The organism is Acinetobacter sp. NigerLNRRAM0016 (assembly GCF_054112845.1).
Genome location: NZ_JBSYVT010000012.1, coordinates 1 through 57,671, shown reverse-complemented (window position 1 = coordinate 57,671; position 57,671 = coordinate 1). Strand labels below are relative to the sequence as shown.

Genomic DNA, 57,671 nt, shown 5'->3' with positions numbered 1-57,671 from the left:
GATCAAGACAATGATGGTGTTGCTGATCCTGAGGAATTAGTTACAGGAAGTGATTTAACAGCATGGTTAAAATCGACAAATAATGCTGATGGTCTATCGCCTAATGAGACTGTCAATATTTTTGTGAAAGTGGAGGCGCCAAGTAATGCAACAGCTGGTCAAAGTAACTTATCGATTATCAAAATTGCTCCAGGTGGTGTAAATGCCCCTGCTGCAGTGACCATTACCGATAAAACTACAGTGAATATTGGACAAGTCCGCCTGGAAAAAACACAAGCGTTAGATGCAGATTGCAGTAATGGTGCGGATGGTCCATTTGGTACATCTTTGATTGAAGCTAAACCAGGTGCTTGTATCGTTTATCGTATTAAAGCGACGAATGAGGGCAATGGTCCAGTAACTAAAGTAGTGATTACTGATGTTGTGCCGAACTATACGACACTTGGTACTTCACCAGCGCCAAAGTTAGACCCAGGTACTGTTGCGGACGTTACAACAACGAATGGGCAGTTGAAATCAAAAGAGTTCGATTTAACTCCATTAGAGTCTGTAACGATGGAGTTTAGTGTCAAAGTTGATAGTCAATAATTAACACAAAACATTAATAACTAAAGATGTGGATAGGCATACTTTCATGCCTATCCCTTTAACCTGCTTTTGCTCGGTATTGGGGTATTTTCGTGATTAAACGAGTTCAGCCGCTACAGAATCATAAGATGAAGCTCATTTTTTCAAGTCTGGCGACTGCTATGGCTTTGGTAAATCATGCTTATGCTGTGATGCCAGCTGCTGGGCAGAATATTACTAATACGGCTTATGCAAGTTTTGTTCAAACCGATGGTCAGATTGGTCAATCGATTTCGAATACTGTTCAAGTTACTATCATTCCGCAATATGTGATTAGTTTAACTAGCCCGACACGGCAAGAAATTGATGCTGGAGCAAAAGTGATTTGGCTAAATACTTTGACCAATCACAGTAATGCGCCTGCAGATATTGCAATTGATAAAAGCATAGTTCCAGAATTATCAAATATTAAAATTTATATTGATAGTAATCAAAATGGTGAGTTTGATAGTTCAGACCAGTTGGTTACTGGACACTTGAGTCTAGAAAGTGGGAAAAAGGTTGATTTGTGGGTCGTTGCAGATTCTTCTATTTCGTTGAATGACAGCCAACAAGTTGATTTACCTTTACGTGCTTATGTGGTTCAAGAGCCAACAGTAATTGCCGATGCTGTAAATGCCTTGATTAGTTTTTTGCCACAGTTAACGGCAACTAAAGCGGTTGATAAAACCAGTTTTGAGCCTGTGGCAGGACAGTCCTACGATTTAACTTATAGCTTGAATGTAAAGAATAGTTCAGCACGTAATTCAGGTACAAAGACCATTGAAGTTGATGGGAAAACCATGAATGCAGTTGTGTTGTTAGACGAATTACCAGCTAATACAATCTTTAAATCTGCGAAACCAAGTAATTCAAATGCCTTGGTCTTATATCCATTGGGACAGGACAAGTTTACCCAGCAAATTCCGTCAGATAAATCTTTAATGAATACGCTGGTGGTAGCATACCCGCATGCTTTAGCGGCAAATAGCACCGAATCTGTTGAACTGGTTGTGACCATGAATCCTAACGTGAGTCACACTTCAATATCAAACGTGTTTAGTGTAGAACATGGTTTGATTTCTAATCTTAAAAAAACAGTTTCAAATGAAGTTACAACCACGGTGGGTGGTAGTGCTTCTATTACTAATAACAGTAAAAATTATTCCAATATCTTGGCGACAGGTAGTTTAAATCAACCTTTATATATTGCAGCTAACAGTGCGATGTGTAATGCCTCTCGTAGTAGTACCGATAAGGTTAAAATTAAAGTCCAGTCTACGTTGACAAGAGATGTAGAATACGTAGAAGGGATTGAAACAGGAAATAATACTGGGGTATTTCATTTTACCTTGGCAACACAAGAGTCTACGACAATACATGTGAATGATCAGATTTTACAAACGGTAAAGCGTGATCAGGTACTGGTTTCTTTAACGGATTGTTTAGATGAAAGTAGCAATTCAACCAGCAGTATAAGCAATGTTGATACGACGGTATTGATTGATCCCTATGGTGTTGTTTTTGATGCTAAAACCAATTCACCTGTAGCGGGTGCGACAGTGACTTTGTTGGATGCTAATGGTAATCCTGCAGAAAATGTGGCTTATAAATTAGATGAAACTACTGGCGAGAGAGTTGTCATTCCTGCAAAGCAAGTGACCAATAGTGAAGGTGAGTTCGTATATCCATATGTAGAGAATGGGACTTATAGCCTTTATATTGATACCTCGACTATTTCTGGATCGACCAGTTATAAATTTACCAGTGACAAGACGATTTATAATAATTTTGATAATCGTGTGGTTGATAGTTCATGGTCTTATGGTGGAAACTTTAGTTTAAAGACGGGCGATGCTGCGCTAAACATTGACATTCCAATTGATCCTGTCGGTATTGTTGTCCCCAGCAATGATAAGTTAGTCATTAAAAAAGAAGTTGTTGGTAGTAGTACTGCAGAAATTGGTGATTTTAAAGATTATCAGATTACTGTGGCAAATATGGGTGACTCGACCTTATACAATGTCGATATGAAAGACACATTGCCACGTGGTTTTGTTTATGTTTCTGGTAGTACCCGAGTCAATGGACAGAAAAATACAGATCCTCAAGGTGGTAAAGGGCCTTATTTGACCTTAGGTTTGGGGACATTAACGCCGAAGCAAGAAGCTAAAGTGCAATATCGTGTTTATATCGGTCCGAATGCCTTGAGCGGAGATGGCATTAACCGTGTTTATGCACAGGACAATAAAAATACGGTTTCGAACGAAGCACAGGCTGCCGTTAAAGTTTCCCCTGGTGTCTTTAGTCCAGATGGCTTTATTGTCGGTAAAGTCTTTAGTGATTGTAACCGTAACGGCGTTCAAGATGCAGGAGAACGCGGTGTACCAGGTATCCGTATTTATATGGAAGATGGTAGCTTTGTCGTCACGGATCGCGAAGGGAAATACAACTTCTATGGCATTCGCCCCATTACGCATGTACTAAAAGTTGATAATACGACTTTACCAAATAATGCAGAATTGGTACTGATTAATAACCGTCAAGCTGGTGATCCAGCCAGCCGTTTTGTAGATTTAAAACGTGGCGAGTTACATCGTGCCGACTTCGCTATTGCCGATGCTTCAGGTGAATGCAGCCAAGCCTTGGCAGAGCAAATTGAAGACCGTCGCAGTAAAATTGATGCTCAGTTAGATGCACTAGAGCAGACCTTACGTCAAGATTTAACAGTTGATCCGCTCAGCAACTCAGTTTCAGATGTACAAGGTCAACCTGCAAGTGGTTGTATTAGTGCAGCAGGGGCTTCAGCCAACTGTAATATTGAATATAAAAAAGATCAGATTAAAGACATCAAAACAGTTCAAATTGAGCCAGTAAAAGCACCTGTTGTTTTAGATTTAGAGCAAGAATTAGAGCGTTCTGAATCAAATCAACTGGCAATTTTAAATTTGAAAGAGCAACAGATTTTACCTACACCGCAAGCTACGATTCAGGTTAAGGGTGGTTTAGGCACTGACATTCGTTTATTTGTAAATGATGAACAAGTGTCGGAAAAGCGCATCGGTAAAAAAGCGGCTTATCAAGAGCGTGGGACGACAGGGTTAGATTTTATTGGTGTGCCTTTAGTGGCTGGAAAAAATACCATTACAGCGCGTCAATACGATAGCTTTGGTAATATGCGTGATCAGCAGCAAGTGACTGTGATTGCACCTGATGCCATGAGCCAATTGACGACACAACCTGTTGAACAAGCAGTTTATGCCAACGGTAAAGATATTTATCAAGTCGTGGTTAAGGTACTTGATCAGTATGGGACACCTATTGCGACGCGTACCCCGATTACACTGGAATCATCCATAGGCATAATTCAACTCAAAGACCTTGACCCAGATAAACCAGGCGTTCAAGTTTTTGCAGAAGGCGGGTCCTTGGTAGTACCAGTGCTTGCACCGTTGGAAGCTGGGGCTGGTGTATTGCGTGTGCGGAGTGGTATTTACGAACAAACAGTACCAGTACGCTTTTTGGCAGAACTACGTCCAATGTTGGTTGCGGGGATTATTGAAGGTTCTTTTGCGTTAAATAAGTTTGATCCTAAAAATCTGTCGCAAACCTCAACTCAAGATGGTTTTGAAGAAGAATTAAATGATTTGTCGAGTTCAGGTGATGGTGAAACTGCCATTCGTGGGCGCGCAGCTTTATTCCTAAAAGGCAAAGTGCGTGGCGATTATTTACTGACTTTGGCGTATGACTCAAGCAAAGAAAATAATCAACGCTTGTTCCGAGATATTCGTCCAGATGAATATTACCCAGTGTATGGGGATGCATCTGCCAAAGGTTTTGATGCGCAATCGACCAGTAAACTTTATGTGCGTGTAGATAAAGGTCGTTCATATGCCATGTATGGCGACTATGTGACACGTACTGAAAATGATGAAGGGCTGTCCTTAGGGCAATACAGTCGCTCTTTGACAGGTTTGAAATCAGTATTAGAAGGTGATCGCTATCAAGTCGCGAGCTTTGCTGCACGTACCAATACCACACAGGTGGTGAATGAACTCCGTGCAATGGGCGTTTCGGGTCCTTATGCCTTGGGCATGGACAGCAATGACATGCTTGAAAATAGTGAAAAAGTTGAAGTGATTGTGCGTGATCGTAACAATCCAGGGCTGATTATTTCACAACAAACCTTAACCCGTTTTAGTGACTATGAAGTCGATACTTATACCAACAGTATTTATTTAACTTCACCGTTAAGTAGCATTGATGAAAATCTCAATCCTGTTTATTTAAGAATCACCATTGAAACCGATCAAGGTGGTGAAGAATATACCGTTGCAGGTGTGAATGGCCGCTACAAGCTGAATGATAAAGTCACAGTTGGTGGTTCTTATATTCAAAATGATGACCCAATTGATCAGGAAAAAATAGCCAGTGCCAATACGGTCATTCGTTGGAATGATCAGACCAAATTGATTGCTGAATATGCGTATTCTGATCATGATTTGATGACTCTGGATCAATTAACAGATGTTAATGCTGCTAATACGACGAATACTTCGGGAGATGGTTCAGCAGCACGTATTGAACTCGATTATAAAAAAGACAATATTGATGTACGAGCCTATCATCAGCAGGCAGATGTAGGTTTCCGCAATGCGGCATCTTCAATTAGCTCTGGGCGCAAAGAAAGTGCCGTAAAACTGAATGCTCGTTTAGACCAATTCGGTGTATTACGTATAGAGGCTGTACGTACTGAAGACATTGCAAATGATGGTGTTCGCAACGGGATTAGTGCTTCGATTGAAAAAGCCATTAACCGTATTGTGAGTTTGGAACTGGGTGTTCGTTATTATAATGAATCATTAAATGCAGCGAGTGAATCAACGCAAAGTGTTGAAACTCCATATGATGGCACGACGCTTCGTGCCAAATTAAAAACAGCTTTACCTTTCGATGGTTCAAGTGCATTTATTGAATATGAGCAAGATGTTGCAGATAGTGATCGTCGTGTATTTGCGGTCGGCGGTGATGCACAAGTCTATAAAAATATCCATGCTTACGCCCGCCATGAATTTATCTCAAGTATTGGTGGTTTATACGAACTCAATGACACGCAAAAACGTAATACCACGGTATTTGGTTTAGACAGTCAATATATGCGAGATGGTTCAGTCTTTAGTGAATATCGTGTCCGTGATGGTTTGAGCGCACGTGAAGCAGAAGCAGCCATGGGTGTGCGTAATCGCTGGCAACTCAAAGAAGACTTATTCTTTAATACCAGTTTTGAGAAAGTGAAAGTTTTTGAAGGTGAAAACAAAGATTCATTGGAATCGACCGCAGCAACTTTAGGCTTTGAGCATTTATCCAATCCTCGTTGGAAAAATGTGGCACGCATTGAAGGGCGCTGGTCAAATCAAAGTGATAGTTATTTAAATACCTTAGGAACAGCCTATAAGTATTCAGATGAAGTGACCTTTTTGGCAAAAAATGTCTTGAACTTAACTGATAATAAATCTGCTGATTCAGGAGATCGTTTGATTAACCGTTTCCAGATTGGTGCGGCTTATCGTGATTTGGAAACCAATAAATTTGATTCACTTAGCAAAATTGAGTATCGCTACGAAAAGAATGAAACCACGCTAAGTGATCCTTATGAGCGTAATGCTTACATTATGTCACATCATTTAAATTATCATCCAACGCGTGATGTGCATGTGTCGGGTCAATATGCTGTGAAATATTTAGAAGAAACCTACGACCTATTGCAAAGCAGTGGTATGACGCAAATGCTGAATACGCGCTTCATGTATGACATTAATGATCGTTGGGATGCTGGTGTTAATGCAGGCGTGATGTGGAACAGTGTTTCAGATGGGACCAAATTGATGGCGGGCGTTGAGGTCGGTTATTTATTGGCAGCCAACCTTTGGGTATCTGGTGGATATAACTTTGTGGGTTATGAAGATAAAGATTTAACCGATGGCGATACCACCATGGACGGCGCTTATTTCCGCTTCCGTTTCAAATTTGACGAAAATATTTTTAATAAAAGCAAGGTAAGCATTAATAAAGCATTGGAGCCTAAATCATGAGGTTTCGAGGATTAAAAGCATTGTTGTGGGTTGGGCTGATTAGTCCATTGTTTTATGCCAATGCGGAAACAAACCCATCTACATATGTATTGTCGCATCAACAAACCCAGTCGAAAATCCATGAAGCACTTGGGCAAAGTATCGATGTAAAAGAAAAATACCAACTGGAAAAAGCACAAACATGGCTCAGTTATGCAGATCAGTTGTACAGTGAAAAGAGTCAGCCGAAAAACTTGGAAATGGTTTATCAGCAAGCGCTGAAGATCACCAATACCGACAACAGAGAGCAATTCGCAACTCAAACGCCCATTTTACCTTTTGCGCAGGTGATGCGCCGAGATTTGTGGGCTCGCATAGAAAGCATTAAAGTTCATGCAGGTTTTCAGTGTGCTTATAAAGTACTTGCTCAAGCAGAAGTTAAATTGGTTTGGGGTGCAGCTGAATATTGTCAATTGGGATGGCGTCATTCACGTGAGATTTTTGCGTCCGCAGAGCGTTTGGTTGATCAGGCGGGGTATTTGGCACAGCATTGTGAAAATGACCACTATCTCGATCAGGCATTTAGTCCGGTCAAATTTGCAACTCTTGAGCAATTGAATGGTGTTAAAGGTTGCGAGGGGGTTAATCCAGTGTATTGGCCGTTAACTCCAAATCAATAGTCAGAGTATCATTGAATTTTATTCAGATTTAAAAAAGCCCTGAATTTGAATCTTTCAGGGCTTTTTTATTTCATAGCCAAGTTTATTTAATAAAACTCAATTCTTTGCTAATGCGCTCTAGCACAGGCTTTTTCTTGGCTTGGAATTGCGTTTTATTTTGCTGAATTAAATTATTTCCATGCGTATCAATCGAGATAATCAAAGGGCCAAATAATTTTACGCGGTTAATCCACAAAGTTTCAGGCATGCCCAAGTCTTGCCATTCAGCGCCTTCAATTTCCTCGACTTGAGTGGCAGCGAGTACCGCACAACCGCCAGGAAAAATGGCATGTACAGCTTTATGCTCCTGACAGCCGGCAACGGTTTCAGGTCCCATACCACCTTTACCTACAATCAGTTTTACGCCTGTTTGTTTGATAAACTCGCGCTCGAATTTTTCCATACGCATACTGGTGGTTGGACCAATGGAGACCATTTCAAAACTGCCATCGTCCTTTTTACGAACGATAGGACCAGCATGGAAAATGGCACCACCTTCCAAATTCACAGGCAGTTCACGTCCTTGTTCGATCAAACGACGATGCGCGACATCACGACAGGTGACTAAGCGACCTGTCAAATACACGACATCGCCAATTTTGAGATCTGCTAGATCTTCATCACGCAATGGGGTTGTGAGGACTTTTTTCATAGCACGACTCCTTCGTGTGACAGAATTTCATAAGTCATATCAGGGTTAATTTTGATTTTTCCACGACGGTGTGCCCAACAGCCAGTATTCACAGCCACGCCGATCGTCGATGGATGGCGGGCTGAAGATTCAATGTTCACTCCCATGACACTGTTATTGCCTGTGAGACCTTGTGGTCCAATCCCGATTTCATTCAAACCTTGTTCAAGTAAATCTTCCATTAAGGCAGCGCGAGGATTATCACTTTTTGAGTCGACTGGACGCATGATGGCTAGTTTTGATAAACGCGCTGCAGTTTCTACCGAAGTGGACACGCCGACACCGACGAGTAGTGGTGGACAAGCATTCACGCCACGTTCGGTAATCACATCCATTACAAATTCAGCTACACCTTCATAGCCTTGACCTGGCATCAGGACTTTGGCAGCACCAGGTAGGGTACAACCACCACCTGCCATATATACATCAATGGTGCAGCTGTCACTGTCAGGCACAATACGCCAGTCCAGCCATGGAATTTGCGTACCGGTATTGGTGCCGGTATTTTTTTCATCAAAGGTTTCTACAGCATTGTGACGTAATGGCCCTGAACGGGTCGCTTCAGCTGTGGCTTCACGTAGAATTTCTTGCAATTCACCCAAGAGCGGGAAATGTGCACCCGCTTCCACAAAATACTGAATCACACCCGTGTCTTGACAGCTTGGGCGATTGAGTCGATCTGCCGCTTCTTGGTTTTCATCCATCGAATCGTAAACGGACTTCGCCAAAGGATTTGTTTCGAGGGTTTTGAGTTCAATGAGTTTCTTTTTCACATCTTTGGGTAAGCGTTTACCAATGTAGGCGGTAAATTTGGCCATGGTGTCCGTGAGGGACTGTACGGCAAGTTCTTTGTCCATGGGAGGCTCCTTGTTAAGCGTTCAATTCAGTCAATCAATTCAAAAATAGGGTTAGGAATTACTTAATTCAGCTGCACTGACTTTGTCTTTTTTTTGGGTGAAACTTAAGACCAGTGTGATGACAGTCGAAAGAATCAGTAAACCTGCGACGAAATACAGCCCACCTGTGAAACTACCTGTTTGATCTTTGACCCAACCAATCATGGCTGGACCTGCGAACCCACCAAGGTTGCCAATCGAGTTGATGGTGGCAATACCTGTGGCTGCGGCAGCACCTGACAAGAACATGGTTGGCATGCTCCATAGTGGTGGTTTTGAGCAACTAATGCCGACATTGACAATGGTGAGTGCTGCGATTAAACCAATCACGCTACCCGTACCTGCGGCAATCACCAGACCAATGGCAGCGGTAATGCAAGCCAGTGCCACATGCCAAGTGCGTTCATTGGTTTTGTCGGAATGACGCGACCATAAAATCATGGCAACCACAGAGATAATTGGTGGAATGGCATTCAAAAGCCCTACGGTCATTGAGCTGACACCTAGTTCTTTAATGATTTGGGGTGCCCAAATACCAAGGGTATATAGACCTGCAGAGGTACCGAAATAAACCAGTGCCAAAGCCAGAACACGTGGGTTGGCTAAGCCACGAAGAATGCTGTGATGTTGCTGGTTGTCTTTGCTCGCATTTTCAGACTGCATGGTCTTGACCAACCACTCCCGTTCATCCTGTTTCAGCCAAGTGGCTTTTTCAGGTCGATCAGTCATGTAAAAGAACACTACCACGCCAAGAATCACCGCAGGTAAAGCTTCAATCAGGAACATCCATTGCCAGCCTGCCAGTCCCATAATGCCGTGCATTTCCAGTAAGGCAGCAGAAATAGGCGAACCAATGGCGGTGGCAATTGGCGCAGCAGCCATAAACAGGGCGATGACACCTGCACGATTGCGCGCTGGGAACCAGAAGCTGAGATAGAGAATAATGCCGGGGAAAAAGCCTGCTTCTGCGACACCCAATAAAAAGCGCATGACATAAAAACTGGTTGAGCTTTCGACAAAAGCCATGCCCCCTGCAATAATGCCCCACGTGACCATGACACGGGCAATCCAGATGCGGGCGCCGACTTTATGCAGAATAATGTTGGATGGCACTTCAAATAGGAAATAACCTAAAAAGAAAATCCCTGCGCCAAAACCGAGAATAGAAGAGGTAAAGCCCAAATCTTCTTTCATGGTAATGGCGGCAAAACCAATATTGACGCGGTCAATATAAGCAATTAAATACAAAATCATGATAAACGGGACAATACGCCACGTAATTTTACGTAAGGTCCGTTTTTCGATATCCATGTCCATGGCTTATCTCCATATAAGTAGCGTTTACCACTTGATTTGATGTCGAAACATCGCATCTCGTTTGGCGAAAAGGCTCCCCGTTGTGACACCGTAATCCTTACACGGTGGACTTTATGCTCTACTCAAGGTTCCTTGCTTAAGTGAGATCTTTTGTTTGGGGGGTAACGTGATATGGATAATAGAGACTTTGCAAAAGGGATGAATCGATATAAAGTTAAATCACTATTGCAAAAAACTGAATAATCATGAACTCAGATACGGAATTGGCATTTTTTTGCTTACTAATAAAACAAGGAAGTTTGGTTGCTACAGCACGTGAATTAAATTTAACACCACCCGCAGTGTCGCGGCGTTTGACGCAAATGGAAGATCGGCTGGGCGTGCGTTTGCTGAATCGAACTACGAGACGGATTAGCTTGACGCATGAAGGGGAAATTTATTATGAAAATGCGCTGCGGATTTTAAAAGAAATCGAAGATATGGAGCGCCGTGTGTCTAGTACTCGTTTTGCTCCTAAAGGTCTGCTACGGGTGAATGCGCCTTTGGGCTTTGGACGCTCTTATATTGCGCCTGCAATTTCGGATTTTGCCAAAATTTTCCCAGAAGTTGAGGTGCAATTGCAGTTGAGTGATCGTCCTGTCAATCTTCCTGATGAAGCGACGGATGTGGTGATTCGTTTTGGTGAAATTCCAGATTCACGTTTAATTGCACAGAAATTGGCAGCGAATCGACGCTTATTGTGTGCTTCACCGCTGTATTTAAAAAGTGTCGGGATTCCAGTAATGCCACATGATTTGACTGCGCATCAATGTATTGTGATTCGACAGAATGAAGCCGCTTATGGTAATTGGCGCTTAAATTTGGGTGAGCAGGTTGAAACCATTAAGGTACATGGCAATTTGAGCACCAATGATGGTGAAGTTGCCCTAAACTGGGCTTTAGATGGGCAAGGAATTTTGATGCGAGCGGAATGGGATGTTGCCAAATATTTGCGCAGTGGACGTTTAGTTCAAGTTTTAGAGCAGTTCAGCACTCCGCCCGCAGATGTGTATGCTGTCTATTTGGCACGCTTGCAAGATTCTCCACGGGTGGCGTATTTTTTAAATCACCTCAAAGACTATCTGGCAAAACACGTGGATAATTTGGTACAACACCGAACGCTGAATTGAACTCTGAATTGAACTCTGAAATGCTGATTGGTCTTTTAAAAATAAGTGCGTAATTGCAATTTAGGGAAATTTAAAACGTAAAAAAACCAAGACTGTTCATTTGAACAATCTTGGTTTTTGAAACTAAAGATTAAGCTTGAGCAGGTGCTTTTGCTAAAACCTCAGCCATTGCTTTGGCAACCACATAAACGTTGTTCATGTTTAAGCCTGCTACACAAATACGACCACTACGCACCAAGTAAATTGCATAATCTTCACGTAAAGTATCGACTTGTTCACCAGTTAAGCCTGTGTAGCTAAACATGCCTTTTTGTTCAACCAAGTAGTTGAAGTCACGGTCAGGCAGTGCTTTGGTGAGTTCATCTTTCAAAATACGACGCATTTTAATAATACGTTCACGCATTTCTTTCACTTCATTTTGCCATTGTTGATTTAATGCTGAGTCATTCAAGACTTGGTCAACCAACCATGCACCTGTTGTAGGCGAGCTAGAGTAGATACGACGTACAGTCGCTTTTAACTGACCAAAAGTGCATTGTGCAGATGCAGCATCATCACATACGAAGGTCAAACCACCGACACGCTCACCGTACAGAGAGAAAATCTTAGAGAATGAGTTGCTGACAATGAAGTTTAAGCCCGCTTGGTCAAGTGCACGAATCGCATAAGCATCTTGTTCCATACCTTCACCAAAACCTTGGTAGGCGATGTCTAAGAATGGAATCAGTTGACGTGCTTTTAATACTGCAATTACTTTATCCCATTGTGCAGGGGTTAAATCTGCACCTGTTGGGTTGTGACAGCAAGGATGTAATAACACCACGCTTTGCTCAGGCAATTGTTGTAAGCAAGACAACATGCCATCAAAATCTACACCACGAGTTTCAGCATCGAAGTATGGGTAGAAATGAGTTTTTAAGCCTGCGCCATTGAAAATGGCTACATGGTTATCCCAAGTTGGCTGGCTTACCCAAACTTCAGAATTTGGGAAGTAATTTTTTAAAAAGTCTGCACCAACTTTTAGCGCACCCGAACCACCTAAAGTTTGGATGGTCACAGCACGACCACTTTGTACTGCTGGGCTATTTTCACCGAACAACAAGGCTTGAATGGCATCACGGTAAGGTTTGAAACCTTCCATTGGTAAATATAATTTGGTTTTGCTTTGTTGTGGCTCAAGACGCTTTTGCGCTTCCATGATTGTTTCAAGCTGAGGCACAATACTGTCTTCGTTGTAGTAAAGACCAATACTTAAATTTACTTTACCTTCACGTGGATCGGTATTGAACTGTTCCATAAGCGACAAAATTGGGTCGCCTGCATAAGGAGGGATATGTTGAAACATGAAAAAATCCTTGATTGTTGCAGCTAGGGTCAAACTGTTCGCGCTTCACATCGCCCAGTTATCAATGCTGATAACTTAAGCCGATTCGCATGGGTTTTGCAAGACCAGATTCATGCTAGGCGAGTCTGGTCTTATATGGGGGAGGACAGGGTTTTATTCAATAGCCTTATTTAAAAGAACTATCGGTATTCAGAATTAAATTGGCTTCCGCAGCTTTGTGTTTACGTTGCTTCATCCAATACGCCAAACTTAAGCAGCCGACCCACGCAGGAATCATATACACCGCAATGCGCATGTCCGGGGTTAGGCTCATAATCACCAGAATACCCAGCATAAAGGCAATACACAGATAATTGGTGAAGGGATAAGCCAAGCTTGGGAACAAGGTGCTTTGTTGTTGCTGTTGCATGCTTTGACGGAATTTTAAATGCGTGATTGAAATCACCACCCAGTTAATTACAATTGCAGCGACCACCAACATCATCAGTAAACCAAAGGCTTTTTCTGGGAATACATAATTCAGCAAGACGCACAGCGCAGTCACCAATGCTGAAATGAGGACCGCATTCACAGGGATACCGCGAGCATTAATTTTCTTTAAGAGTTGTGGTGCATTGCCTTGTTCTGCCAAGCCAAGCAACATACGGCTGCTGCAATAGCTGGTGCCGTTATAGACCGACACCGCTGCGGTTAAAATCACAAAGTTTAAAGCTGTTGCGACACCATGGCTGTCTAACGAAGCAAACACCATCACAAATGGGCTGCCGCCTTGTGCCATTTGATTCCATGGGAATAAGGCTAAAAGTACAACTAAGGTGAAGATATAGAAAATCAAAATGCGGTAAATAATCTGATTGACGGCTTTGGGTAAGGTTTGCTGCGGGTCGCGTGCTTCTGCTGCGGTAATCCCAAACAGTTCAATACCGCCAAAGGCAAAGACAATTGCTGCCATGGCCATGACCAAGCCACTGACGCCATTCGGGAAGAAACCACCCAGTGCCCAAAGGTTGCTGATGGCAGCTTGAGAGCCTGCGCTGCCCGTTGCCAGCAAATAAGAGCCAAAACCAATCATTGCAACAATGGCAAGAATTTTGATAATCGAAAACCAAAACTCCATTTCGCCAAACAGTTTCACGTGGAGCAAGTTAATGACATTAATCAAAATAAAGAAGCCGAGTGCCGACATCCACGTCGGAATTTCAGGCCACCAGTATTGTACATACAGTCCGACGGCACTCAGTTCAGCCATGCAGACCAAAACATTCAGCACCCAATAATTCCAGCCAGACATGAAGCCAGCAAAGCGCCCCCAATACTTATTGGCAAAATAACTGAAAGAACCACTCACAGGTTCTTGTACCACCATTTCGCCCAGTTGGCGCATCATAAAAAACGCGATTAAACCGGCAATTGCATAGCCAAGAATGACTGACGGACCTGCAAGTTTGATGGATTGAGAAATACCGAGGAATAGACCCGTACCGATTGCACCGCCTAGGGCAATCAGCTGGATATGACGGTTGGATAAACCGTGCTTGAGCTGACCGTGATCATTGTGTGACATATGATTCTTCTCATCCTTGTCGTGTAATTATTTCCTAATAAATTACGTATATCATAAATTGATTAAAAAATAATATACAAGTGAAACGCCGAATTATTTTTTATTTCCCTTAAAAATAAAAAACTTAGACGCAATTTTGTATGCAGTGCTTACTGTTCAGCATCCATTCTTTCGCAGAAATGCACCAAATATGGGCGTTTATTGTAGCGAGTTCATCGCGGTTTTCTAGCCAATGGTGCTGCTTTAAACAGCACTTGAGTCGCATGGGCTAAGAGCTTGAAAGTGCAATTAATGAATAAAATTATGAATAAAGTAATTAAATTATATATTGCGTAATTTTATAAACTCAGTATGATGAAATGAAGTTGAGCCGATTGTCGCGGTGAAGTGGGTGAAAATTTTAAGTTAATCTCATGATTTTTATTCAATAAGTTTAATTTTATCCGCACAGTGAAGCGCAGAATATCGAGAAAATAACAAGGATGGCACTATCATGAATTCGCAATTGAGCTGTTTTATTCCTGTTCCAGCCGATTCAGATTTCACTATTCATAATTTGCCTTATGGCATTTTTAGTCGCACTCAGGATGGCGAGCGACGTGTTGGTGTGGCGATTGGTGAGTGGATTTTAGATTTGGCAGCTTTGGAGCAGGCAGGTGTTTTACGCCTGAGTGAGCATGAGCATTACTTTAATCAACCTAGTCTGAATAAATTTATCGCATCGGGTTCAAGCAACTGGCACAAAGTGCGTCGAGAGTTACAACAACTTTTGGCACTGGATAATCCTCGCTTGCAGAATGATGCCGATTTGCAGCAACAGGTGCTCTATAAACAGCAAGATGCCATCATGCATTTACCTGTACAAATTTCAGGTTATACCGATTTTTACTCTTCTAAAGAACATGCCACCAATGTCGGCTGTATGTTCCGCGATCCTAAAAATGCCTTATTGCCAAATTGGAGCGAGCTACCTGTTGGTTATAACGGGCGAGCCAGTTCAGTGGTGGTGAGTGGAACAGAGATTGTTCGTCCATCTGGTCAAATCAAATTGCCTGAACATGAGCGTCCAGTTTTTTCCGCGACACGTAAGCTGGATTTTGAATTGGAAACGGCTTTTATTGTCGGTCAACCAAGTCGCTTAGGTCAGCCGATTCATATTGATGATGCTGAAGCACATATCTTTGGCATGGTGCTGTTGAATGACTGGTCGGCACGCGATATTCAGCAATGGGAATATGTACCTTTAGGTCCGTTTAATGCCAAAACTTTTGCCAGTGCCATTTCGCCGTGGGTCGTGACCATGCAGGCCTTGCAACCGTTCAAAGTGCAGGGTCCCGTGCAAGAGCCACGTCCTTTAGCTTATTTACAGGAAAGTGCAGAAAGCAGTTATGACATTCAGCTTTCGGTAGAAATTCAAGCTGCACAAAGTACCAGTGCAGATGTGATTTGCCAGACCAACTTTAAATATATGTACTGGTCGATGGCACAGCAGTTGGCGCATCACACCATTGCAGGCTGTAATGTCAATGTCGGTGATTTGATGGGTTCGGGGACGATTTCGGGTTCAAGCAAAGATTCTTACGGTAGCTTGTTGGAACTCACTTGGAATACCACTGCACCTTTAACTCTAGCCAATGGCGAACAGCGTGGTTTCTTAGAGGATGGCGATACCGTCATTATGAAAGGTCATGCCGAAAAAGATGGGATGCGTGTTGGTTTTGGTGAAGTTCGAAATACCATTTTACCCGCTTTAAGTTTTGACTTTGCCGAAGCAGAGCAGGCACAGCATGAAACTGTATAGCTATTTTCGCAGCTCGGCGGCGTTTCGTGTTCGCATTGCCCTGAACTTGAAAGGCTTGAGTTATGACACCCAAGCGGTGCATTTGCTGAAACAGGGTGGTGAACAGCATTTGGCAGCGTATGCAGCACTTAATCCGAGTGAGTTGCTACCGACTTTATTGGATCAGCAATATGTCCTGATCCAATCGATGAGCATTCTGGAATATCTAGAAGAAGCTTATCCGAAGACAGCTTTGTTGCCTCAGGACCTGCATCAACGCGCTCAGGTGCGTGCTTTTGCCCAGCATATTGCTTGTGAAATTCATCCACTGAATAACTTAAGAGTGTTGCAGTATTTGGAGCAGACGCTTGCAGTGAGCAACAGCGAGAAAACGGCATGGTATCAACACTGGATTAAGCTGGGCTTTCAAAGCCTAGAGCAACAATTACAGCAATCGAATGGACAGTACTGTTTTGCTGAGCAGCCGACTTTTGCCGATTGTTGCCTGATTCCACAAGTGTATAACGCTAAACGTTTTCAAATTGATTTAACGGAATATCCAAAAATCCAGTCGATTTATACGCACTGTATGCAGTTGGCAGCATTTCATCAGGCTGCACCTGAACAACAAGCCGATTGGGAATAAAACAGAAAAAGGAGTTTGATTATGAGTTTTGCAATTAAAAAAATACATCATGTGGCTTACCGTTGTAAGGATGCCAAAGAAACGGTGCAATGGTACAAAACCATGTTGAATATGGATTTTATTTTGGCCTTTGCTGAAGATCATGTGCCATCGACCAAAGCCTTTGATCCCTATATGCACTTATTTTTGGATGCAGGTCAGGGCAATGTTTTAGCCTTCTTTGAATTGCCAACGCAGCCTGAAATGGGACGCGATGAAAATACCCCAGCTTGGGTACAGCACATTGCCTTTGAAGTGGAAGACTTGGCAGCGTTACTGGCAGCCAAAGAACATCTGGAAGCACATGGCGTGAAAGTGCTCGGCATTACCAATCACGGCATTTTCCATTCGATTTATTTCTTCGATCCAAATGGTCACCGTCTAGAGCTGACCTATAACGATGTGTATGCCGATGAAAAAATTGCGCGCATTACCGAAGAAATGAAGCTGGAAATGCTGGATGAATGGAGCAAGACCAAACGTGCGCCACAGCATACTCACTTTTTACATGAGGAAGAGTTAGGTGCTTAAAGCACGGTTCTGACTTTTTGGTTTTACCCTTGACTGCATTTTTGACCGAGTGCAGTTTTTTTTTTGCCGCGAGATTTGCCTGATGACCGTCGCGCATAAAAGTCCGTTAAAAGATGAGTTCAGTTTTTGCTAAATCTCAGGCATGATGTCACGGACCAATTTGTCCTTGTGTCGTCACACAAAAGCAAAGAAATGATTGAGAAAATGACCTTTAAAGAGCACATCAATGGTTGAAGAAAAGTTATCGGGTGGGGTGCAATCGCTTGAAGTCGGTTTGGCGGTGTTAAATGCGCTGCTCGAGCATAATCAACCGATTATTCTGAAAGATCTCTCGCACAAGCTGGAGATGCATCCAGCCAAAGTCCATCGCTATCTGGTGAGCCTGATTCGTATGAATTACGCCAAACAACTGAATGATGGACAATATGCACTGGGCGATCAGGCGTGGCGTTTAGGTCTTAACTGTATTCAGCATACCGATGCCTTGCAGCAAGTGCAGTCGATGATTTATGCCTTGCAAGCCAAGATTGGGTGCAGCATTCAAATCAGTAAATGGTCACCGCGAGGGCCGTTGGTGGTGCAGTCGCTTGAATCTAATCATCCCATTGCGATTGTAACCAAAGTCGGTTCGATCATGCCGTTGGTCAACTCAGCTTCGGGACGGGTCTTTGCGTCGTATTTACCTGAAACCGTGATTCGTCCCTTAATGCAGGCAGAGTGGGATAAAGCGGCGACTTTAGGTCTGGCACTGAAACCTGCCAACTGGGATGAATTTAGCCAGTTAAAACAGCAGATTCGTACGGAGCAAATGGCTTTGGCGAAAGGGGATTTGCTGGTCGGTATCAATGCCGTGGGTTTACCCGTTTTTAATGCACAAGGTCAGATCGAGTTTTCTGTGGTCGCGATTGATAGCGAAACCTTTTTGCCACTGCATGTAGGCAGTGAAAAAGTACAGTTATTGCAGCATGAAGTGGCTGCCATGAATCAGTTTATTCAAGCCCGTTAACATGGCTGGTGTGATCGATTAAAAAAGGCGACTGAATTCAGTCGCCTTTTTTGTGTACGATGCCGGCTTAAATGGGTTCGCCTGCTTCGTTCACTGGTGTTGCTGTTTAAACCAGTGGCTTAAACTTGCAGTACGCCACGACGGATTTGATCGCGTTCGATGGATTCAAACAGGGCCTTGAAATTGCCTTCACCAAAGCCATCATCGGCTTTACGTTGAATAAATTCGAAGAACACAGGTCCCAGCATATTTTGCGAGAAGATTTGCAGGAGCAGTTTCTTCTCGCCATTTTGGGTAGAACCATCCAGCAAAATACCACGTTGTTGCAGTTCTTCCGTCGGTTCACCGTGATTTGGTAAACGCTCGGGCAACATTTCATAATAGGTATTTGGCGGCGGGGTCATAAACTTCATGCCGAGGCTTTTGAGTTTGTCCCAAGTCCCAATCAAATCATCAGTGATAAAGGCAATGTGTTGAATGCCTTCGCCATTAAAGTCCGCCAAGAACTCGGCAATTTGCCCATTGCCTTTGTCCGAGTCTTCATTTAATGGAATACGAATTTTGCCATCTGGGGCAGTCAAAGCCTTCGAGGTCAATCCTGTGTATTCACCCTTAATATCGAAGTAACGGATTTCTTGGAAATTGAAGATTTTTTCATAGAAATTTGCCCAATATTCCATGCGACCTTTGTAGACGTTATGGGTCAAATGGTCAATTTCATTTAAACCTGTCCCGACAGGGTGGCGGTCGACGCCTTCAATAAACTCGAAATCATTTTCATAGATGTCACGGTCAACTAGGAAGATTGGCATCCCCCCAATCCCTTTGATGGCTGGGATATTCAGCTCCATTGGACCGACTTTGCTATACATCGGTTCCGCACCCAATTCTAGCGCTTTGGTAAAAGCCTTGGCGGCATTGCGAGTTTTAAAGCCCATGGCACAGGCAGAAGGACCATGTTCTTTAAAGAAATAAGAGGCATAAGATTCAGGCTGGTAATTCAAAATAATATTGATATTGCCCTGACGCCATAAGTATGCATTTTTGGATTTATGCTTTGCGACTTTGCTGAAACCAATGGTTTCAAAAATTGGATCAAGCTCATTTTCCTTGGCTACAAACTCAATAAATGCAAATCCGCATAATTCTAATGGGTTTTCTAAAATATCCATCTTATTTCCCTCTTGTCGTGAATTGACGAGTCCAATGTTCAGGGTGTTTTTTTTGATGTGAAGAACAGCCAGTGTTCGGCTCAAAGATCTTGACTGAGGTGCATGGATCCCATGACCGAGTTCAACTTCCTGTTACACATCCTGTGTGACGTTTTACGACTGTAGCAAGGTATACCGCAGGCTCAGATACTGTATGACTGACGATGGTGTTACGGTGCTGGTTTCGCTGCTTGTGATATTCCTTTTCACATGTCTTCACATGTCGTTGTTTTGCTTGTGCTGTATATGCATCAAAAAGGTGCATTAAGGCAGACTTTATGTTGAGAACAGCTTACTCAATCCAATTAAATTATGCAATACATAATTTAATTATGTTATTTGTAATTTTGTTTTGCGGTATGGAGATACTCGCATGGCATCATCTTCGATATGAAGTAAGATGCTGATCCTCTGGTAAAGTTAAAATAGATAAATAAAAACAATAGCTTGAATTGTTTTCTTGATTTCACCTATTTCAATCCTTCGTAGAGGCATCGTCCTGTTTGATTCGAATACATGACAGCAAAACCGTTGTGCCTCGTTTAATTAAAGCAGATTATGCGTAATTGTATAATCGATAAACACCAAAATATGCAACAAAATTGTGCATAAAATTATTAAATGCACCATTATGTGTATTAAAAATCAAATAATGCATGATATGTGCTTATTTCTCGTTAAGCAAAACCTGCGGATTTAACGCTAATTTGTAGAAAATTGTGTCCATATAAGAATGTAAATGGCTGGATTTAATGAAATAAAAAATCTTTAGAAGTTTAAATATGCATATTTATTTTATATTGGTACGTAATTTGCATTAAAATTGCGTATTGTATGTCTTGGATTTTCTTATGGACAACCAACCTTTATCAAATCCTGCCGTTTTGGCATCTCTCCCAGCCCCAATGTCACATTCCAAAGTAGAAGACGTGGTGGCACTCTTTATTGGGACGTTCCTGTTGTCCTTTGCGATTAATATCATCCAGCAGGGTGGCATTATGACTGGCGGTACAGCGGGTTTAGCCTTGTTATTGCATTATGTGTTTCACGTGTCTTTCGGCACTTTGTTCTTCTGTATCAATATTCCATTTTTCTATTTGGCGTATAAAAAGATGGGCTTGCAATTGGTGCTGAAAACCGTTGCTGCGATTGGTTTGGTGTCATTCTTTGCTGAACTCAATCCGAGCTTTTTTAGTCTGGAAAATATTAACCCGATTTATGCCTCATTGATTGCCAATATTATTTTGGGCGTCAGCTTTTTAATTTTGTTCCGTCATAAGTCGAGTATGGGTGGGATCAATTTATTGGCGATGTTCATGAATGAGAAATATGGCATTTCTGTGGGTAAGTTCCAGATGTTTGTGGATATCAGCATTCTGATTGCATCTGCGTTCTTCGTCGATTTCAATTTGTTGATGATTTCGATTATGGGTGCGGTGGTGTTGAATATGATTATTGCCATGAACCATCGTAAAGATCGTTACGTCGCGTCTTAATTGCTGTTTTTAAGGGAGAGTTGGGCAAACCAGATTGGATTTGTTTTTCTCTCCCTGTTTCTATAAAGTAGTTTGCAGTGAAAAATACGATTTTTCAGTAGTTTGATAACAAGATTCTGGGATAGATGATGAGCGATGAACTGGACGATTACGATCGTAAAATTATTCAGCAATTACAGCAAAATGGTCGTTTAACCAATCAAGAGCTGGCAGAGTTGATCGGTCTTTCGGCTTCACAATGCTCACGCCGTCGTGCCACGCTGGAACAAAAAAAGATTATCACGGGCTACTATGCGCAAATTGCCTTGAAAGCCGATCCATCGCCAATTACGGGCATGATCGAGGTCAGCATTCGTAATCACTATGATGATGGTTTTGAGAAATTCTTGGAATTTATTCTGGATGAGCCGCGCATTCGTGATGCCTATAAGCTCACAGGTACCTCGGACTTTTTGCTGAAAGTGGCAGTCAAGAATCTGGATGAAATGTCGCAACTGATCAGTAAAATTTCATCGCATCAATTCCAGATCAACGACATCACCACCTCGATTGTGCTGGAAAAACTCAAAGAAAACTCGATTGTATTGTCCAATCCTGCATCCAATAGCGAAGCGCTTTAACTGACTTGCTGGGTTTTGTCTGATTTCAGTCAAAACCATTCAGCATGAAATACATAGAAGAAAAACGATTCTTACGCTACAATTGAGCCTATTTTTGTCTCACCTGACAGTGTTATGTCGCGTGTCATTTGCGCGAGCATCGCTGTGTACAAATTGCAGATTTCCTCCATGTTCAAAGATCAATTATTGAAAGAAGTTCAGGCACGCCGAACCTTCGCGATTATTTCCCACCCCGATGCGGGTAAAACCACCATGACAGAAAAACTGCTGTTATGGGGTAAAGCCATTCAGGTGGCGGGTATGGTAAAAAGCCGTAAATCGGACCGTGCTGCGACCTCGGACTGGATGGAAATGGAAAAAGAACGTGGTATCTCCATTACTACGTCTGTGATGCAGTTTCCGTATAAAGATAAGATGATCAATCTTCTGGACACCCCAGGACACGAAGATTTCTCGGAAGATACCTATCGTACCTTAACCGCGGTCGACTCTGCACTCATGGTGATTGACGGTGCAAAAGGGGTCGAGGACCGTACCATCAAATTGATGGAAGTCTGTCGTATGCGCGACACGCCGATCATTTCATTTGTGAACAAAATGGACCGTGAAATCCGTGAGCCTTTAGAGCTGCTGGATGAAATTGAAAGCGTTCTTAAAATTAAATGTGTTCCTTTGACTTGGCCGCTGGGTACAGGTCGTGACTTCGCAGGGGTATTTAACCTGATCGAAGAAAAATTCTATGTTTATAAAGCAGGTTTCGGTTCAACCATTACCGAGATTGAAGTGCGTGACGGTTATGACCATGCTGACCTACGTGAAAAAGTCGGTGAGTTGGCTTGGGCAGCCTTTGAAGAATCTTTAGAACTGGTACAAATGGCGAATGAACCGTTGGACCGTGAAGAATTCTTGGCTGGTCGTCAAACCCCGGTATTGTTTGGTACTGCTCTCGGTAACTTTGGTGTTGATCATGTACTGGATGCCTTTAGCAACTATGCGCCTGAACCGAAAGCACACCCGACTCAAGACCGTAAGGTGGAAGCGACTGAAGAAGGTTTCACTGGCTTTGTCTTTAAGATTCAAGCCAATATGGATCCGAAACACCGTGACCGTATTGCCTTTATGCGTATTTGTTCAGGCAAATATGAAAAAGGTCTGAAAATGAAACACGTCCGTTTGGATAAAGACGTGCGTATTAGCGATGCATTGACCTTCCTTGCGGGCGAGCGTGAGCATTTGGAAGAAGCGTGGCCAGGTGACATCATTGGTTTACATAACCACGGCACCATTCAAATTGGCGATACCTTTACTTCGGGTGAAAAACTGCAATTCACAGGCATTCCACATTTCGCACCTGAAATGTTCCGCCGTGTACGTTTAAAAGATCCGTTGAAGTCAAAGCAGTTGCAAAAAGGCTTGAAAGAGTTGTCTGAAGAAGGCGCAACGCAAGTCTTTATGCCACAAAACAGTAATGACCTGATTGTAGGGGCGGTCGGTGTACTTCAGTTTGAAGTGGTCGCGTTCCGCTTGAAAGAAGAATACAAGGTCGATTGTATTTATGAGCCTGTCAGCATCAATACTGTGCGTTGGGTATCTTGTGATGATGACAAGAAATTCAATGAATTTAAGAAAAAAGCACATGACCAATTGTCTGTCGATGGTGGTGGGCATTTAACTTATCTTGCACCAAGCCGAGTGAATTTACAGCTCATGCAAGAACGTTATCCTGACATTGTGTTCCGCAATACCCGCGAACACTAAAGTCAGCCAGACAGCCTCTTTCAGGAGGCTGTTTTTACATGGTATTTCATTGAATTGGTGACCTTGCATCTGAGGCAGCCTAGCGTGTGGTCGAAATGAAGAACAACAACATTATTCAAATTACTGTTTTGGTGTTGGCAGGATTAGCGGTGTCAGCGTGTGATTCTTCCAAACAGTCACAAGATCAGCAGAACAGTGATTCAGCTTCTATTTTTAAACAGGACAAAGCTGAAGTTTTGCCTTATCTGCACATTCAGCAGCAACCCGCTAAAATTGCCTTACCTTTTTGTGAAACCAAAAATTGTATTGATATCGATATTCAAACCTTAGTCACTCAAGATCAGTGGCTCAATGATTGGATGGCGAAAACTCAAGCCATGGTGATTCAAGATCAAATTGGTTTAAAGCAGAACATGAGCTTGCAGCAAGCTGTGAATGCTTATGTGAAAAAGTCGGATGATTGGCAGGCGAAGTATTCTAAAAATCCTGCCTATCAGTTGTCCTTGTATACCCGTATTGCCTATCAGCGCAATGAATACGTGCTGTTGCAAGTGGGGGTCGATAGCAAGCAAGAAGATGTGAAAGTCAATGAGCGCTATTATTTTGCTGTTGCAGATCGCAAGAAGCAGCAAGGCGTCACGCTACTTGACATTATCGAGCCAAAGCAGCAAGTTTATATGAATGAATTGGTGCAAAAAGCCTATCAGGATTGGTTAAGGCAACAAACGCCAGAAGCGCGACAAAAAGCGCCGAAGAAATTGTATTGGGGACAGGCCGATTGGTTCTTTGACAGTGAAGGCATTGGTTTGCATTACCGCAGTTTGCAAATTGTGGATGAGGGTAAGCAGCTAGATATTTACCTGACCAAGGCGCAAACCCAGCAAGTTGTAAAAGCGGATATTTACCAGACCATGTTTTAGTTGATGTAAATTTTTAGTTGCTGTGAATGCAGTGTGGCTGTAGGTCGATTGAAAAATGACAATAGGTTTGAATCAAATGACAAAAAATAAAATGCTTGGCGCGGTCAGCATCGTCACGGTAGCTGTGCTACTCAGTGCATGTCAGCCTAAAAAAGTAGAATCGGAACAGCCTGAAACGGCAGCTTCATCGGCATTAGAACAACAGCAAGCTCAGCAATTGATTGGAGATTCGGAAAAACTTGCGCTGAATTTGCCCGAGTGTGATGATAAAAACTGTCCAGAAATGACCATTGAACGCCTGAGCAGTAATCAGCCGTTTATTGACGCCTATATTGATGCGGAAATTCTGAAACAGGTCGAGCAAATTTTAGCTATTTCTCCTGAGTTAAGTGATGCTGAGGCTGCATCGACTGCGAAAGCCTCGGAAGTCGCCGCATCGCAAGCCGTAGTTCAAGCCGCAACGGTGAAGCAACAGCTTGAGCAACAATTACAACCCTATACCCAAACCTTCTTAAAGTTAGATCAAGAGATCAAAGCACTCAGTTCCAATCATAAAATTAGTGTGATGATTAAGCCGACCATTCTGAATGCCAAAGGACCTTTGGTCACGGTGGTCTTGAATACCAGCAGTTACTTGGGCGGTGCACACGGTTCATCGTCACAGCAATACTATAATTTCGATTTAGAAAAACAAAAGCTGGTGAAATTGGATGAGGTGCTGGCACCAAATCAGTTGGCTGCGCTGGAAAACCAAGCCCATGAAGCGTTTAAAACGTGGGTGATTGAATCCAAACTGGCGAACGACGTGTCGGAATATGAACAGGCTTGGAAATTTAAACTCAGCGATAATTATTATTTGAGCCAGCAGGGCTTAATTTTGCAGTATGGCGAATATGAAATTGGCCCGTATGTGGTGGGTTTACCACGCTTGACCATTCCCTATGATCAATTGCAAACCATCCTGAAAAAACAGTATTTACCTGAATTTGTCACTGAGGCCGCTGCAAGCGCTGCCAGTGCGCCGAGCCAGTAATCGGGTGCTGCATGCTGCCGCGTTTATTTGATACGCATACCCATTTTGATGTTCCTGATTTTGATTCAGATCGGGAACAGTTGGCGTATCAGGCAAAAGCAGCAGGAGTGGAGGCATTGGTACTCATTGGTTTTGTGGCTTCACGCTTTGCAGATTTGCTGCATACCCAACAGTTTGTGAATGGTTTGTCACAGGCACCGCAGGCTTACCTTGCTCCCGGCTTGCATCCTTTTTATATCGAACAACATCAACCTGAACATTTACTCCAGCTTGAACAATTGTTGCAGCAACAGGACTGCGTTGCAGTGGGAGAAATTGGGCTAGATACCTTTTTGCCTGAACATAAACAACCCGAAATATTTGCCAAACAGCAGGATTATTTTCAGCAGCAATTGGAACTGGCGCGGCAATATCAAAAACCAGTTTTATTGCATATTCGCAAAGCACATGCCGAAAGCATTGCCCTATTAAAACAGCAAAAATTTCAATTGGGTGGGATTGCTCATGCATTTAGCGGTGGGGTAGAAGAAGCCAAGGCACTGATCAAGCTCGGTTTTAAAATTGGCGTGACTGGACAAATTACCAATCCCAATGCGAAAAAACTGCATCGAGTGGTACAGGAAATCGCGGCTGAACATTTGGTGCTGGAAACCGATTGCCCCGATATGACACCGCTGTGTTGCCAAGTTTCAAACCTAGAACGAACCCGTAATACCCCTGTGAATTTACCTTATGTGTTAGCGGGTCTGGTACAAAGTTTACAGTGCGATGAGGAAACCTTAGCAGAACAACTCTGGCACAATACCCAGCAGTGTTTACGACTGGACAATTAAAATAAAGTCGTAGGGAAATTACTAATCCACAACATTAAACCAGATGATTTGACCTACATTATAAAAAGAACAATGGAATAAAAATAGCCATGCAAGCCGGAGGACACACCTATGGCAAAGTATAGTCAAATCAATAGCTTCAATGCCTTACAATCTTTCAGCATCGGTTCAAAAACCTATCAGATTTTTAGTTTGGCGCAAGCCCAGCCACAACAGGGTGATCTGTCCCAACTGCCTAAGTCCGTAAATTTATTTAATACTGCCACACGTGCATGAATCTCATTGACTTGGCTTTGAAAGTTTCTCGCACTGAGTTTATCCCCTAATAATTTGATGCAATGCATCTTGGTTTCAACCAAACTTCGCCGATGATAGCCTGGCCATTTCTTCCAAATAGTTCTTCCCAAACGCTTAACTGTTCGAAGCAACTCGTTGCGTTCTAGCGAGCTCATCTTTTTATCTTTCCAAGGCTTCGCATTTTTTCTTGGTGGAATCACTGCTTGTGCTTGCCGATCCGCAATGGCCTGTCGGCACTGCTTGGTATCATAAGCTCCATCGGTATATACGGAATGCAGTTGTTCATCTTGTGGAATCTGATCAAGTAAATCACTAAGCACCTGTGAATCACTCACATTGTTGGTTGTGAGTTGAACTGCGCGTATTTGTAGGGTTTTAGCATCAATACCAATATGTAATTTACGCCATTGTCGACGATATTCAGGCTGATGTTTTTTACGCTTCCATTCACCTTCACCTAAAAACTTCAAGCCCGTGGAATCGACGAGTAGGTGCAGCCCATTACAACTCTTTTCATAACTAATTTGAATATCAATATGCTTTTGTCTTCTACAAATGGTGGAATAATCTGGAGCTGTCCAATCTAGACCGCACAGATGAATGAGACTTTGAACAAAGCCAGTGACCATACGTAAAGACAAACGAAAGAGAGATTTAATCATTAGACAGCATTGAATGGCTGCATCAGAATAGGTTTGATTTCGACCTTGTTTACTTTTTGGTTGAGCATACCATTGAGTCTTGGGATCAAACCAAATGGCAATATTTCCACGATTAATGAGTGCTCGGTTATATGAAGACCAATTGGTTGTACGATAAATCTTAGGTGTAGGCTTATTCATTTGAAAATTATATTGTGGAATAAGCCTTTAGAGATAGGTTTGTGCAACAAAGCCCTTTTAATCAGTGAATTTGATTTTGTTTGTTGATGTGTATTTTTGTTAATAATTGTGAGAGATGAAGATTCGTTGTGTATTTTATTTTAATAAAAATGCGTTTCTAAAACATAGAACATCTAATAAATTGAGGGAGAAGTGATGAATAAGATTTATAAATTGTTATGGAGTACTACATTAGGAGCATGGATTGTAGTTTCTGAAACAGCAAAAGGTCAAAAAAAGTCTTCGACCAAAACGGTCATTAAAACTTCAGCTCTAGTTTTATCAATTTTATATGCAGGAACGTCTCAAGCTGCTGATGAGACTGTTGATGGGAATCTGACTGTAACTCAGACGGTAACTGCTGAAGGGAACATTTCTTCGACTACAGGGGATGTTATTGCCAATGGGGTGTCTTTAACTACATTAAATAATCAAGTAAACGATTCTACGACAGGTTTAGCGACAAAAGCCTCTCAAACTGATTTGGATACTTTAAATGATCAAGTAAACGACCCTACTACAGGCTTAGCAACAAAAGCCTCTCAAGCTGATTTGGATACTTTAAATGATCAAGTAAACGATCCTACTACAGGCTTGGCAACAAAAGCCTCTCAAACTGATTTAGATACATTAGATAGTCAGGTGAATGATGCCACTACAGGTTTAGCAACAAAAGCATCCCAATCTGATCTTATACAAACGCAAACTGATTTAAACGCATTGACAAACCAAACTTGGAACTTGCAAACCAATGGTGGAGGAGACACAGCTGTTAAATCCACAGATGCTATAAACTTTATAAATGGCAAGAATGTTACAGTGACGAATTCGGGAACAGAAATTACGATCGGTACAGTAGATAATCCCGAATTTACCTCTGTCAAAATTGGCGATACAACAAATAATACAACATTGACGAGCACTGCAAACGGATTGGATCTTGGAGGAGACAAGCTTACTAATATTGCAGATGGCGATATTGCAACAGGTTCTTCTGATGCTGTAACAGGTGGGCAGATTAATGATTTACTATTCGAAAGTGGTGAGGGTGTAAAATATTTTCATACAAACTCAACCCTCGATGATTCAGAGGCAGTAGGCATAGATTCGGTTGCGATTGGTCCAGTTGCAAAATCGCTTGGAGAGTCGTCTATAGCTGTTGGATATTTATCTAATGCTACAGGGGCGAATAGTATTGCTGTAGGCGATACTGCTAATGCATTAAATGATGCTTCTATTGCATTTGGTAAAGAAGCGAATGCGCTAGGTAAGAATTCAACATCGATTGGTAATGGTGGGCAAAGTCGAGTTATTACACCCACATATAATGTCTCGGGTACTCAGATTATTGCAATTAATGGTATAGCTGTGACGGCTACGGGAACAGATGTTTCCACAATCACGGAGATTAATGGAGTTCCTGTTTCACCGGCTCAAGTTACACAATTTATCACTGCCATGGGAAATGGCGCAAACATGTCGGTTGGAGATCAAAGTGTTTCTCTTGGTGCTTCTACTGTAGCAGGTGGTACTTCTAGTGTTGCAGTGGGAAATGCCGCATTGGCTACAGGAACCAATTCGACTGCAATCGGTAATGGGGCAAATGCAACAGGTGATAATTCTAATGCAATGGGGGTTCTTGCATCAGCATCTGATAACTCAAACGCCATTGGTAATTCAGCATCTGCAAATGGTTCTTCAAGTAATGCTATTGGTAATAAAGCTATTGCTGGTGGTGCTAGTGCTATTGCATTAGGGAATGGAGCACATGCGAGTGTAGCAAATGGTGTTTCAATAGGAAATGATGCTGGAGTTGGTTCAGTTAATTCAGGCACTTTTGACCGTAATGGGCATATCGCAATTGGTGCTGATTCAGGACAAAATATTAGTGGTAATCAATCTATAGCTATTGGTGTAGGTTCTGGAAGTAATGCAACCGTAAATACAGGAAGTTCAGATTACAATATTGCTTTGGGTTCGAAGGCAGGGGCAAATCTGATAGGCAATCAGAATATTTCAATTGGTCTTAATAGTAATAATGCCATAAGCTCTGAAAATGCCGTGGCAATTGGCTCATCAACAGTAGCAGGTTCAAGAAGTGTGGCAATTGGTTCGAGGGCTGTTTCTTCGCTAGGAGGTGTGGCATTGGGGGCTGATTCGCAAGTAAATGGTACTGATGGCGTGGCATTAGGTACTGATAGTCAAGCTACTCAAGATGATGTCGCTTTGGGTGCTGGAAGTACGGCTAATAGTAATTCTCTTGGAAGTGGCTATATTACGAATGTTTCAGCTGGAGCAGGTGGGTATAATATTATTTCAGTTGGTAATGCGCTTGAACAGCGTAGGATTACCAACGTTGCAGATGGTTCCGATTTGCAAGATGCAGTCACAGTTAATCAAATAAAAGCGTTGCAGAATGATATTATTCGCGTAACGGGGGCGACGGATTCGGATGGAAACCCCGCGAGTATAGGGAGTGACGGTACCTTACCTTTAATACAAGTTAATCTTTTAGATCCAGATACTGGTGATACAAGTAAGCTCGCAACCACGATTCAAGATGCTTTTGATTTATTGGGGACAGGGCAAATTGGCGGTATCGTGCCAGATGCAGTTCTATATAACTCAGATAAGACAGTAATAAATTTAGTGGGAACTGATGGAACCATTATCCGCAATGTGAAGGCGGATGCAAATGACCCAACATCAGCTGTCAATTTAGCCCAGTTAAAAGCAGCTGTTGTAGAGGGGGGCCTCAATACTTTTCGGTTAATACGACGGATATCAATAATATAAACAATACAGGTGCAAATGGTGAAAACTCTATAGCCATTGGCCCTAGTGCAGGTACAGCTACTGTTGCACCAAACAGTATTGCTCTTGGTAATAGTGTAATTGCAAGCAGAGAGCAAGCAATTGCAATTGGTTCAAATACAGGAGCTATTGGTATTTCATCAATTTCGATAGGCGATTCAACGATTGCAAATGGTGTAAATAATATTGCATTGGGCAAAAGTGCTCAAAGCAAAGGTGAAGATAGTGTAGTTATTGGAAATAGCGCTGAAGCAGACGGGACGAACGTAGATTATGCGGTTGTGATTGGTAGTGAGGCGGAAGTTAATACAGCTAATCAAGGAATCGCGATAGGCCGCCAAGCACTTTCACAAGGCGATAATGCCACTGCAATAGGATATCAGTCTAAAGCGAATGGTGCTCAGGGTGTTGCATTAGGTCGGTTTGCTAATGCAAGTGCAGAAGATAGTATGGCCTATGGTGATAATGCTCAAGCTTCTGGTGTTAGTTCAACATCTATAGGGTCGGATGCAAATAGTACAGAACAAGATGGTTTGGCTATAGGAACACAAGCAAAAAGCTTGGCAGCAAAAGCAACAGCGATTGGTCAAAATTCCGAAAGTGCGGGCGGTAATTCAATCGCTATAGGTGTGAGTAGTGTTAGCCGCGCTGATGATGCTACTGCGATAGGCAATAATGCGACTTCGAACGGTGTTAATGCCATAGCTTTAGGGAAGCAGTCAAATGCGAATGCATTGAATTCAATTGCTATCGGTACGGGTTCAACGGCACTTCAAGAAGATACTGTGGCTATTGGTAATAGTGCTTCAGTAACAGCCCAAGGAGCATCTGTATTTGGTAAGTCAGCCACAGCCTCCCATGAAAATGCTGTGGTTCTCGGTAACAAATCAGTCTCAGCTGCTTATGTGGCAACAACATCAACCGTCATCAATGATAAAACTTATAACTTTGCAGGAACTCCGGTCACTTCATCGAGTGTGAGTGTGGGAGATGTTGGGTCTGAAAGAACTATTGTTAATGTTGCTGCGGGGCGTATCAGTAGCACTAGTACAGATGCAATCAATGGCAGTCAACTGTACCAAACCAATCAGGCTATTGATGATTTGGCAGACACTGCACTGAGTTTTGCAGGTGATAGTGGCACCGCAGTTGATCGTAAACTTGGTGAGCAATTGAATGTTACTGGTGGTGCTACAGGAGTGCTTACCGATGGAAATATTGGTGTAGTGGCTGATGGTACAGATACCTTACAGCTTAAATTGGCAAAAGATGTAAACCTTACAGCACAAGGAAGTTTAACTGTTGGAACAACTAAAGTAACCGATGGTCAGGTTGAAATTAAAGATACTGCCAATAATAGTAATGTTAGTACCTCTACTCAGACCGTCATTACAGCAGGTACAAATACTAATACGAGCAATGCTAGTAGCGTTAACTTAAAAAATGCGACAAATAATGTATTGTTAAGTGGTACAACGGGCACGTTGACTGGGTTAACTAACAAGACACTAACCACAGCTGATTTTGCAACTGTCGGTCGTGCAGCAACAGAAGAACAGCTTCAATTAGTCAATGATACGGCACAAAATGCGATCAAGGGTTGGAATTTAACAACCAATAAAGACAGTGCTAGCAGCACAAATATTGCACCAGATGAGACTGTTGATTTTTCAAATAGTGATAGTAATTTGGTTATTAGCAATACTGGCGCAGATCTGGATTTGAAACTGGCTGAAGTAGTGAATGTGGGAGGGCTTCCTGGGGGGGCAACTATTGCAATTAACGGAAAAAATGGCACGATTACAGGTTTGACCAATACTACATTTGATCCTATAAATTATGTTGTTGGGCGTGCTGCGACAGAAGATCAGTTGGCTACGCCACTTACTTTTGTGGGAGATAATGCAGGGGTTAATGTTGATAGAAGATTAGGTCAGAGCTTAAGTATAGTTGGTGGTGAGTCTATTGGCACGAATCTGACTGATAATAATATTGGCGTGGTCGCAGATAGTACGGATAATAAACTGACTATCAAACTTGCCAAAGATATTAAGCTCGACAGTGTTAATGCTGGGGGTACAGTCATTGATAGCAAAGGTTTAACCTTTGTGAATTCAAGTGGCGGGGCAGTCCCAAATTCACCGAGTGTAACTGCTACGGGAATTAATGCAGGAACAAATAAAATTACTAATGTTGCTGCGGGTGATATTAGTGATAGTTCCATGGATGCAGTAAATGGTAGTCAAATTAAGCAGATTATCGATACTGGATTTACTGTTAGTACAAATGGAGATACAGCATCTAAAGACACTATTGCTTTAGGTGAAAATGTTGATTTCAGTGCGACTGATGCGAACATAAAAGTTACAAATACAGGCAACAACGGCATAACATTTGGGTTGGAGTCAGTCGTGAACATTGGACCTGCCTCAGGTGGTAATCCTGTAACTATAAATGGCAACACCGGAGATATAACGGGGTTAACAAATAAAACAACGACAAGTGCTGATTTTGCAACAGTAGGCCGTGCGGCCACTGAAGAACAACTCAAAGACATGCAAAATGGTTTAAGTGATGCTGGATTTGCTTTAACAGCCGAGGATGGTAATACAGTCACTAAGAAATTAGGTGAAAATATTGATGTGATTGGTGCGGATAGTAATATTAGTACCAAAGTCTCAGGCGGAAAAGTTCAGGTTGAATTATCTAAAAATATTGATCTGACTTCAGCAGGGAGCTTAACTGTAGGTAAAAGTGAAATTACTGATGGGAACGTTGAATTAAAAGATGGTAATAAAACCAATACCAGTACCGTAGACGGCACACTCGTGAGTGATGGAACAAATAACAGTTTGATTGGTGCTGGAAATATTAGCCTCAGCAATGGCATTTCTCAAACTCAAATAGGCCCAACGCAGATTATTGTGGGAGGTGCTAATTCAATCACTGTGAATGGTTCTACGGGAACCATTGGTGGTTTAACCAATAAAACTTTTGATCCGAATAATTTTGTCAGTGGGCAGGCTGCGACAGAGGATCAACTTAAATTGGTAAGCGACGCTGTACAGAATGTCAATAAAGGCTGGAACTTAACCACAAATGGAAAAAATAGTAGTCAAGTAGAGTCTGAAGATACTGTTGATTTTGCTAATAAAGATGGAAACATCAATATTAATAACAGTGGAAATAATGTCACTGTGGAGTTAGCTAAAGATATTAATGTCGATAGTGTAACAACGGGTGATACTGTGGTGAACTCAGATGGTCTTACCATTGCAGGTGGACCAAGTGTCACAAAAAATGGCATTGATGCAGCAGGGAATAAAGTGACCAATGTTGCAGAAGGAAGCATTGCGCAGAACAGTAAGGATGCTGTTAATGGGAGTCAGATACATGACATTATTGGCGATGGGGCATTCGAAGGCGGAGATGGTAATACCATTGTGAATATTGGTGGAACGGGAGCAACCAATATTAATGATGCAATTAGTTCGATTAACCAAAAAGCAGGACAACACTCTACCGTTATTTCAGGAAAAAATATAACAGTCTCTGAGACTACTAATAGCGCAGGCGGTAAAGAATATCAAGTTGCTACCGCTGATGATGTGACGTTTAATTCTGTTACCTCTAATACGGTCACAGCTAATACAGTCACAGCTAATACAGTCACAGCTAATACAGTCAAAGTTGGCGATGTAGTCATTGACCAGAATGGGATTAATGCAGGTAATAAAAAAATTACGAATGTAGCCGCAGGCGAAGTTTCAAGCACTTCTAAAGATGCAGTCAACGGTTCACAATTAAATGCTTCCAATCAATATATTACAGCTTCATTGGGTGGTGGTGCGAAATATGAAAACGGGCAATTCACAGCACCAACCTATAATGTAAATAATGGAACGTACAACAATGTTGGAGATGCATTAGGTGCACTCAATCAAGCAGATATAGATTTAGGCAATAGAGTTACAAATTTAGGAGATCGTATAGAGCAGATATTCTACGATACCAATGTGCGAATAGATGATGTAGAGAAAAAAGCCAATGCCGGTATTGCTGCCGCTATGGCAATGGAAGGTGCACCATTTGTAGCAGGAAAATTCACTTATGCTGCTGGAGCTGCATACCACGGTGGGGAAAATGCAGTTGGTATGACATTGCGTAAAACAGCTGATAATGGGCGTTGGTCATTTACTGGAGGGGTTGCAGCTGCATCACAAGGGGATCCTAGTTTACGGATAGGAGTGAGTGGTGTGATTGATTAACCCTGTATGCCAAAAACAACCATAGTTCAGTAATTTATTAAATACGAATGAGAATAAATACTATGAAAAACAAATTCTTATATTGCGTAATGTTGATGATTCTTCCAACATCTGTTTTTGCGGCTGAAGTTTCTACAGAACAAGAATCGCAGGTGAGTTTCCCTGAGGTAGAAAAAAGTTACCTTAAACAAATTAAGCGCTACGACGTTAGTGATATTACTAAGCTAGATATTGGTCAAAATAAGGATGAAATTAGGTCAATTTTGGGAAATCCTCAATTTAATGAAGGAATTTTTGGTACTAAGACATGGAATTATGTTTTAGATATTAGAATACCCAAAACTCAGGAATATAAGCGTTGCCAGTTAAGAATTGATTTTGATCATCAGTCTTTATCGGAACGTTTTAGTTGGAAGGGAAGTGACTGTGAAAATCTTGAAACATCGATTGAAAATACGGTAATTGCACCGCCAGTCATACCAGTAACCGAAACCCCGCCAGTTAAAACGACAAGTGATATTTTGTTTGAATTTGATCGCTCTGATGCGGCAGCGATTGTATCGGGCGTCGACTCAGTACGTGTGATTGCAGATCGCATTAATCAAGCAGCTGGGACGGATCCGGTTATTGTGACAGGATATACAGATCGATTAGGTTCGGATTCTTATAATCAAAAGTTATCTACAGCTCGTGCAAATACAATTGCACATTTATTAGTACAGTATGGCGTTGCCCCTCAACGTGTACAAATTAGAGGCAATAATGAAACTGAAGTATATCAGCAGTGCGATGGAAGTCAGCGTAGTTTGGAATTGATCGAATGTTTAGGTCCTAATCGACGAGTAAATGTCGATTGGTAAGCGCAGGATATTTATAGTCTTCAAAATATTGGAGACGGATATTCTATGTTGCGCGCTATTTTATCGGATGTGTTTAAAGTTCAGTACAGAGTTTAAACACAGATGAAATCCGATTGGCTAAGCAACTTTGGCAAAATACACAGCAGTGTTTGCGACTGAAAAATTAAAATAAAGGCATTGGGAAATTACTAATCCACAACATTAAACCAGATGATTTGACCTACATTATAAAAAGAACAATGGAATAAAAATAGCCATGCAAGCCGGAGGACACAACTATGGCAAAGTATAGTCAAATCAGTAGCTTTAATGCATTACAGTCTTTCAGCATCGGTTCAAAAACCTATCAGATTTTTAGTTTGGCGCAAGCCCAGCCACAACTGGGTGATCTGTCCAAATTGCCCAAATCTTTAAAAGTGTTATTGGAAAATTTATTGCGTTTTGAAGATGCAGTAACCGTCAAAGCCGACGATATTCTCGCGATTGTCGAATGGCAGCAGACACGAAGCTCGGAACAAGAAATTCAATATCGTCCTGCACGTGTCCTCATGCAGGATTTCACAGGTGTACCAGCTGTCGTTGATTTAGCAGCCATGCGGGCAGCGGTTGCGCAGGCTGGTCGTGATCCCAATATCATTAATCCTCTATCACCCGTTGATTTGGTGATTGATCACTCGGTGATGGTGGATCATTTTGCCAGTGGTCGCGCCTTTGCTGAAAATGTAGAAATTGAAATGCAACGTAATGGCGAACGCTATCAATTCCTACGTTGGGGACAATCAGCATTTAATAACTTTAGTGTGGTGCCTCCCGGAACTGGGATTTGCCATCAAGTCAATCTGGAATATTTGGCGCAAGCCGTATGGCTCGGTGAATCAGACGGTAAAACTTTCGCTTTTCCAGATACTTTGGTCGGTACAGACTCGCATACTACCATGATTAATGGTCTAGGCGTTTTAGGTTGGGGCGTGGGCGGAATTGAAGCCGAAGCCGCCATGTTGGGACAACCGATTTCTATGCTGATTCCTGAAGTGATTGGCTTTAAATTGACAGGGAAACTGCGCGAGGGAATTACTGCAACGGATTTGGTGCTCACCATTACCCAGATGCTACGGCAAAAAGGCGTGGTGGGTAAATTTGTCGAATTCTATGGCGATGGTTTGGCAGATTTACCACTTGCAGACCGAGCTACCATCGCCAACATGGCCCCTGAATATGGCGCCACTTGTGGCTTTTTCCCGATTGATGAGGTAACGCTGGCCTATATGCGTTTAACAGGGCGTACCGATGAGCGGATTGCGTTGGTCGAAGCCTATTGTAAAGAACAGGGGCTATGGCGCAATGCGGGAGATGAACCCGTCTTTACCGATACCCTAAGTTTGGACATGTCGACCGTGGCGGCCAGTGTCGCAGGTCCGAAACGCCCGCAAGATCGGGTGTTGCTGGCAGATGTGCCGGGAACTTTCGATGCCTTAATGGCACTCAGTTTAAAACCTGAAAAAGAAGATAAATCTCGCTTGGAAAATGAAGGTGGTGGCACCGCAGTCGATGCGCAAAAAGCCAATATCACCCATGAAAGTGCGTTTTGTGAGATTGATGGTAAGCAATATCCTTTGGTGCATGGCGATGTCGTCATTTCAGCGATTACCTCATGTACCAATACCTCTAATCCGAGTGTGATGTTGGCTGCAGGTCTTTTGGCGAAAAAAGCCATCGAAAAAGGCCTGCAACGTAAACCGTGGGTGAAAAGTTCCTTAGCACCCGGTTCAAAAGTGGTGACGGATTATCTGAATGCTGCTGGTTTAACGCCTTATTTAGATCAACTCGGGTATAACTTAGTGGGTTATGGTTGCACCACCTGTATTGGGAATTCGGGACCTTTACCTGAACCGATTGAAGAAGCCATCAATTGCTATGATTTAAATGTCGCTTCGGTGTTATCGGGTAATCGTAATTTCGAAGGGCGAGTGCATCCTTTGGTGAAAACCAACTGGCTGGCCTCTCCACCTTTGGTCATTGCCTTTGGTCTCGCGGGCAATATCTGTTTGGATTTAACCACACAGCCGTTGGGACATGGAACCAATGGGGAAGTGGTTTATTTAAAAGATATTTGGCCAAGTCAGGCAGAAATTGATGAGGTATTGCAGAAAGTAAATACAGACATGTTCCATAAAGAATATGCCGCAGTATTTGAGGGTGATGCCAATTGGAAAGCCATTCAAATTCCACACAGTCAAACCTATGCATGGGATGAGCAATCCACCTATATTCGTCATCCGCCATTTTTCTCAGAAATTGGGCAACCGCTCAAATCCCTCCATAATATTGAACATGCTCGAATCCTTGCGGTGTTGGGGGATTCCGTGACCACGGATCATATTTCTCCTGCAGGGAACATTAAAAAGGACAGTCCTGCAGGGCGCTATTTACAAGAACATGGCGTCGAGCAGAAAGACTTTAACTCTTATGGTTCGCGTCGTGGCAACCATGAAGTCATGATGCGCGGCACATTTGCCAATATTCGGATTAAAAATGAAATGCTGGGTGGGGAAGAAGGCGGCAATACCCTGCATATTCCAAGTGGCGAGAAACAGGCCATTTATGATGCGGCCATGCTGTATCAACAAGAGGGCACGCCTCTGGTGATTATTGCAGGCAAAGAATATGGCACAGGATCTTCCCGTGACTGGGCTGCCAAAGGTACCAATTTACTAGGGGTCAAAGCCGTGATTGCTGAAAGTTTTGAGCGGATTCACCGTTCAAATCTGGTGGGGATGGGCGTGCTACCGTTGCAATTTATGTCGGATCAGAATCGTCACAGTTTAAATCTGACCGGACATGAATGTATTTCAATTTTAGGCTTGTCGGATGATTTGGCACCGCATCAAACCTTTGAAGTAGAAGTTACTCGGATGGATGGCTCGCGTGATTCATTCCCCGTGTTGTGTCGTATAGATACCCTGAATGAAGTGGAATATTTTAAAGCGGGCGGTATTCTGCATTATGTGTTGCGTCATCTCATTGCGAGTTAGCATGGGTCGCTGTTTCAGCCTCTGATACCAGAGTCGATGTTGCTCAGGCTCTGGTATCCTTTATATATAAAACAAAAATTTAAGATCCTTTTTATGTTGAAATTTTTATTGCCAGCTTGCATCTGTATTTTTCCTGCTTGGGGCTATGCAAAACCTCAAACCTTAATATTAAAAGCACAACCCATTACTCAGTCAAAGCGCCAAAGCCTGTGTACTCAGCTCAAGATTTCCTGCGAACCCGATGCGACATGGCAACTCTATCAAGTCCCGAATGATGCCAAACGGCATTATCTGATTGCCAAATTGAAACTGTTTGAATTAGAGAAAAATACGCAGCGTTATCAACTACGCAATGATTGGGATTTCTCAGCCTATCAACCGCTTAGCCAAACGCCGCATTGGACAGTAGATGGTCCTGTGGAAAAAGCGGAATTACTGGATCAACACGGTAATTTTGTCCGCACCGATGCTTTACACCTCTATCCCGTGTTATTTCCCATCAATGACACAGATTACAGCATTGCCCTGATTCAACGTTGGGACGAAATGTACTCGGGTGGCGGCATGACCGAAGAAGTGGCAGACTTTTTACAACTCAAGCCGCAAGGGCATTACCAACAGATTTTTCAGAATATTCCATTTTCTGTCTCAAGGATGATTCGCGCCTGTTTCTCGGAGCAAGACTATGCGACGTCGGGCGAGCATTGCCATGATCTGGAAAAGTTGGTGCTGAATATTGAATATCTACAAGCACAGACATGGCGCATGAAGTATCACTATATGCGGAGCTTGTCGCCATCTTCAGATCAGCTGCCGATGAATCAGCGCAAGACTTATATCTTGAAGAGCAATAAAGCCGATGCCATCCAGATTCCCAGTGCATGGACTGCATATTAATCCGCAACTTTTAAATTGAATTTGATAAAATAGCCGCGATTCTATTTCCGATTTGATCTCCCTATGACTGATTTACTCCAAGATGATGAATATGAACGCCGTTTTGCGGGCGTTGCTAAAATTTATGGAGAACCAGCATTTCAAGGCTATGAACAAAGTCATGTCATGGTGATTGGCATTGGTGGGGTCGGTTCATGGGCTGTAGAAGCCTTGGCGCGTACAGGTGTGGGTGAGTTGACCTTGGTGGATATGGATGTAGTTGCTGCATCGAATATTAACCGTCAATTGCCAGCCATGACTTCAACTTTGGGCTGTGAAAAAATTGAAGTGATGGCGGAACGTTGTCGCTCAATTAATCCGAAAATTAAAATTAACCTGATTGATGATTATTTAACGCCAGACAATGTCAAAGAGCTGTTAAGCAATGCACCCGATTTAATTCTGGACTGTATTGATGATGTCAAAGCCAAGCTGGCGCTGATGTTACATTGCCGTTTTAATAAAATTCCGTTAATTGTGTCGGGTGGTGCAGGCGGTAAACTGGATCCGCTGAAAATCCGTGTTGCGGATTTATCGAAAACCGAACAAGATCCGATGTTAGCCAAGTTACGTGCACAGCTACGTTCAAAAGGGATTTGTAAAAAGCCGAAAGAAAAATTCGGGATTACCTGTGTGTATTCAATTGATAATCCATTCTCCAGTGCCGATGTTTGCCCAAGTGCAGGCTTACGCTGTGGGGGTTATGGCTCGGCAGTGGTGGTGACGTCGAGTTTTGCCATGATTGCAGTGGCTGAAGTGCTGAAAAAATTAGAGGCGATTCAAGCCAAACGTTAATAGTCATTGAGCTTGCCACTGAAAAATTTACATAAAAAAAGTGCTGTTCTTAGGGGGATATCTCGCATGTCCCCCGAAGTATGCTATGTTGATTAAAAATTGATTCGAATCAGAATCTACATGTAAAAACGATAAAGAACGACATAAAAAACTGAGAACAGAGGTGGATATGACAATGATTAGACCCATAGGTTTCATGCTTTTGGCCTTGGCAACCGCTGCGACACATGCCGAAATTAGTACCTATGAAAAAGAATTACGATCCAAACATCAGGGCTATTTAACCGAATCGACTGTCGATAGCGCACTGATTTTACCACCACCGCCTGCTGAAGGCTCTGTGACCAAAGCCAATGATGAATTTGTCAATAAAAATGCGCACTGATGCTGTATGGTTCAGACCGTTGGGTGCAAGCTGGCTATGACAGCAATTTATATTTACCCAGTGCTGCCCAAGCTTTTTCTTGCTCCGCCAATGTCAACATTAGCAAAGAAAAGACCCCGACCATTTATAAAATGTTAGAAACTTCTTTGGTGGATTTGGGCTTATCTTCCTATGCAGCAAAAAACAAATATCAACGTGCCCGACCTTTTATGAGTAATGGTCAGGGCATCTGTGAAATTTCTGCTGCAGACCGTGAAAAGTACGGTATCACCTATGATGAAAACAAAGAAAAATTATCCACGGATGGTTCTTATCCATCGGGACATTCGACCATTGGTTGGGGCTGGGCACTGATCATGAGTGAAATTGCGCCACAACGTGCCAATCATATTTTCCTACGTGGACGGGCTTTTGCCGAAAGTCGCTTGGTGTGTAATGTGCATTGGCAAAGCGACATTATTGAAGGTAAAAATATGGCGGCCATGACTGTGGCGCAGTTACATACGCAAAAACAGTTTTTAAAAGATTTGGCAAAAGCACAGAAGGAATATCAGACTGCGCAGCGTAAAGGCGATGTACCAGACGCTGCTTCATGTGAGTTTGAGAATAAAGCCTTGTCGACCACTGTCGGTTCCGTGATGTAAACCTAAATAGCTAACCTTAGAAAATAAAAAAGCCCAATTTCAAATTGGGCTTTTTATTGAAGTGAAGAGCTTAAGGTTGTGCTTGATGCTCAATCAGGTAGTCTTCAGTACGCTTCATGGCTTCTTTAATGTTTTGAATCGCATTTTGAACATCAGCAAAAGTTTTGGCATTGCCACCGCTCAGTGCCTGACGCCATTTGCGTGCACCAGGCAAGTTCTGGAATAAACCGAGAATATGGCGGGTTAAAATCGACAATGGTGCGCCTTCTGCCATGCGCTGCGAAATATAAGGCAGCATTTGCTCCATAATCTCAAAGCGGTCTGGTGCATCCAGTTGCCAAAGTTGTCCAAGTTCTGCCAGTAAATACGGGTTGTGATAGGCTTCACGACCAATCATCACGCCATCCACATGCTGTAAATGTTGCTCTGTTTCGGCAAAGGTTTTAATGCCACCGTTAATTTCAATCAGCAGTTCTGGACGTTCTTGTTTCAGACGATAGACATCTTCATAGCGTAGAGGCGGTACTTCACGGTTCTCTTTTGGCGATAAGCCCTGAAGTAAGGCAATACGGGCATGCACAATAAAATTATTACAGCCTGTTTTCGCCACGGTATCGACAAAATGCAGCATTTCTTCATAAGAATGCATGTCATCAATCCCGATACGGTGTTTTACGGTCACAGGAATGTCGACGGCTTGACGCATTGCCGCAATACATTCTGCGACCAAGTCTGGCTCTGCCATTAAACATGCGCCAATTTTATTGTTCTGTACGCGGTCACTTGGGCAGCCGACATTTAAATTAATTTCATCGTAGCCCCAGTCCTGTGCCATTTTGCTACAGGTGGCAAGGTCTTTCGGATTCGAGCCGCCCAGTTGTAACACAATCGGGTGTTCTTGATTGTTAAAGTCGAGATGACGTTTGGCATCGCCAAATAAAATGGCACCTGTGGTCACCATCTCGGTATAGAGAATCACATTTGGGTTAAACAAGCGTGCAAAAAAACGATAGTCCTTGGTGGTCCAATCCATCATCGGGGCAACAGATATACGCGGAAGCTGGGAAAAATCAGCGTTCGGTTTTAACTCAGACATGCAAGGACCTATCAGAATGGGCTGTCCACACGACAAAGATAAATGTGAAGACCAGCACAACAGAATTTAACGAGATGAAGGGTCGCTATAGTGCAAAAAATACGATAAAAAGGCAAGAAATAGCCGCTAGGGTTTTGTTAATTGGTAATTGTATTATTCAGAGGTAGAGGAAAAGAATGGAGTCTATCGTATAGTCAGCTATGAATCTAAGGGAAAGGTTTATCGACTTACTCTGAAAACCAGAACATCACATCATTACAAAAATAAATTCAGCGCATTGAATCATGAGGATTTAAAAAATGCACAGATCATTGCTGCATATCTTGTTGCAAACTAAGAGATCAGATGGCGTAATTTTACTGGCGGGAGATATACATTGTAGTGAATAATTTTGAGTAAATAATAAGCAAATTAATAAAAATAGTCTTAGTATTCCATTTTAATAAGATGGCAAATGTGCCGAATAACTTTAGTTAAAGCGCCTAAGTCATCACTCACTTGCCGGAGTTGCTATGAAGAAAATAGCTATAGCTCAAGTTGCCCCCATTCTTCTAGACAAAGAAGCCTCGATTGCTAAAGCGGTCTTGCTGATTGAGCAGGCAGCGAACAGTGGGGCACAACTGCTGGTGCTCCCAGAATGTTTTATTCCTGGCTATCCAAGCTGGTCGTGGCGGCTTAAGCCTGGTGCAGATATGGGCTGCTACAATGATATCCATGCCAGATTATTAGAAAATGCAGTAGATGTTTCCGCAGGTGATTTGTCGCTACTTCTTCAAACAGCAAAGGATTGTGGTATTTCGTTAAGTATTGGATTCAATGAGCGAGAGGGTGATTTCTCAAGGACGACTCTCTTTAATAGTAATGCGCTGATCAGTCACGAAGGCAAGTTACTGAATTTGCACCGCAAGTTAATGCCCACCAATCCAGAGCGGATGATTCATGGAGTTGGTGATGCTCGAGGCTTACGCGTTGTAGATACTCCTGTTGGGAGAGTGGGTGTGCTCATTTGTTGGGAAAGCTATATGCCGCTCGCAAGATATTCTCTCTACGCACAAGGAGTCGACATCTATCTAGCGCCAACTTGGGACAGTAGTGATGTATGGCAAAGCACGTTACAGCATATTGCTCGAGAAGGCGGATGTTACGTCATTGGAGTAGCGAGTTGCATCTACAGCAAAGATATTCCATCGAACTTTCCGCATCGTGAGAAGATTTTTCCTGATGAATCAGAGTGTATCAATCTAGGCAATACCAGTGTTTATGCGCCAGGCGGCAAGTGCATCTCGGAACCTTTAGGTGGTGAAGAACGACTGTTCTATGTCGACATTGATCCTACAGCGGCAGCAAAAGCACGTAGAAGTCTCGATGTCGCGGGACACTACAGTCGAAGTGATATTTTTCAGTTGGAGGTCATTCGGAAAATATTCCCACCAATTCAGTTTCATGATGATTAAGGCATCGCATCATTGCGACCTAACCTCAGATTGCAGGTGATGGATTGCATCTATTGGCGATCTTTCTCTTAGCTCTATAACGAACCTGACGAGACAACTGTATCATGCACAACAAACCTCACCATGTGTTTTAGACGAGGATAATTTCTTATTTGAATTTTAAGTCTCAAAAACTGAGGTGAAGAATAAAGGGAAAGAGATCAAGTCGGAGCTTGAGGGAAAACCGTCAGGTCGAAACCTGACGGAAGGAAAAATTATTTAAGATCAATCACGACTTTTTCGAGTTCTCCTGTGAACTTAAATGGCACTTTGTAATCCCGCACAATTGGTGTACCTGTATCTTCGCCAATGTCCAGAGTTTCATCGAGGCTGACACGGACAGGCACAGTGCCATCAATGCGACCTTTGGCAACTTCCTTACCATCAACATAAATGGTGGTTGTACCGCCTTTACCCGTACCACCGCCGTCGTAGACAAAATCAGCTTTTAAGGTATGTTTACCTGCCGATAATTTGTTTGGTGCCTGTACTTTAAATTTCTGATCAGGCGTGAGTGAACGTGCATAGAGGAAGGTCGGTTTGCCATCCATCAGTAAGAAGGCATTACGCCCAAAGAATCCACCTTGGGTCATCATGATACCATTTGCACCACCTTCAGGAATCACCACATCAGCTGTGATGCTGTAAGAGCGGTTCTTCATGTCTGGCGCCATGCCTTCGGTAATACGCGTAGTACCTTCATAATAGGTATACGAAGTACGTCCCACATTATGCTGTGGACGGTTTTGTGGTTCAGCACGTTCTACATAACGGTCATCCAGTGGGAAGACTTTGTTCTTCTCCGCTTCTTGCATAAACAGTTTCTGCATTGCAGCTAATTTTTCAGGATACTGTTTCGATAAATCTTTAGATTGAGTGAAGTCCTCTTTTAAATTGTAGAGTTCCCATTTGTAGTCAAGAGGAGAGGCAGGTTTTTTGGATAACTCATTGCTCCAAGGACCAATCACTGGTGTGGTGTTTGCCATCCAGCCATCATTATAAATGGCGCGGTTAGCAATAATTTCAAAGTATTGTGTTTTGTGACGTTCAGGTGCTTTAGCACTGTCAAAGGTATAGGCAAAGCTGGTGCCGTTCATCGGCACTTGCTGGAAGCCATTAATGGTTTTTGGTTGTCGTGCCGTTAACGGTGCCGAAGGTATTCAACATCCGCATGGACCCAATGGAATCTTATGACAATAAAGATTCTGAAGGTCACCTCATGCAGAAAGTCAGCTGGTTGATGGCACCAATGAACAAACTGGTGGCAGCACATATCAAGACCTTACAAGACTATCCACCAGTGCAAGGTGGTAAGACATTTGATATGTCTAACCTCGTGGGTGATGCGATTGCCAAAGGCAATGACTAATTAACAACTTGGGCTAAACTAGAAAACTCTGGTTTGGCCCTTTTCCTGATTGAAAATACCATAATTATAAAATCATCATTTATCTCTTATTGAATTTTAGTAATTTCAAAAATCAAGCACTGAATACTCATCTTCAAATGCTGTTTTAAACGCCCTTCATACCTGCCTATCCAAGATTCAAACCCGATTTCTCAGGGTTAAAACCATTAAAATTACCATTCTTTAGGGTGGTTTTAATCGGCTTAAAGTTTGCTAACTTCTTAATGCGATGCCTATCGCCAGATGGGTTAAAAATCAAATGTATCACTCCAATGGAAGGCGTGTATTTCATTCATCTGGTATGAAAAATGGGCTGAGCGACATCTGAATGATGCACATGGAAATATAGAGATCATGCGTCTTTAGCCGTGACAGCCTTTTGACTCGATGTTAAGACAAAACAAAAAGGGTGATGCTGTGAAAGCATGCCAAACGGTGTATGCCTCCAGTGAATGCCATGGATGACAGCACTTGATGCACGAAACATGCCTGTAGGGCAGCTCTCTTTTCTATCTCAATCAGAACTTAAGACGAACGCAACTGTATGGATGACAAGATGCGCCTAATCCCAACTCAAGCCGAATCCCCACCGTTAAGAACCATGAAACTTAAGGGGCAGACCTACCGTTATCATGTCATGGTCAAACCTTCAGGTGCACAGTGTAATTTGGACTGTAGTTACTGCTTTTACTTGCATAAACAAGACATGCTGCATCAGCCCAAAGTCCCGCGCATGGCAGAGTCGATGCTGGAACTGCACATCAAACAATACATCCAAGCGCAAACAGGCGATGAAATTGTCTTTAGCTGGCAGGGCGGTGAACCGACCCTGATGGGCTTAGAGTTTTTCCAGCGCGTGGTCGAACTCCAAAAAAAATATAAAAAACCGAATCAACGCATCGAAAATGACTTACAAACCAACGGCACCTTACTGGATGAAGACTGGTGCGCCTTTCTAAAGAAAAACAACTTCCTTGTCGGTTTATCCATCGATGGTCCCGCAGATTTGCACGACATTCATCGTTACAACAAAGGCGGCAAACCCACGCATGCCAAAGTCATGCATGCCGCAGCACTATTGCACCACTACCAAGTACCATTTAATGCCCTTTGTGTGGTGAACCGCGACAACAGCAAAAGAGCACTCGAGGTCTACCGCTTCCTGCGCGATCAAGTCAAACCCTACATGATTCAGTTTATTCCGGGCATGGAAAGTGCCCAGTTCCAGCAAACTGCACCGGGTTACTGGAATCCCAAAGACTTACCGAAATTAGGCAGCTCCGCAGCCCAACCCGGCACGGCAGATTCTGTCGTTACGGATTGGTCGATAGCCCCAGATGACTGGGGCATCTTCCTCTCTACCGTATGGAAAGAATGGCTGGCCAAAGACTTTGGCAAAGTGTTTATCGACCAATTTGAAAACGTCATTTCCATGATGTTTGGCTATGGCGCACAGAAATGCGTCTCAGGACAAATCTGTGGCAAATCACTGGCAATCGAACACAATGGCGATCTGTTCTCCTGCGACCACTTTGTCTATCCCGAATACAAGCTCGGCAACATACAGGACACCCATCAGGGGGGGGATTTGGTGTTTTCAGAACGGCAAAAGAAATTCGCCTATGCCAAATCCAACTCACTGCCAGAATACTGCCGTAAATGTCCGTATTTACAACTTTGCTGGGGAGATTGTCCAAAAGACCGCTTCCTGAAAACGCCAGATGGAGAAGCAGGCTTACATTACCTATGCTCAGGTTTAAAGAAATTCTTTCATACCGCAACCACTTCCAAGAGTGAAATTGCGAAACGCTTACAACCACATTAAAACAACCGTAATAACGAGGGCAGGATGTTGCCCATTAATGCTGAAGTCTCAAACAGTTTTTCAGATATGACTGTTTATAAATAAGTTTTTTATTTGTTTCAAAAATCTGTTAAGGAAAACACCATGCGTAAAAAGATGATTTCACGTTCGATTGCTTTGGCTGGAGGAGCCTTGCTTTCAACCGCCTTGATGGCAAAACCGCCCAATATTTTGGTGATTATGTCGGACGACGTGGGCATGACTAACGTCAGTGCCTATAGCCACGGGGTGATGGGCTATAACACGCCGAATATTGACCGTATTGCCAAAGAAGGCATTATGTTTACCGATCACTATGCCCAGCCAAGTTCAACGGCAGGACGTGCATCGTTCATTACGGGGCAATATCCGATTCGTTCAGGTTTAACGACAGTGGGACGACCAGGTTCGCCTTTGGGGATTAAACCTGAAACACCGACACTCGCGGAAGTACTGAAACCATTGGGCTATATGAATGGTCAGTTTGGTAAAAACCACTTGGGTGACCGTAATGAACACTTGCCAACGGTCCATGGCTTTGACGAGTTCTACGGTAATTTGTACCACCTGAATACAGAGGAGACTTTTGAGCAATTTGATTATCCAAAAGATCCTGAATTCCGTAAAAAATTTGGGACACGTGGCGTTCTACACTGTTATGCCACCAGCACAGAGGATGAAACCGCAGACCCACGTTTTGGCAAAATGGGTAAGCAAAAATGTGAAGATACCGGTGAACTTTCGCGTAAACGTATGGAAACTGTAGATGATGAATTCATCGCAGCCAGTGTTGACTTCATGAAGCGTAGTAAAAAAGCAGACAAGCCATTTTTTGTCTGGTTAAACCCAAGTCGTATGCATATGTTTACGCATTTACGTCCTGAGCATCGTTATTTAGCCGCAAAAGCCGCCTCTGAAGAAGATCTGTACGGTAGCGGCATGATTGAACACGATATGCAAGTCGGTCATGTGTTGGATGAAATGAAAAAGATGGGGGTGTTGGATAACACCATCATTGTATATACCACCGACAATGGTCCTGAACACAGTGCCAAAAACCATGGCGGAACTACACCTTTCCGTGGCGAGAAAATGACGACTTATGAAGGGGGTGTGCGCGTTCCAATGATGATTCGTTGGCCTGGACACATTCCTGCGGGACAAGTCAAAACGGGGATTCAAGCCAATATGGATCTGTTCACTACGTTGGCAACTGTAGCGGGTAATTCCAATGTCGTGGAGGATATGAAAACCAACCGTAAGCAGTACATTGATGGTTTAAATAACCTAGATTACTGGACAGGTAAGTCGGCTGAAAGTAAGCGTAATAATTTCCTGTATTACCATGAGTCTACGTTGCGTGCAGTTCGAATTAACCAGTGGAAGATTCATTTAGAAACCAGTGAAAATTATTATGATGGTTATCAAAAGCAGAAGATTCCATTGATCTTCAACCTGCGTCAGGACCCATATGAGTCATTTGATGGCACCACAGATCGCTCTGAAATTACCCAGCAAAAATTATGGTTGGGTGAGCCTGTAGAAGCCTTGCTTGGGGAGCATGTGAAGTCATTGATGGATTACCCGCCAGTGCAAAAAGCCACCACGCTGGATTTCAGTAAATTGGTTGAAAATTTACTGTCACAAAAGAAATAAAATTCATCTGTCTTGATGCAGACAGTCCAGTTCGCTGGGCTGTTTTTTTATTGATATACAATGCTTTTTCCAAATCAAACGGATTTAATGAACGGGGGAATATGCGTTTTCTGATTGAGCGCGAGCGTTAAATTCGTTAAGGTAAAAACATAGAAAAGAATAAAGAAATGGAGACGGATATGTTAGTACTCGAAGAAGTATTTAAAAATAAAAAAGCAGAACATTCCGATGCTTTTAATTTAAGACTCCATCGTGGGATCAGTTGGTTCAAGAAAGCGATGCTGTTGAATGAAGATCTGGATTTAAAATTTATCAGCTTATGGATCGCCTTTAATGCCATTTATGCACGTGAGGGTGCTGTGCTGCAACCACAGCAGGGGGTGAAACAGTTTTTAGGCTCGCTAAGCCAGTTGGATCGTGAACATAAAATTGACTATGTATTGGGACATAAATGCAAGCAAACCATTCAGGTTGTTCTAGATAATCCTTATATTTATCAGGGTTTTTGGGATTATCACAATCATAAAATCAGTCAGGTATCGTGGAAAACCGAGTTTGAAGCCGAGCAGCGTGTGGTACATCAGGCCTTGCAGGGCAGAAAAATTACAGAGATTTTGGCTTTTCTGTTCGCCCGTTTAAATACCTTGCGCAATCAGATTTTGCAGGGTGGCGTGACTTATAACAGTGTCGTGAACCGCCGCTATATCGCGGATGGTTGTAATATTTTGTCGAGCCTGATTCCAATTTTTATGTATATCTTGCTGGAAAATGCCGAACAGTTGGATACGGACAAACCGTTCTATCCAGTGATGCAAGTTTCTTGATTTATTTTAGATTTTTGCCCTATAGCTGAATGTAAGGTCATAGGGCAAGGTAATCTTAATGTAAAACTAAATAGGCTTATGTGGACTCAGTGGTTTGTTGTAGCTGAGTAAATCAATCAATGCAAAAATTGCAGCGCCAAGCACCAGCAAGATTCCCACCAGACAGCTCATGCTCCATCCACCATGATGCCAAGCATAGACCCCCAATGCAGAACCGCAGGCACCGCCAATAAAATACATGGTCATATAAATCGAGTTAATCCGCGATTTAGCATCGGGACGAATACGGAAAATAATATTCTGATTGCTGCTATGTACCACGGCTAAGCCCAAGTTAATCAGACCATAGCCAATAATATAATTCAACAGATGCTGCCCACCTAAATACAGGAAGTACCAACTGATCGCCATGATGGCGCAGCCTGTCCACGTCAGTGTTGTGGTATAGCCTCGATCTGCCAATTTCCCGACATATTGTGTCGAAAGCGCACCGAATACCCCAATTAGCGGGATGACGCCGACCAGTACATCAGGCAGTTGATAGGTTTCTGACGTAAGTAATAGTGCAATGGTGGTAAATAAAATACTCATGGCGGCAAAAACAAAACCGCCAATCAACGAGCGTAACACCAAGCGGCGTTCTTGCTTAAGTAATTGCCCCATGGACTGAAATACTTGCGGATAGCTCATCTTGAACGACATTACATAAGGCAAGCGAGATTGGAGTAAAAAAGCCAAAATCAAAATCGAGATGCCGCTTAAGATATAAATCAGTTTCCAGTGGAACAAATTGGACAGTAAACCCGCCAAACTGGTTGAAAGCAGTAAACCGACCAATAAGCCACTCATTAAAAAACCAATCACTTCGCCTGTTTTCTCAGGTTTAACCGCCATGGTTGCCAAAGGAATCAGCACCTGAGCCGCCACAGAAAACAGTCCGACAATACTGGTTCCGAGCCACAGCATGGGTAAGTTAACTGCAAAGGCACAGATAAACAAACCGATTGCCGCCAAAAACATCAGCAGCGGAATAAATTTGGTTTTATTGACCATGTCTCCAATCGGAACAATCAACAGTAGCCCCAGTGCATAGGATACTTGGGCAAAGGTCACGGTTAAGGCAACTTGAGATTCGGGAACATTAAAATACTGTTGAATCGAATGAATCAAAGGTTGGCAGTAGTAGTTGGCACCAGCACAAAGACCGCAAGCCACAGCCATAAGCCATAGCAATGGTTTGTCTTGGCTAATATCACGAGGAGAATTCATAAAGTTCCTTGGCTTGTTCGGTTAATTGCAATAAGCGGTTGCTTCAATTTCTATCAGCATCCCTGATAAGGCAAGACACGGAACAGGAATCAGTGTGCAGGCAGGAAAATCATGTTGTTTCCAGCGCTTTTGTATTTCCTGAATTAAAAACTGATGCTTCTTGGGGCTATGATCAACCACCAGAATTCTTAAAACTGCAATATCTAAAACAGAAGCGTGCGCATGTTGAAGGGCTTGAGTGAGGTTTTCAAAGGCTTGATGCGTTTGCTCTGCAAAATCTTTAGATAAATGTCCTCGTTGGTTTTCACCACCTTGTCCTGAAATATGAAGTATACGTGAAAAGTGCTGAACTTCAGCCATGTGACTATAGGCAAAAGGACGTGGATTATACAGTGTTTTTGGGTTAATCAATTGAAATGCTGCTGCGCTAGCCTGTTGCATAAAAAGTCCTGTGTGCTTTTGAATTTTTTGCTAGTATCAAAGCTCAAGTTAACTTGAGGTCAAGACCTGTGTCTGAAATTTCGCAACCTGCTTCAATGATGCAACCCTGGTTAAGCATTGGTGACTTGGCAAAGCGCAGCGATGTCAGTGTTGCCACTTTGCGTTTTTATGAAGAAAAAGAATTGATCTGGAGTACCCGCACTGCAGGCAATCAGCGTCGTTATCAACGTTCCATGTTAAGACGGGTCGCGATTATTAAGGCGGCACAGCTGGTGGGTATTTCATTGCAACAGGTGAAACTTGCCTTTGCGGATTTGCCCAAACAGGGCAATGCGACCAAGCAAGACTGGCAGCAGATGTCGCAAAACTGGCAAGCTCAGTTAGATCAGCAGATTGTGCATTTATTGCAGCTACGCCAACAACTGGACTGGTGCATCGGTTGTGGGTGTTTATCCCTCGAGCAATGCCCTTTGCGTAATCCGAATGATGTCTTTGCTGAAACTTCAGCAGGTGCGCATTTTCAGCAGCTACTCATGCAAATTCATCCAGAGCATGGCGAGTTATCGCTTCGCAGCAAAGACGAAACCACTGAGTCTAAATAAGTGAGATCTCATGTGGCGTGATCCTGCTTATTTGGCTAACTTCTTCTTGGATAAGGTAATCATCATAACCCCGACAATGTTGAGTGCGCAGCCGACCCATTGCCAGAAATTCAGATGTTCATTTAAAAACGCCACGGCCAATAAAATGGTCAAGATGGGACCAATTGAGGCAATCATGGCAGATTGAGCCGCCCCCAAGCGTTCAATACTCTGCATTAACAAGACAGTAGGGACGACTGTCACAAAGAAGCCCAAAGCCAAGCCATACCAAAGAACGGCATGAGGTAGTTGTTGAATCAACAATATTGGGTGAGGCGTGACCCAGAAAAATTGTACCAGTGTGCCGATACAGGCTGTGCTGAGCGCCAGTCCAGTAAAATTCCAAGAACCAAATTTTTGAATCAAGGGTGGGGTGAGTAAGAGATATGCAGCGAAGGCAATTGCACTGGCAAACACAAAGCTGGCACCTAACCAAAAATGTTCCTGTACAGGTGCATTTTGCTGTTCTTGTAGCATTACCACGACCGTGCCGCCATAACTGAGCAGGATGGCAATCACACTTTTAAGAGACAGTTTTTGGCGATACAGAACACATGATGCCAAGACCGTTAGGGTTGGATAGAGAAATAAAATAATCCGTTCCAAAGAAGCACTGATATACATCAGCCCTAAAAAGTCGAGCCAACTGGCAAAGTAATAGCCCATTAGGCCCGCAGTCATCAGTAGCGCCCAATCTCTCGCTTGCAAGCCTTTGCTTTTTTCCCGATTCAACCAGCAAATCAGCAAAAAGAAAGGTAAGGCACATGCCATCCGAATGGCCATCAGTAAAGTGGCATCCACCAAAGGAGAGAGGGCATAAGCTTGTTTAATGAAAATGGCTTTGCTGCTAAACAAGAACGCCGCGCCAATCGCGAATAAACTGCCAAGCTGGGTACGAGATAAAGAAAAATTCATGCAAATAGGACTGTGTAAGCACTAGCAAGCTAGGGTTGATGCTCAGTATAGGTGCTGGATAAAAAAGTTAAAAATGCAAAAAAATGATAGATATGCATACTATTTGGAATAATAAATTTAACAATATATAGAATTAATTTATTTAAATGATCGATGAGATATATCTAATAACTTGATAAATATGAACTTAATTAAATGGTTCGTATTTCCTAAATACAGGATTACAAGCTGTATAGCACTTTAGGTGCAAAGATTTCCTCCACCGCTCTTGAATGATAAACGACCTAAAACGGTGCAAAATATGACAAGTGAAACATATTGCATCATCAGACTAAATGATTTGAAAATTATTTTTAATTAAATTTCCTGCTTTATAAGACTTTTGTGGAATTTCATCTGCGTGTCTTTAAATCATCTTAAGCTCAGCTTGAAACGGTTTTTTTTATGTATTTTAGGGATTGCTTTAAAGACAGAAAATAGGCTGACGTTCGGTCAATCCAATTTTGAAAGAATGCTTTATAAATTGTCAGATCAGTCAATTTTGCGCATAAAAAAGCAAGAATTGCTTAAATTGTGTAGAACAGGGATGAATCTGAAGATAGATGCTCAAAGGCTGAATTTTGTCAAAAATACCAGTAGCTCAAATCACCCACATAGCATTCAGCCTGAAACAGGGCGTGAAGGAGGCTAAAAATGAGAAAAATAGCCGAATTGTATGCTTATGCAGCAGATCTGGGTGTTAGGCAAAACTGATGAATGATATATCGTACGATTATATTTATGAATCATCAGTTCAAAATATGGGTATTTATTAAATAAATATTGGGTGGTAATTTAAAAAAGTTCAATTAGAATCCAAAAATTCAACAAGAACACATCCTGGGGGAACATCGTTTTTAACGGTGTTTGCTAGAGAAAAATTTAGCTTGAGGAATGCTCATGCAAATCGGAATCCCAACCGAAACTGTCGTCGGTGAACATCGCGTAGCTGCTACGCCTGAGACAGTCAAGAAGTTGATCAACGCTGGTCATACTGTGGTCATTCAACGTGGCGCGGGTGTTAATGCTGCGTACATTGACAGTGCTTATGAACAAGTTGGTGCCAAAATTACAGAAGATGCTTATACCGGCAGTCAACTGATTTTGAAAGTCCGTGCCCCAAAGGGTGAGGAAATTCAAAAATTGGCAGCAAACACCACCGTAGTGGCAATGTTTGACCCTTACCGTAACACCGAGCTTGATCAATTTGCATCACAACAAGTGTCTGCATTTGCATTAGAGCTGTTGCCACGGACTTTGTCTCGTGCGCAAAACATGGACGTGTTGTCTTCTCAAGCCAACCTTGCAGGTTATAAGTCTGTACTTTTGGCTGCGGCAGAATATCAACGTATGTTCCCAATGTTAATGACGGCTGCAGGTACTGTTAAGCCTGCGCGTGTCGTGATCATGGGGGTGGGTGTGGCAGGTCTTCAAGCCATTGCAACGGCAAAACGTTTAGGTGCAGTGGTTGAAGCAACAGATTTACGTCCAACTGCAAAAGACCAAGTGGAATCTTTGGGTGGTAAGTGGTTAGACGTACCAATGTCTGAAGAAGAGCAACAACGTGCAGCAGATGCCGCGAAAAACGGTTATGGATGGATGCCAGGTGAGCAATACATCAAAGACCAAGCGGCAATCGTGGACAAAGCGGTATCCAATGCAGATATCGTAATTACCACGGCATTGTTACCAGGTCGTGATGCGCCACGTTTAATCAAAGCAGAAACCGTTGCCAAGATGAAACCGGGTTCAGTCATTCTGGACATGGCGGTGGAAACAGGCGGTAACGTTGAAGGTTCGCAATGTGGTACGACCGTTACAACGAGTAATGGTGTGAAGATTTTGGGTATTCCAAATATTCCGTCGACCGTGTCTACCGAAGCATCTGCACTGTATGCACGTAACGTTTTTAATTTTGTCGAAACATTATTTGATAAGGACAAAAACTTTGTCTTGAATCAAGAAGATGAAATTCAAAAAGCCCTAATGGTCACTCATGGCGGTCAAGTACTGCTGAAGCGTGGTTAAGGAGATTTCTCATGGTTGAAACGATTACTATTTTCGTCCTTGCCATCTTCGTAGGTTATTACGTGGTATGGGGCGTAACGCCAGCATTACATACGCCATTAATGGCGGTTACTAACGCATTGTCATCCATCATTATCGTCGGTGCAATGCTGCAAACTGTAGGTATGCCTGCGATTGGTGTGGAAGCAAATGTTGCTTTCCAAAGCGTGAATGTTGTGAGCATCTTGGGTGCAGTGGCTGTGTTCTTAGCAAGTATCAATATTTTCGGTGGCTTTGCTGTAACTGCTCGTATGCTTGAAATGTTCAAGCCAAAGCAAAAGAAAAAAGAGGGCTAATACATGGAATTTATTCGAGACTATGCGGATTGGTTCTACCTTATTGGTGCAGTCCTCTTTATCCTCACTTTACGTGGTTTGTCAGGTCCTAAAACTGCGATTCAAGGTAACCGTTATGGCATGATCGCCATGGCAATTGCTGTGGTGACTACCTTCTTTGTTGCAGACCATCCTGTGATTTGGATGATTGGTGGGGCAATGGTATTGGGTGCGGTTGTCGGTATCGCACGTGCTCGTACGGTTCCAATGACGCAAATGCCAGAAACCGTGGCTTTAATGCACTCTTTGGTCGGTTTGGCTGCGGTACTCATTGCGATTGCAGCAATTCTGCATAACAATCAACTCACTGTATTGTTTGAACAAAATGAAGCGGCTTTAACCGCTGCGGGCGTTCAACATGCACATATGAGCTCGGTTCATTTATTTGAACTGTTTGTAGGTTGCTTCGTTGGTGCAATCACCTTTACTGCATCGGTATTCGCATACGGTAAATTGGCTGCGAAGAAATGGGCAAAAACAATTTCAGGTGCATGGGTTAAACCAGTTCAAGCGACCATCTTTGTTGCAATGTTGGTCTGTGGTTTCACATTCTTTACCACGGGCAACATGGCTGCATTCTGGGCAATGACTGCACTTGCACTTGCATTCGGTTGGGTTTGGATTGCGCCAGTCGGTGGTGGTGATATGCCAGTTGTGGTCTCACTGCTTAACTCATTCTCAGGTTGGGCTGCGGCAGGGATTGGTTTTACCCTTGAAAACAATATGTTGATTGTTGCGGGTTCACTGGTCGGTTCTTCGGGTGCGATTCTGTCCTACATCATGTGTAAAGCGATGAACCGTTCCATCATCAACGTCTTGTTTGGTGGTGCGATGGGCGGTGCAGCAGTTGCGTCAGCAGACAAAGGTGAGCAAGTTCAACGTAACCATCGTTCTGGTTCGGCAGATGACGCAGGCTTCTTGATGTCAAATGCGGACAGCGTTGTGATTGTACCAGGTTATGGTATGGCACAAGGTCGTGCACAGAATGCGGTAAAAGAGTTATGTGAAATCTTGAAAGAGCAAGGCGTGAAAGTTCGTTTTGCGATTCACCCTGTTGCAGGTCGTATGCCGGGTCACATGAACGTATTACTTGCAGAAGCAGATGTCGCGTATGAAGACATCTTGGAAATGGATGAGATTAACTCTGACTTCCCTGCAACTGATGTAGTACTTGTTATTGGTGCAAATGACGTTGTTAACCCTGCGGCAAAAGATGATCCAAGTTCACCAATTTATGGTATGCCAATTCTTGAAGCACATAAAGCACGTACCATTATGGTGATCAAGCGCTCTATGGCGACAGGTTATGCGGGCTTAGACAACGATTTGTTCTACAATGAAAAAACCATGATGGTCTTCGGTGATGCGAAGAAAGTTGTGGAAGATATGACGAAAGCGATTAATGGTGCCGGACACTAAATCAAAGTCTCAAGTCCCTCTTTTATAAAGAGGGATTTAGGGAGATTAAAACCATCCTTCGGGGTGGTTTTTTTACGGCTGAAATTCAGTCTTCACAGGATAAGCCTATCCTTTATTTTTTAATAATAAGCTTTTGGGGTGGGAGTGAATGAGGGCGCGTTGAATTCATCATCTACTGCTGCTAGGGATTTGGTTAAATGTTTAAAGCCTTTTGTTTGCAAAATTTGTTTGAATAAATTTAGGTGCTGCTATTCTTTAAAATTGATTAAAAAGCGCTCAAAATATAGGGGTAAATGATTTAAATGACGAAGAGGTTTGATGGTCAGATATAACCGCGTAGAGGTTTGGCAGCGGTATAAGGCATGTGAATTTATCTGCTTGCATATTCTCTTATGTGGTCAAGTTAGGTGCGCCAATCAAGTGTGAGAGGTGACTTATGTTGTTTATAGTCAAGTATAGTATTCGCCCTGAAAACCGTAATGCTGCAATGGAACGGTTTTTGAAGACAGGAGGAACAGTACCTGCGGGCATAAAAATGTTAGGTCGATGGCATGCGATTGCATAGCTCTCTGGTGTTGCAATCATTGAGGCTAGTGATGCCATGTTGATTCAACAGTGGGTAATGGAGTGGAATGACCTCCTTTCTATGGAAGTCTATCCTGCGTTAACTGATGAGCAAGCGGGTCCGCTGATGGCTGCTGCACTCTCCAAGTAGGGTGTACTTTTATTCAAGCACGATCTGATCAGAACCCGATAGAGTCAGATCAGTCAGGGTGGATTTCATTGAGGGCTATCTCCGTGTGAGATAGCTCCAAGGTTAGATTGAATTGTTCTAGGAGAGTGATGGTGTAAGTTGTTCTGCTATTTTTAGGGTTTTAAAAATAATAAATTCTTAATTTTTCAAATTGTCCGTTTTTTTCTGAAAAAAATAAGTTACATTTTGGAAGCTGTACATTTAATAAAAACTATTAATTTTTACTACATTATTTATTTAAATGATTATTTTAATTCTATTTTTCCAGAAATTGATCGTTACCAGTTTTGATTGTTATTGTCAGGATT

The 57,671-nt window shown here is 42.7% G+C and carries 44 protein-coding genes and 2 pseudogenes (1 of these 46 running past the window's edge); 34 read left to right on the top strand and 12 right to left on the bottom strand.

Features of this window, described 5'->3' with window-relative positions:
* From ACWQ4X_RS09620 to ACWQ4X_RS09610, 3 genes are all read left to right on the top strand, one after another.
* Positions 1-588, top strand: the 3' end of a protein-coding gene (locus ACWQ4X_RS09620; RefSeq protein WP_457903480.1) for a beta strand repeat-containing protein. The gene continues 2,082 nt to the left of window position 1, outside the view; only the last 588 of its 2,670 coding nucleotides appear in the window; the start codon falls outside the window, past its left edge; its stop codon occupies positions 586-588.
* A 128-nt stretch (positions 589-716) separates the two neighbouring features.
* Complete coding sequence (locus ACWQ4X_RS09615) at positions 717-6,698, top strand: SdrD B-like domain-containing protein (RefSeq protein WP_457903479.1); 5,982 nt, start codon at positions 717-719, stop codon at positions 6,696-6,698.
* Positions 6,695-7,357, top strand: a complete 663-nt coding sequence (locus tag ACWQ4X_RS09610; protein WP_457903478.1) for a hypothetical protein — start codon at positions 6,695-6,697, stop codon at positions 7,355-7,357. The genes ACWQ4X_RS09615 and ACWQ4X_RS09610 overlap by 4 nt, the downstream gene beginning before the upstream one ends.
* 82 nt (positions 7,358-7,439) lie before the next feature.
* Here the strand turns inward: ACWQ4X_RS09610 and ttdB are convergent, their stop codons facing one another.
* The 3 genes from ttdB to ACWQ4X_RS09595 are packed head-to-tail and all read right to left on the bottom strand — an operon-like array spanning position 7,440 to position 10,300.
* A complete protein-coding gene (gene ttdB / locus ACWQ4X_RS09605) occupies positions 7,440-8,048 on the bottom strand; it encodes a L(+)-tartrate dehydratase subunit beta (RefSeq protein WP_047473576.1) in 609 nt (202 codons plus the stop codon).
* Positions 8,045-8,944: a L(+)-tartrate dehydratase subunit alpha gene (gene ttdA / locus ACWQ4X_RS09600; protein WP_047473578.1), complete on the bottom strand. Its 900-nt coding sequence runs from the start codon at positions 8,942-8,944 to the stop codon at positions 8,045-8,047. Before ttdA ends, ttdB begins: the two co-directional genes overlap by 4 nt.
* A 51-nt stretch (positions 8,945-8,995) precedes the next feature.
* A complete protein-coding gene (locus tag ACWQ4X_RS09595) occupies positions 8,996-10,300 on the bottom strand; it encodes an MFS transporter (RefSeq protein ID WP_457903477.1) in 1,305 nt (434 codons plus the stop codon).
* A 245-nt stretch (positions 10,301-10,545) separates the two neighbouring features.
* On the opposite strand from ACWQ4X_RS09595, the gene ACWQ4X_RS09590 reads away from it, so the two are divergent.
* Positions 10,546-11,469 carry a LysR family transcriptional regulator gene (locus ACWQ4X_RS09590; RefSeq protein WP_457903476.1) on the top strand — a complete coding sequence of 308 codons (924 nt, stop codon included), beginning with the start codon at positions 10,546-10,548 and terminating at the stop codon, positions 11,467-11,469.
* Between the two features lie 130 nt (positions 11,470-11,599).
* Here the strand turns inward: ACWQ4X_RS09590 and ACWQ4X_RS09585 are convergent, their stop codons facing one another.
* Both ACWQ4X_RS09585 and ACWQ4X_RS09580 read right to left on the bottom strand, forming a co-directional pair.
* Positions 11,600-12,814, bottom strand: coding sequence for an amino acid aminotransferase (locus tag ACWQ4X_RS09585; protein ID WP_457903475.1), 1,215 nt, complete (start codon positions 12,812-12,814; stop codon positions 11,600-11,602).
* Between the two features lie 166 nt (positions 12,815-12,980).
* Entirely contained in the window at positions 12,981-14,378 is a 1,398-nt protein-coding gene (locus ACWQ4X_RS09580) for an amino acid permease (protein ID WP_457903474.1), read from the bottom strand.
* A gap of 493 nt (positions 14,379-14,871) precedes the next feature.
* Here ACWQ4X_RS09580 and fahA point away from each other — a divergent pair, with 493 nt between their 5' ends.
* From fahA to ACWQ4X_RS09560, 4 genes are all read left to right on the top strand, one after another.
* Positions 14,872-16,179 (top strand): fumarylacetoacetase, encoded by a 1,308-nt coding sequence (gene fahA, locus ACWQ4X_RS09575; protein ID WP_457903473.1) that lies wholly within the window; start codon positions 14,872-14,874, stop codon positions 16,177-16,179.
* Positions 16,166-16,804 carry a maleylacetoacetate isomerase gene (gene maiA, locus ACWQ4X_RS09570; RefSeq protein ID WP_457903472.1) on the top strand — a complete coding sequence of 213 codons (639 nt, stop codon included), beginning with the start codon at positions 16,166-16,168 and terminating at the stop codon, positions 16,802-16,804. Before fahA ends, maiA begins: the two co-directional genes overlap by 14 nt.
* Before the next feature lie 21 nt (positions 16,805-16,825).
* Entirely contained in the window at positions 16,826-17,374 is a 549-nt protein-coding gene (locus ACWQ4X_RS09565) for a VOC family protein (protein ID WP_457903471.1), read from the top strand.
* A gap of 226 nt (positions 17,375-17,600) precedes the next feature.
* A complete protein-coding gene (locus ACWQ4X_RS09560) occupies positions 17,601-18,380 on the top strand; it encodes an IclR family transcriptional regulator (RefSeq protein WP_457903470.1) in 780 nt (259 codons plus the stop codon).
* A gap of 119 nt (positions 18,381-18,499) precedes the next feature.
* Here the strand turns inward: ACWQ4X_RS09560 and hppD are convergent, their stop codons facing one another.
* On the bottom strand, positions 18,500-19,552 hold the full coding sequence (hppD, locus tag ACWQ4X_RS09555) for a 4-hydroxyphenylpyruvate dioxygenase (protein WP_457903469.1): 1,053 nt from the start codon (positions 19,550-19,552) through the stop codon (positions 18,500-18,502).
* Between the two features lie 890 nt (positions 19,553-20,442).
* Here hppD and ACWQ4X_RS09550 point away from each other — a divergent pair.
* From ACWQ4X_RS09550 to ACWQ4X_RS09525, 6 genes are all read left to right on the top strand, one after another.
* Positions 20,443-21,087 (top strand): YitT family protein, encoded by a 645-nt coding sequence (locus ACWQ4X_RS09550; protein ID WP_228151422.1) that lies wholly within the window; start codon positions 20,443-20,445, stop codon positions 21,085-21,087.
* Positions 21,088-21,215: 128 nt separating this feature from the next.
* On the top strand, positions 21,216-21,707 hold the full coding sequence (locus ACWQ4X_RS09545) for an Lrp/AsnC family transcriptional regulator (RefSeq protein ID WP_100242039.1): 492 nt from the start codon (positions 21,216-21,218) through the stop codon (positions 21,705-21,707).
* Between the two features lie 168 nt (positions 21,708-21,875).
* Positions 21,876-23,465, top strand: coding sequence for a peptide chain release factor 3 (locus ACWQ4X_RS09540; protein WP_100242040.1), 1,590 nt, complete (start codon positions 21,876-21,878; stop codon positions 23,463-23,465).
* A gap of 95 nt (positions 23,466-23,560) precedes the next feature.
* Complete coding sequence (locus ACWQ4X_RS09535) at positions 23,561-24,385, top strand: hypothetical protein (protein ID WP_457903468.1); 825 nt, start codon at positions 23,561-23,563, stop codon at positions 24,383-24,385.
* A gap of 76 nt (positions 24,386-24,461) precedes the next feature.
* Positions 24,462-25,418 (top strand): RsiV family protein, encoded by a 957-nt coding sequence (locus ACWQ4X_RS09530; RefSeq protein ID WP_457903467.1) that lies wholly within the window; start codon positions 24,462-24,464, stop codon positions 25,416-25,418.
* Positions 25,419-25,429: 11 nt separating this feature from the next.
* Positions 25,430-26,251: a TatD family hydrolase gene (locus ACWQ4X_RS09525; protein ID WP_457903466.1), complete on the top strand. Its 822-nt coding sequence runs from the start codon at positions 25,430-25,432 to the stop codon at positions 26,249-26,251.
* Between the two features lie 179 nt (positions 26,252-26,430).
* Here ACWQ4X_RS09525 and ACWQ4X_RS09520 read toward each other — a convergent pair whose 3' ends face one another.
* Positions 26,431-27,390 carry an IS5 family transposase gene (locus ACWQ4X_RS09520; RefSeq protein ID WP_457903465.1) on the bottom strand — a complete coding sequence of 320 codons (960 nt, stop codon included), beginning with the start codon at positions 27,388-27,390 and terminating at the stop codon, positions 26,431-26,433.
* 195 nt (positions 27,391-27,585) lie between these two features.
* Between ACWQ4X_RS09520 and ACWQ4X_RS09515 the strand changes: the two genes are divergently transcribed.
* The 9 genes and pseudogenes from ACWQ4X_RS09515 to ACWQ4X_RS09475 all read left to right on the top strand — a co-directional run bounded on the left by ACWQ4X_RS09515 (position 27,586) and on the right by ACWQ4X_RS09475 (position 41,163).
* A complete protein-coding gene (locus ACWQ4X_RS09515; RefSeq protein ID WP_457903464.1) occupies positions 27,586-30,225 on the top strand; it encodes an ESPR-type extended signal peptide-containing protein in 2,640 nt (879 codons plus the stop codon).
* A pseudogene (locus ACWQ4X_RS09510) lies at positions 30,213-30,284 on the top strand (hypothetical protein); the annotation flags it as partial. The gene ACWQ4X_RS09515 and the pseudogene ACWQ4X_RS09510, both read left to right, overlap by 13 nt.
* A gap of 150 nt (positions 30,285-30,434) precedes the next feature.
* Positions 30,435-34,511, top strand: a complete 4,077-nt coding sequence (locus ACWQ4X_RS09505; RefSeq protein ID WP_457903463.1) for a YadA-like family protein — start codon at positions 30,435-30,437, stop codon at positions 34,509-34,511.
* A gap of 62 nt (positions 34,512-34,573) precedes the next feature.
* A complete protein-coding gene (locus ACWQ4X_RS09500) occupies positions 34,574-35,371 on the top strand; it encodes an OmpA family protein (RefSeq protein WP_457903462.1) in 798 nt (265 codons plus the stop codon).
* A gap of 278 nt (positions 35,372-35,649) precedes the next feature.
* Positions 35,650-38,403 carry an aconitate hydratase AcnA gene (gene acnA, locus ACWQ4X_RS09495; protein ID WP_457903461.1) on the top strand — a complete coding sequence of 918 codons (2,754 nt, stop codon included), beginning with the start codon at positions 35,650-35,652 and terminating at the stop codon, positions 38,401-38,403.
* Positions 38,404-38,496: 93 nt separating this feature from the next.
* Positions 38,497-39,300 (top strand): hypothetical protein, encoded by an 804-nt coding sequence (locus ACWQ4X_RS09490; RefSeq protein WP_457903460.1) that lies wholly within the window; start codon positions 38,497-38,499, stop codon positions 39,298-39,300.
* A gap of 63 nt (positions 39,301-39,363) precedes the next feature.
* Positions 39,364-40,134, top strand: coding sequence for a tRNA threonylcarbamoyladenosine dehydratase (locus ACWQ4X_RS09485; protein WP_161934379.1), 771 nt, complete (start codon positions 39,364-39,366; stop codon positions 40,132-40,134).
* Between the two features lie 175 nt (positions 40,135-40,309).
* Entirely contained in the window at positions 40,310-40,519 is a 210-nt protein-coding gene (locus ACWQ4X_RS09480; protein WP_457903459.1) for a hypothetical protein, read from the top strand.
* Positions 40,519-41,163, top strand: a complete 645-nt coding sequence (locus ACWQ4X_RS09475; RefSeq protein WP_457903458.1) for an acid phosphatase — start codon at positions 40,519-40,521, stop codon at positions 41,161-41,163. The genes ACWQ4X_RS09480 and ACWQ4X_RS09475 overlap by 1 nt, the downstream gene beginning before the upstream one ends.
* A gap of 70 nt (positions 41,164-41,233) precedes the next feature.
* On the opposite strand, the gene dusA is transcribed toward ACWQ4X_RS09475, so the two are convergent.
* On the bottom strand, positions 41,234-42,259 hold the full coding sequence (dusA, locus tag ACWQ4X_RS09470) for a tRNA dihydrouridine(20/20a) synthase DusA (RefSeq protein WP_457903457.1): 1,026 nt from the start codon (positions 42,257-42,259) through the stop codon (positions 41,234-41,236).
* A gap of 512 nt (positions 42,260-42,771) precedes the next feature.
* Between dusA and ACWQ4X_RS09465 the strand changes: the two genes are divergently transcribed.
* Positions 42,772-43,713 carry a carbon-nitrogen hydrolase family protein gene (locus tag ACWQ4X_RS09465; RefSeq protein WP_457903456.1) on the top strand — a complete coding sequence of 314 codons (942 nt, stop codon included), beginning with the start codon at positions 42,772-42,774 and terminating at the stop codon, positions 43,711-43,713.
* Between the two features lie 254 nt (positions 43,714-43,967).
* On the opposite strand, the gene ACWQ4X_RS09460 is transcribed toward ACWQ4X_RS09465, so the two are convergent.
* Positions 43,968-44,849: a hypothetical protein gene (locus ACWQ4X_RS09460; protein WP_457903455.1), complete on the bottom strand. Its 882-nt coding sequence runs from the start codon at positions 44,847-44,849 to the stop codon at positions 43,968-43,970.
* A 38-nt stretch (positions 44,850-44,887) separates the two neighbouring features.
* On the opposite strand from ACWQ4X_RS09460, the gene ACWQ4X_RS09455 reads away from it, so the two are divergent.
* The 4 genes from ACWQ4X_RS09455 (at position 44,888) to ACWQ4X_RS09440 (ending at position 49,483) form a co-directional block, all read left to right on the top strand.
* Positions 44,888-45,121 (top strand): hypothetical protein, encoded by a 234-nt coding sequence (locus tag ACWQ4X_RS09455; RefSeq protein ID WP_457903454.1) that lies wholly within the window; start codon positions 44,888-44,890, stop codon positions 45,119-45,121.
* A gap of 595 nt (positions 45,122-45,716) precedes the next feature.
* Complete coding sequence (locus tag ACWQ4X_RS09450; RefSeq protein WP_457903453.1) at positions 45,717-46,985, top strand: anaerobic sulfatase maturase; 1,269 nt, start codon at positions 45,717-45,719, stop codon at positions 46,983-46,985.
* Between the two features lie 123 nt (positions 46,986-47,108).
* Positions 47,109-48,659: an arylsulfatase gene (locus ACWQ4X_RS09445; RefSeq protein WP_457903452.1), complete on the top strand. Its 1,551-nt coding sequence runs from the start codon at positions 47,109-47,111 to the stop codon at positions 48,657-48,659.
* A gap of 179 nt (positions 48,660-48,838) precedes the next feature.
* Positions 48,839-49,483 carry a hypothetical protein gene (locus ACWQ4X_RS09440; RefSeq protein ID WP_457903451.1) on the top strand — a complete coding sequence of 215 codons (645 nt, stop codon included), beginning with the start codon at positions 48,839-48,841 and terminating at the stop codon, positions 49,481-49,483.
* Positions 49,484-49,549: 66 nt separating this feature from the next.
* On the opposite strand, the gene ACWQ4X_RS09435 is transcribed toward ACWQ4X_RS09440, so the two are convergent.
* Positions 49,550-50,752 carry an MFS transporter gene (locus ACWQ4X_RS09435; RefSeq protein ID WP_457903450.1) on the bottom strand — a complete coding sequence of 401 codons (1,203 nt, stop codon included), beginning with the start codon at positions 50,750-50,752 and terminating at the stop codon, positions 49,550-49,552.
* 21 nt (positions 50,753-50,773) lie between these two features.
* Entirely contained in the window at positions 50,774-51,193 is a 420-nt protein-coding gene (locus ACWQ4X_RS09430) for a RidA family protein (RefSeq protein ID WP_100242054.1), read from the bottom strand.
* Positions 51,194-51,288: 95 nt separating this feature from the next.
* On the opposite strand from ACWQ4X_RS09430, the gene soxR reads away from it, so the two are divergent.
* Entirely contained in the window at positions 51,289-51,795 is a 507-nt protein-coding gene (soxR, locus tag ACWQ4X_RS09425) for a redox-sensitive transcriptional activator SoxR (RefSeq protein ID WP_457903505.1), read from the top strand.
* 27 nt (positions 51,796-51,822) lie between these two features.
* Here soxR and ACWQ4X_RS09420 read toward each other — a convergent pair whose 3' ends face one another.
* Positions 51,823-52,749 (bottom strand): DMT family transporter, encoded by a 927-nt coding sequence (locus tag ACWQ4X_RS09420; RefSeq protein ID WP_457903449.1) that lies wholly within the window; start codon positions 52,747-52,749, stop codon positions 51,823-51,825.
* 400 nt (positions 52,750-53,149) lie between these two features.
* Between ACWQ4X_RS09420 and ACWQ4X_RS09415 the strand changes: the two genes are divergently transcribed.
* From ACWQ4X_RS09415 to ACWQ4X_RS09395, 5 genes and pseudogenes are all read left to right on the top strand, one after another.
* Positions 53,150-53,440: a hypothetical protein gene (locus ACWQ4X_RS09415; RefSeq protein WP_457903448.1), complete on the top strand. Its 291-nt coding sequence runs from the start codon at positions 53,150-53,152 to the stop codon at positions 53,438-53,440.
* Positions 53,441-53,688: 248 nt separating this feature from the next.
* Complete coding sequence (locus tag ACWQ4X_RS09410; RefSeq protein ID WP_161934390.1) at positions 53,689-54,816, top strand: Re/Si-specific NAD(P)(+) transhydrogenase subunit alpha; 1,128 nt, start codon at positions 53,689-53,691, stop codon at positions 54,814-54,816.
* Positions 54,817-54,827: 11 nt separating this feature from the next.
* Positions 54,828-55,151 carry a proton-translocating transhydrogenase family protein gene (locus ACWQ4X_RS09405; protein ID WP_100242059.1) on the top strand — a complete coding sequence of 108 codons (324 nt, stop codon included), beginning with the start codon at positions 54,828-54,830 and terminating at the stop codon, positions 55,149-55,151.
* Positions 55,152-55,154: 3 nt separating this feature from the next.
* Complete coding sequence (locus ACWQ4X_RS09400) at positions 55,155-56,609, top strand: NAD(P)(+) transhydrogenase (Re/Si-specific) subunit beta (protein WP_457903447.1); 1,455 nt, start codon at positions 55,155-55,157, stop codon at positions 56,607-56,609.
* Between the two features lie 436 nt (positions 56,610-57,045).
* Positions 57,046-57,324 (top strand): annotated as a pseudogene (locus ACWQ4X_RS09395) (DUF3303 domain-containing protein).
* Positions 57,325-57,671: the final 347 nt, after the last annotated feature.

Excerpts from the sequence above, each read along its gene's own strand:
- ACWQ4X_RS09445 (WP_457903452.1), top strand. The coding sequence starts at position 47,109 with ATGCGTAAAAAGATGATTTCACGTTCGATTGCTTTGGCTGGAGGAGCC.
- ACWQ4X_RS09450 (WP_457903453.1), top strand. The coding sequence starts at position 45,717 with ATGCGCCTAATCCCAACTCAAGCCGAATCCCCACCGTTAAGAACCATG.
- ACWQ4X_RS09515 (WP_457903464.1), top strand. The coding sequence starts at position 27,586 with ATGAATAAGATTTATAAATTGTTATGGAGTACTACATTAGGAGCATGG.
- ACWQ4X_RS09400 (WP_457903447.1), top strand. The coding sequence starts at position 55,155 with ATGGAATTTATTCGAGACTATGCGGATTGGTTCTACCTTATTGGTGCA.
- ACWQ4X_RS09420 (WP_457903449.1), bottom strand. The coding sequence starts at position 52,749 with ATGAATTTTTCTTTATCTCGTACCCAGCTTGGCAGTTTATTCGCGATT.
- ACWQ4X_RS09480 (WP_457903459.1), top strand. The coding sequence starts at position 40,310 with ATGATTAGACCCATAGGTTTCATGCTTTTGGCCTTGGCAACCGCTGCG.
- ACWQ4X_RS09535 (WP_457903468.1), top strand. The coding sequence starts at position 23,561 with ATGAAGAACAACAACATTATTCAAATTACTGTTTTGGTGTTGGCAGGA.
- ACWQ4X_RS09435 (WP_457903450.1), bottom strand. The coding sequence starts at position 50,752 with ATGAATTCTCCTCGTGATATTAGCCAAGACAAACCATTGCTATGGCTT.
- ACWQ4X_RS09615 (WP_457903479.1), top strand. The coding sequence starts at position 717 with ATGAAGCTCATTTTTTCAAGTCTGGCGACTGCTATGGCTTTGGTAAAT.
- ACWQ4X_RS09530 (WP_457903467.1), top strand. The coding sequence starts at position 24,462 with ATGACAAAAAATAAAATGCTTGGCGCGGTCAGCATCGTCACGGTAGCT.
- ACWQ4X_RS09550 (WP_228151422.1), top strand. The coding sequence starts at position 20,443 with ATGGACAACCAACCTTTATCAAATCCTGCCGTTTTGGCATCTCTCCCA.
- ACWQ4X_RS09410 (WP_161934390.1), top strand. The coding sequence starts at position 53,689 with ATGCAAATCGGAATCCCAACCGAAACTGTCGTCGGTGAACATCGCGTA.
- ACWQ4X_RS09595 (WP_457903477.1), bottom strand. The coding sequence starts at position 10,300 with ATGGACATGGATATCGAAAAACGGACCTTACGTAAAATTACGTGGCGT.
- ACWQ4X_RS09520 (WP_457903465.1), bottom strand. The coding sequence starts at position 27,390 with ATGAATAAGCCTACACCTAAGATTTATCGTACAACCAATTGGTCTTCA.
- ACWQ4X_RS09465 (WP_457903456.1), top strand. The coding sequence starts at position 42,772 with ATGAAGAAAATAGCTATAGCTCAAGTTGCCCCCATTCTTCTAGACAAA.
- ACWQ4X_RS09460 (WP_457903455.1), bottom strand. The coding sequence starts at position 44,849 with ATGAACGGCACCAGCTTTGCCTATACCTTTGACAGTGCTAAAGCACCT.
- ACWQ4X_RS09585 (WP_457903475.1), bottom strand. The coding sequence starts at position 12,814 with ATGTTTCAACATATCCCTCCTTATGCAGGCGACCCAATTTTGTCGCTT.
- ACWQ4X_RS09525 (WP_457903466.1), top strand. The coding sequence starts at position 25,430 with ATGCTGCCGCGTTTATTTGATACGCATACCCATTTTGATGTTCCTGAT.
- ACWQ4X_RS09475 (WP_457903458.1), top strand. The coding sequence starts at position 40,519 with ATGCTGTATGGTTCAGACCGTTGGGTGCAAGCTGGCTATGACAGCAAT.
- ACWQ4X_RS09485 (WP_161934379.1), top strand. The coding sequence starts at position 39,364 with ATGACTGATTTACTCCAAGATGATGAATATGAACGCCGTTTTGCGGGC.
- dusA (WP_457903457.1), bottom strand. The coding sequence starts at position 42,259 with ATGTCTGAGTTAAAACCGAACGCTGATTTTTCCCAGCTTCCGCGTATA.
- soxR (WP_457903505.1), top strand. The coding sequence starts at position 51,289 with ATGATGCAACCCTGGTTAAGCATTGGTGACTTGGCAAAGCGCAGCGAT.
- ACWQ4X_RS09590 (WP_457903476.1), top strand. The coding sequence starts at position 10,546 with ATGAACTCAGATACGGAATTGGCATTTTTTTGCTTACTAATAAAACAA.
- ttdB (WP_047473576.1), bottom strand. The coding sequence starts at position 8,048 with ATGAAAAAAGTCCTCACAACCCCATTGCGTGATGAAGATCTAGCAGAT.
- ACWQ4X_RS09565 (WP_457903471.1), top strand. The coding sequence starts at position 16,826 with ATGAGTTTTGCAATTAAAAAAATACATCATGTGGCTTACCGTTGTAAG.
- ACWQ4X_RS09540 (WP_100242040.1), top strand. The coding sequence starts at position 21,876 with ATGTTCAAAGATCAATTATTGAAAGAAGTTCAGGCACGCCGAACCTTC.
- ttdA (WP_047473578.1), bottom strand. The coding sequence starts at position 8,944 with ATGGACAAAGAACTTGCCGTACAGTCCCTCACGGACACCATGGCCAAA.
- fahA (WP_457903473.1), top strand. The coding sequence starts at position 14,872 with ATGAATTCGCAATTGAGCTGTTTTATTCCTGTTCCAGCCGATTCAGAT.
- ACWQ4X_RS09430 (WP_100242054.1), bottom strand. The coding sequence starts at position 51,193 with ATGCAACAGGCTAGCGCAGCAGCATTTCAATTGATTAACCCAAAAACA.
- ACWQ4X_RS09405 (WP_100242059.1), top strand. The coding sequence starts at position 54,828 with ATGGTTGAAACGATTACTATTTTCGTCCTTGCCATCTTCGTAGGTTAT.
- hppD (WP_457903469.1), bottom strand. The coding sequence starts at position 19,552 with ATGGATATTTTAGAAAACCCATTAGAATTATGCGGATTTGCATTTATT.
- ACWQ4X_RS09500 (WP_457903462.1), top strand. The coding sequence starts at position 34,574 with ATGAAAAACAAATTCTTATATTGCGTAATGTTGATGATTCTTCCAACA.
- maiA (WP_457903472.1), top strand. The coding sequence starts at position 16,166 with ATGAAACTGTATAGCTATTTTCGCAGCTCGGCGGCGTTTCGTGTTCGC.
- ACWQ4X_RS09545 (WP_100242039.1), top strand. The coding sequence starts at position 21,216 with ATGAGCGATGAACTGGACGATTACGATCGTAAAATTATTCAGCAATTA.
- acnA (WP_457903461.1), top strand. The coding sequence starts at position 35,650 with ATGGCAAAGTATAGTCAAATCAGTAGCTTTAATGCATTACAGTCTTTC.
- ACWQ4X_RS09560 (WP_457903470.1), top strand. The coding sequence starts at position 17,601 with ATGGTTGAAGAAAAGTTATCGGGTGGGGTGCAATCGCTTGAAGTCGGT.
- ACWQ4X_RS09440 (WP_457903451.1), top strand. The coding sequence starts at position 48,839 with ATGTTAGTACTCGAAGAAGTATTTAAAAATAAAAAAGCAGAACATTCC.
- ACWQ4X_RS09610 (WP_457903478.1), top strand. The coding sequence starts at position 6,695 with ATGAGGTTTCGAGGATTAAAAGCATTGTTGTGGGTTGGGCTGATTAGT.
- ACWQ4X_RS09580 (WP_457903474.1), bottom strand. The coding sequence starts at position 14,378 with ATGTCACACAATGATCACGGTCAGCTCAAGCACGGTTTATCCAACCGT.
- ACWQ4X_RS09490 (WP_457903460.1), top strand. The coding sequence starts at position 38,497 with ATGTTGAAATTTTTATTGCCAGCTTGCATCTGTATTTTTCCTGCTTGG.